This is a genomic window from Candidatus Brocadia sp. (assembly GCA_021646415.1).
Lineage (GTDB): Bacteria > Planctomycetota > Brocadiia > Brocadiales > Brocadiaceae > Brocadia.
Genome location: SOEU01000017.1, coordinates 1 through 57,671 on the forward strand (window position 1 = coordinate 1; position 57,671 = coordinate 57,671).

Sequence of the window (57,671 nt, forward strand, 5' to 3'; positions counted from 1 at the left end):
GCCTATAACGCCACCGGGTAACTCCGCAAACCGCCAAATATTGAAGTTTATTATTGATTTTTGCGTAGTAAGGGTATTATGGAAGGCCGATTTTTGCTACGCGAAAATCATTTGCAGAATTTAGGTAATATATAAATTTGGCTTTTTGAGAAAGGTGCGGGCTTGCTGTCAAAAACCAAACCCAGGGGTGCGTATCGGTTAACGATATACACGAAACAGATTCCTTGTCCTTTATCTTCACTGCCTCAATATCCTCAATTGTTATGTTATCACTCCCTTTTATTTCTTCTCCACCGTAATCGCCCCTAATGGGCAGCACTTTTCAAATCCTGGTTTAATATCCCAGCCTGTCGCCTTTTCTGCAATAATCTTTGCCTTGTCCTCGACCACATCGATAACTCCATTCGAGTTCTCAACACAGATTCCGCAACCCACACACCGCCTCTGGTCTATACCAACCGTAATATATTCACTATCTTTCTTTACATTTACCTGATCAAGGTACTGAATATGTTCCTGATCTGAAATTACACCTGAATACGTCGGAGAATGTTTTTTTACCTGTTGCCGGCCTGCCCGGTCGTAACGGAATATTGACCGCCCGCATCGGTCACAGGTATGTAATTCCTGCATCTTCTCTAAATAGTCCATTACCGTTTGTACTACCGTGGCATGGCTCCATGTCAGGGGAGAAACAGAAACAGGTTCTCCGGTAAATGGATTTATCTGCTCTGCCAGCACACCGGAGGGCAATGCACGGGACACGGTCCATCTGAGATAATTCACTACACGTTCGAGATCTTCAACAGACTTGGCAGTTGATACATAGTATTGTGCCAACCACATGGTACAGATTATCCACGGATTTCCCGGAATCGTGTCATCATTTCCGACACGCTGGTATTGGTCATATTCATAACGAGCAATGCCACCTATTTTGGTCCTGACCCATAAGGCCTCTTCGATTGCTTTCATCGTATTTTGTATCTTGATGTCATTGGCGTCATACACATTAAAGGCAAACATCCCATATAAGCTGGCATCAATTGTAGCATCGATTTCGTATTCTCCGTCTTTTCCCGGATAGATCATGCGCAAAAATCTCTTGTGTTTCTCGCTGTAAAGATGTTGATCGATTGCCTTTTTAATCTGTGTCGCAGTCTGTCTGTATAATAGTGCCTTTTCGGTATGATAAAATATGTCAGAAAGGTTTGCAGCGGCCATTAGTCCGCCATATACGGTGGCCGTTGTAAAGGATAGTATACCACGCCTTTCTTCCCACAGGTCATAGGAGGGAAGTGGCAGCCCCGTCTGTTCATCCCGATAACTCACAAGAAAATCTGCTGCCTTTTCGATAAAGGAATGATAGAGGGGACGTATCACCTCAATCTTTCTGTACAGGTCATAGTATTGCCATATTGTCCAGAGAATCAAGGCCGTTTCATCTTCCTGGATCGGTACATGGATCTCTTCACCCTTTACCCAGGGGTGCCAGGAGCTGCCAAAAGAACCATCTGGATTGTATTTATGCAATAAAAATCCATCTTCCACCATAACGCTTGCACAGAAATTGTAGGGTGTGATTACATTTGCGCAAAAGTTAAAAAAATTTCGGCATGTGGTAGTATAACCCGCCTTCATCAGTGCATAGGATACCAGCGCACCATCTCTTGGCCACATATAACTATAGGTATCCTTTGCATATTGCCGAATGTCCGAATCGTTTGCAGCGATAATGGCGCCGCCACTATCGATCTGCGTCATAAGGATCAGCAGGCTCCTCTTGAAAAGATCAACCACATCGGTTGGAAGGTTTCCAAAGTTGAATTCTTCTTTGTTTACCCAATGGTGCCAATAACTTGCCGTCCTGTTCAATATCTTTTGTGGTTTTTCCCTTAAAATAATGTCATTCAGATCATTAATCTCTCCGTAATTCCTGCCTGCAGCAATCCAATAATAAACAACAGACTCTCCAAGAGGTGGAATTTTTAATGAAATACCGATTGTAGAGTCTACGGACCCCTGTGCTATGGGGTTTCCACCCAGAATGCCATCTTCGGCATCACGCCATGTCCCCTCGGCACCCCGATGCCTTTTAATCCCTGTTGCGTATTCTCTTACACCCCACACATCTCCAGCAGAACAGTTTATTAAGAAATACCGGGGTCCTTTGTAGTGGATGAGACAATTCAGCTTTGCATCATAAAATACCGTGTCACCAACCTCATTCTCCATTACACTCAGGTCTTGATGGAAAAAAAGCCGGACGTCTCTTTCTTTGTTTTTTAGATTCAGAATCGTTACCTTGCGCATATAGATATTCTTCTCGAAATCTACAACATCGTTGCAGGCAAGCTGGATGCCCAGATTTTCATGAAACGCCCGGACGTTGGTTACGAGGGTTTCTTTCTGATATCCTAAGGCAAGCTTCCAATCCCGTGCATTGACCCACGAATACCCTTCATGTGTCCATACACCGAATCTGCTTGGATTTCCCAGTGCATGATTTTCCTTTCCCACACGTGGGTAATAGAGATCTCGAATGGTGTAGTCAGCATCAAATGCAACCAATAATGAACCGTTACCAACGGGAATATCTCTGGGCACTGTTGTCTTCCTTCAGATATTTATATTTTCCAATTTAAACAAAAACTCTTTGCCTTGATCTTTTCTAAAAAACGGCTGTTTCAAGAGTTTTTACAATTACAGTTTTTATCGTTCGATTGAGCTCACGACGAAGTCCCCTCCTTGAGAAGGAGGGGATTGAGGAGTGGTCAATTGGTTACGTCAGTGCTGGGCTATGTATGATTATTCCACTTTCCAGCCTTCCTCACCAATTAAAGGTACAAAGGCGCACTCCAAAATATTCCGGCTTTCTACTCCGTTTTTCGTTTTCACGACTTGGTGTAATACCTGATTATACGGATTCCCGATGGGTATTATCAGTCGCCCACCAATTTCAAGCTGATCTAATAAACACTCTGGGACATGAGGCGCACAGGCCGTGACAATGATCCCATGGAAAGGTGCCTTGTCTGGTAACCCCAGACTTCCATCTCCTACAATTACCTTTATAGTATCATATCCTACCTGTTTTAGAATAGTTTTTGCTCTTAACGCTAGTGCTGCATGTCGTTCAATTGTGTAAATGTGGCTTGCCAATCTGCTCAGTATTGCAGCCTGATAGCCTGAACCAGTTCCTATTTCTAGTACCTTCTCTTTCCCTTTTAATTCAAGACATTGCGTCATGATGGCTACCATATAGGGTTGTGAGATGGTCTGTCCTTCTCCGATGGGTAAAGGATAATCCTCATACGAAGCGTGTCTATATAATTCGGGCACAAACAAATGTCTGGGCACTTCAGACATTGCCTTTATCACCCGCTCATCCTGAATACCACGGTTTACGAGCTGGTATTGTACCATCTGAAACCTGTCTGCAGCATACGTATCGGTATCTTGTGAAGGATTCAAAATACACCTTTCCAAAACATTATTTGTTAACACGACTGATACGATACCTGTGAGGTTCAACCACGTATGATTTGCCAAAAATGCACTTCAGGATTGACCGTTATGCGACTTCTATAATCTTTCATACATACCTCCCGATTATTAGTTTATTGTAAATACTTGGAATAACAAGAAGTTTATTCGCCCTGGCAAAACTAATGATGGGGCAGCTATCGGCTACATCCACGTCTGACACACTATTTCTTTCCTTTCTTTTCGACATATTCTAGTTGGTGCCTGAGTTCCTCCGGAGAGAAATCTGCCATTGGTATATCATATTTTGCCATCAAACCAAAAAGATCGTATCTATCTGCAAAAGCTCCGATGTCTTTCCTTGTGATATCTTACCTTCTCTTAAAAGTTCCGTCACTATGGCTTCTTTATCCTTTTTTAAGGCCTTTTTTGTTCAACGCACCCTCTTCCGGAAATTCGGCGGGGAATTCTAAAACTAATTGCTTTGGTATGGGTATCCTTCTGTATTAGATTATGGAATTATACTCTCCTTCATAACGGAGGAAACACTTCATTTCGTTTATTTTAATGTCAGCTATGTTAATCTTTCTTTTTTAAAGTACTTTAATGTTAAATATGCCTAACCCGAATAAATCGGAATCGTAGCGTGGGTGGTTTATCCCCCGCCAAATGCCGACCACAAGGGATCGGTGCTACAATTTTTGCCAAAAATGCAAAAATATTTTTTATAAGCGCCTAATCCGAACGAGTCGGAAGAGTTTTGCTTTGTTAGCGTTTTTCCTGTTTGTTACTATTCTTAATATTCCATTCCGAGGCGTTCGGGTTAGGGTAGCGTAAATTCCAAATTTCTGATTTTCTTTTGATATGCTAGCCCATTAACCTTTTTTTAAATATGCCTTTGAAACGAGAAAGTTTTGGAATTTTGCGTGGCTCCTCTTCTACAATGGTTATGAGTAGCTTTGCCTTTTTAAGAGGTGGCATGGCTTCTTTATAAATAATTTTACCATTTTCGTAATATGCCTCTATAGTTTTATACATAATCTTTTCCTCTTTCAAAATATTCTTGTATTGACAGGCGTAATAGCTGTTCTCACTGGTTCTGTTACTTATGTGGATTGAGTTAAATAAATCTTTTGAACCAGCTATCAGGCGGAATTCGGTAATCAATTTACAACCACCCCAATTCCCCTCATTCGCAAGGAGGGGATAAAGGGGAGGTCTTCCAACAAGTATTGAGTAATTACGTGCGCCATAAAATGTTCTGAAAACCTGCATAAATAAAAATTCCTATATGATTAAGCTACCCCTTAATAACACACATCGGCTTTAGCTGAGCAATTTTTTTGCTGATGCCGGCATGTTCGACGACATCCACAACTTCGGTTACATCCTTGTACGCCTCCGGGATCTCTTCGTCCAGCGTGGCACGGCTGTCGGCACGAACAAGGATCCCTTTTTCTTTCAGCTCCTGGGCAATACTTCGGCCTTTGGCCGTTCTCGTCGCCTGACCCCTACTCATCACCCTCCCAGCACCATGACAGGTACTGCCAAAGGTATCAGCATATGCCTTCTCTGTGCCTACAAGCACGTAGGAACAACGCCCCATATCTCCCGGTATCAAAACGGGTTGACCTACTGATTTATATGCATCGGGGATATCGGGGTGATTGGGTGGAAATGCGCGCGTTGCCCCTTTCCGATGGACACATAACCGCTTCTTCTCACCTTCAACGATATGATCTTCAAATTTGGCGATATTGTGACACACATCATAGACCGGGGATATTTTGGACTCCTTTGGTCCTATGTGCAATGCCCTTTCAAAGGATTCCCGAACCCAGTGTGTAATCATCTGCCGGTTGGCAAATGCATAATTGGCAGCGCAGGCCATTGCGGCAAGGTATTCCCGCCCTTCCGGAGAGTTAATCGGGGCACAGCAGAGTTGCCGATCAGGTAGTTCTATGTTATATTTTCGAGATGCATTTATCATGACCCTGAGGAAGTCGTCGCATACCTGATAACCCAATCCTCGTGAGCCCGTGTGCACCACGATGGTAATGCCATCCTTTTCGAGTCCCAATACACGGGCAATCTCCTTATTATACACCTCTGAGACATAGCCAACTTCTACAAAATGGTTTCCGGAACCAAGGGTGCCTAATTGTGCCAGGCCACGTTCTATAGCACGACCTGAAACCAGTTCGGGGTTAGCTCCCGGGATACAACCCTTTTCTTCGATATGTTCTAAATCTTCTTTTGTGCCGTAACCCTGCGAGACCGCCCAGAGTGCTCCGTTTTTGAGCACGTTTTTTACTTCTTGTTGAGAAAGTTTTAAATCTTTGCGATGGGACCCAACGCCGGATGGGATATTGGCAAACAGGGTATCCACTACAGATCCCAGCTTGTTGGTAAGCTCCACACGGTAAAGTCCTGTTCTCAGTAATCTTACCCCGCAGTTGATATCATACCCCACACCGCCGGGGGAAACCACACCCTCGTCCATGTCAAATGCCGCTACGCCACCGATAGGGAAACCATACCCCCAGTGGATATCTGGCATTGCAAGCGAATGTTTTATAATCCCGGGAAGAAAAGAGACATTAATAACCTGTTGTAAACTTTCGTCTTTTTGAATATCTTCCAGCATGTGCGCATCGGCGTACACAATGCCATCTACCCGCATCTTGCCTTCCCTTGGAATTCGCCAACGATAGTCATCTATCTTCTGAATTTTATACTTGTCATTTGTCATAAAACAAAACTCCTTTTCATAAACACAAGCGTTCAGCCGTCGGCGATCAGCATCCAGCTAAATGGATAAACGATAGAGGAGCGAACGGACGTTCTACCCCTACTGCTTACTTTTATATATCAAATATAACCCGCGCCTTCCATTGATGGTCTTCCTGGACGATCGATAAGCAATGATGGGTAACAGCCTTGATCTCCGTTTTAATCACATGTTTATCCTCAGTAAATATCTCACCCCATATCGACGCGTTTAATTGAGTATCCTGAATGTCTACAACACAAAAATCCTTGAATATGAGATTTTTTACGTCATGCAGGTACAATAATTCACTTAACCAATTGACGAGGAGTTGTTCTTTATCTATCCCGACAATACTTATTTTATATTCGACCTTACCTTCCACTTTCGATAAGTCCGTAATGATATCAAATAATGCATAGGCGGCATTTGCAAATAATTCTTGCAATGTAGCCCCGAATACATCAATCCCGATATCTGCCGTGTGGTCTATAAGTATGTATTTAGTCATAAAGTGTTCAAATTATAGCCTCCCCTCTTTCCCCTCCTTCGCAAGGAAGGGACTTCGTCGTGAGTTCAGTCGAACGATGAAGGGGAGGTCTTCCATCGATTACTTAAGTAAGTACATACAGTTAACATATATCCAAAACCCGCATAAATAAAATGAAAATTCTTTGTTAATTATTTTAAATCCAGATAGACATCATAACCATATTCGCTTTTATGTACAACAACTGGATATTCCCTGGCTCATTTCTCCCTTTCTTTTAAAAAACGTACACACTACGGCATGATAAAATCATGCTCAGGATGTCTGATAGTAAGCACCGGACAGGGGGCCTTGCGAACTACTTTTTCGGCCACACTGCCCATAATTGCATGAGACAGACCCGTCCTGCCGTGCGTACCAAGCACAATCAAATCGATCTTATATTCTTTTGATGCCTTGATGATCTCGGAAAAAGGAACTCCCTGTATGATAATGGCCTCAACCGATATCCTGCCCTTCGTATCTTCATTTACACACTTGAGCAACCTCTCTCTCAACTTATTAACCGTTTCTGTGTCTGCTAGAGTAACGTTATAGAGATCCGGATCATTAATGTCGTAAACACGAATGTCCAATACATGCATCAGATAGAGCTTTGCCTGGTATTTATCAGCAAATTCGATTGCATATTTTAAAGCCATCTCTGAATAAATCGAGTAGTCAATCGGGCAGAGTATGTTTTTTATGTTAATCACTGATTCTCCCCTCCTTCTCTCTATTGCTTTTGAATGAGTACCGTCTCTATGGCATCATCGATTTTTTGGATATAAACGCACCGTATCTTGCCACGGATTTCCTTATCAATTTCTTCGTAATCGTCTTTATTTTTTAATGGTAGTACAATCGTCTTTACCCCGGCCCTTATGGCCGCAAGCACCTTTTCCTTCACCCCTCCGATCGGTAACACATTTCCCGTCAATGTGACCTCCCCGGTAAGTGCCACCTCTCTCCTTGCATATCTGCCTGTCAATAGTGAAAGCAGAGCCATGCACATCGTAATACCTGCGGAAGGGCCGTCTTTCGGTATGGCACCGGAAGGGACATGGATGTGGATTTCGGAGGTGTCATAGAAATTCTCATCAATGCCCAGTCGTTTTGCATTGCTGCGGACATAGCTGAGTGCGGCAATGGCCGATTCTTGCATGACATCGCCCAGTTGTCCTGTGAGAGTTAGCTCTTTTTCTCCCTTCATCCGGGATGCTTCTACAAAGATGATGTCTCCGCCTGTCTCTGTCCAGGCAAGACCGGTAACTACTCCGACCCTGTCTTCTTCATCGGCAACCTGATAGAAGTATTTTCTTGGACCAAGAAATTTTTCTACTATCTCCGGCATTATTTCTTTTGTGATCTGTTCACCGGCGACTATCTCTTTTGCAACCTTTCTGCAGATCGACGCAATCTCACGTTCGAGGTTTCTCAGTCCTGCCTCTCTGGTATATTCCCGAATGATCTTATAAATAGATTGATCCTGGAATACGATAGGATGATTTTCTAATCCATTTTCTTTAATTTGCTTGGGGATCAGGAATTGGTGCGCTATTTTTAATTTCTCTTCTTCACTGTATCCGGGGAGATATATGACCTCCATCCGATCCCTCAGCGCGGTATGAACGGTATCAAGAATATTAGCTGTCGTGATAAATAACACATGAGAAAGGTCAAAAGAAACATCGAGATAATGGTCCACAAAACTAATATTTTGTTCGGGGTCCAGGACTTCCAGCAGGGCAGAGGCTGGGTCTCCCCGAAAGTCCGCACCGATTTTATCAATCTCGTCCAGCATAAATACGGGGTTACTGGATCCTGCACGACAGATTTCCTGCATAATACGCCCGGGCAATGCGCCTACGTAAGTACGCCGGTGCCCCCGGATCTCTGCTTCATCGCGAATACCCCCCAAAGAGATGCGGATAAACTTTCTGCCCAGGGCACGTGCAATCGATTTACCTAACGATGTTTTACCCGTTCCCGGAGGGCCGCAAAAACAGAGGATGGGGCCTTTCATCCTTTCTTTTAGTTTATGTACCGCCAGGAATTCAAGGATCCGTGCCTTAACCTTCTCCAGGCCATAATGGTCTTCATTCAGAATCCGCTCTGCCTGACTGATCTCCAGGTTGTCGATCGTCTTTTTGTTCCAGGGAATATTGATGAGATAATCCAGATATGTCCGGGAAACAGGGTACTCCGCCGATGCGGGGTTAATGTCCCTGAGTCTATCTAATTCTTTGATAGCCACATCTTCTACCTCCTTGGGCATCTTTGCCTCTTTAATTCTTTCTTCCAGTTTATTAAGTTCTTCCACATGGGGGTCTTCCTGCCCCAATTCCTTCTGGATAGCCCTTAGCTGTTCCCGTAAAAAATATTCACGTTGAGTCTTTGACATTTCTTTGGCGACTTCTTCGTCAATCTTTCCCCGGACTTCTTTCAACTGGACTTCCTGATTCAGGTAGTGGAATACGACCCTCAGTCGTTTCTGGGGGTCAACCATCTCCAATAATTTCTGCTTTTCATTTACAGGTAATTCCAGATAAATGGCTACCAGATCCGCCAGTATTGCCGGACTATTAATGCTATCGATCATAGAAATAATTTCTTTGGGTAATCTCTTTCCCAGCATGGCGCTCAGTTTAAAGAGCGTTGTAACGCTCTGCACAAGTACGTCGATAGTTTCAGACTTTTCTGTAAATTCTCGGACTTCTTCCGCCCGTGCCCTGTAATAGGGTTCTGTTTGCACATAATCTGTGACCTTGATCCGCATCACTCCTTCTATGAGTGTTTTTACGGTGTCTGTAGTAGATTCCAGCACCTGAATGATCTTTGCGGCAGTTCCAACCTCGTAAAAATCACTGGGTGTTGGCGCATCAATACTATACTTTAGCGCTACAATACCGATAAATTCATTCTTGGAAACGGCATCGTTTATTGCCTTTACCAATCCTTCTCCGGTCAAGTCTAATGGAAGAATCAAGTGCGGGAAAACCACGTCGTCCTTCAGCGGGATAATGGTAATGATTTCTGGCAGAGTTCCATCTCCCCGTTTGTGAAAAGAAAAGTTGGTTTTTTTCATCATTTCAATTCGGCGGCCGGTCACCCTTTCGAATGTGCCTTCTTCACTACTTTGGCGGCATAGAGGGCATTGTTTGCCTGTTCAATTAAATCGGTGATGTTTTTTGTCTGCGGAGTGATGGAACTTGCTCCTACCGTTACTTTAAAATCAATGTTCAGATTTTTTTCCTCGTCTTTTACGAAACAATTTTCCATTGCATTTACCAACAGACCTGATAACCTGTCCAGTTCTCCGTTATCGATCTCCGGTAATATAATCAAGAATTCGTCGTCTCCAAACCGGGAGACTACATCAGATGATTTAATATGTTTTTGGAGACATCTTGAGACTTCTGTAAGAATGCGGTCTCCGATAAAATATCCATACCGGTTATTGATCGGCTCAAGATGGTCAATATCCATCAGCAGACAGGATAATGCCTTATTTTGTGTCCGTGCCCGGTTAAACTCATTCTGCAGGATTACGAGTGAATATCGCTTGTTGTAAATATTCGTTAAGCTATCCCGCACCGCATGATGATTGACAATGTCATTTAATTGATGTATCCTGGCATTCAGGCTTTGCAGGTTCTTGTCGGTTCTTTTCTTCTCATCAAAATTAATTAAAATGCCGTTATAGTGGGTTACAATGCCCCATTCATTTTTGATGGTATTCAGATGATCGGAAACCCAGGCATATGTCCTGTCTTTTTTTAATAACCGATATTCTATCGTTGCTTCACTTCCATTTTGCAGGTTTTGTATCTGTTTCGACACTTTTTCTCTATCATCGGGATGCACCAGATCGAGTAACAAATTTCGTGTTTTGTAAATTTCATCCGGTTTGTATCCTATCAGCTTTTCTATTCCATCACTGATATATTTTACAGAGCCGTCAAACATGGAGACGTAAACAATCTCCGGAACAATATTCATGACCCTGTGAAATAATCTCCCGGAAATGGAATTCGATTCCTTCTCAATTGATTTATCATGTTCTTCGTCATTAATCAGAAACTGCAAGGTACAGCAAAAAGCCAGAACTACCAGGCCAAAAGCGAGCCCGTTCAGCTTAAAAATAGTTACCATGGAGCAATTCATGGCAATCAAAATCCCAATAGCACAATACTTATATTTGCTGATAAATGTCTTCAACGCCATTCTTTATTTCCCCAAGAATACCATAAAATCCAGTTACCATCTCAAAAAAGATTCAAGATGCCTGCTACACAGGCACATTTTTCCCATTAGCTTTGTGAAGTTCCTCCAGGAGTTTTTTAAGCTCTTCTCCCTCAATCACCTCCTGTTCCATAAGTGTCTTTGCCATACCCTGTAAAATTTCCTTTTTCTCGGTTAATAATGCTTTTACACGATGGAACGATTCATCCATTATCTTCTTAATTTCCAGATCTATCTCCCGTGCCGTCTCTTCGCTATATTCCTTACTGGCAGCAAACCCTCCGCTCAAAAAGAGTGGCCTGTCACCTTGCTCGAAGGTCACCAAACCCATCTTATCGCTCATACCGTATTCTTTTACCATCAACTTAGCAATTTCCGTAGCCTTTTCTAAATCGTTCTGAGCACCTGTTGATATTTCGTTAAAAATAATTTCCTCTGCAACCCGTCCTCCCAGTAAGATGGCAACCCGATCGAGGAGTTCTGCTCTGGTCATGAGATATCGGTCTTCGGTTGGTTTTTGTAATGTATATCCCAGCGCCCCGATACCACGGGGGATCATTGAAATCTTGCGAACGGGGTCTGCATGCGGCACCGAGCACGCAACCAGCGCATGGCCTGATTCATGATGGGCAACGATCTCCTTTTCTTTCTTATTCATCAGGCGCTTCTTCTTCTCGAGACCTGCCATAAGGCGGTCAATTGCCTCTTCAAATTCTGGCATACCCACTGCCTTTTTATTTCTTCGTGCTGCAAGTAAGGCTGCTTCGTTCACAAGATTGGCAAGGTCTGCTCCGACAAACCCTGGTGTCATGGCGGCAATTGAATGCAAATTAATCTCCTTTTCCAATTTTACCTCTTTTGCATGCACTTTCAGTATTGCTTCGCGGCCGTGGAGATCTGGCCGGTCAACGACTACCTGACGATCGAACCTGCCTGGCCTTAAAAGGGCAGTATCTAACATCTCGGGGCGATTGGTTGAGCCCATAATAATTACTCCCTTATTGGAGTCAAATCCATCCATCTCTACCAGTAACTGGTTTAATGTCTGTTCACGCTCATCGTGTCCTCCCATAGGATTTGTACCGCGGGCCTTGCCAAGGGCATCAAGTTCGTCGATAAAGATAATACACGGCGCTTTCTGGTCCGCCTGATTAAACAAATCCCTCACCCGCGCAGCACCGACGCCGACAAACATCTCGACAAACTCCGAACCGCTCATATTAAAAAATGGGACCCCGGCCTCACCTGCCACCGCCTTTGCCAGGAGGGTTTTCCCTGTTCCAGGGGCACCCACGAGCAAAACGCCCTTTGGTATTTTCCCACCCAGGGCACGAAATTTTTCAGGTGTCTTCAAAAATTCAATAATCTCTTGTAGTTCCTCCTTGGCCTCATCGATCCCCGCCACGTCGTCAAAGGTAACATTCAGGTCTTCTTGTGCGTAAAGACGCCCCCTGCTTTTCCCAAAGGTCATGATACTGCTGGCGGGACCGAATCGTTTGAATACAAAACGCCAGATCACAAACAAAATTAATAATGGCATTACCCAGGAGAAAAAGAACGTCTTAAACCATGGGCTCTCATAATGTCCTGCATACCTGACTCCCATGGATTCCAGGTCTTTTACCAGGTCAGGATCTTCCACGCGGGCCGTAATAAAGATAACATTTTTTGTGGTTCCACGTTCTATCTCACGCAGTTTGCCACGAATCATTGTATGGGTAATATGGCATTCCAGGACATTTCCCTCTTTGACCAGCTTTTTAAAATCGCTGTACGTGATGTCCCTCACTCCGGGATTCATCAAATACATCTGCAGCAGGATAAAGAATCCAAAGGCGATAATAATATGCCAAATAGAAAACTTTTTTGGCATTTTAAACGGTATTTTTTTGAAATCCTTGAACATAAAAACTCCTTAGAAAGAAAGCACACTTTTTAAATATTTAGGGTTATATCTTATTTTCCCACCCTGGCAAAGAAAACTCCATTTCACTCCGTACCAATCTTTTTTAGATATCGTCCATGAAATGAGTTTAAAATCTATTTGTATATAGGCCTCGATAATTAGCATATATTATTTTAGCAAAAAGAGCTACGTCACTCAAAAGAAGTTTAATAATGTGATAGAGTTTGTTTATAATCATTCCAGCACATGCTTATCTTCACTAGGAGAGTAAACGTCAAAATATTTATAGAATTGCAGGTTTTTTGTAATACCACATCAATCCGCATCTAAAAAACCTATCATACCTCATTCGTTATGTCTTAAACAGTAGAAAACTAAATTTTTTAGAGAGAATTTGTTAATTAAAAACTGCCAAACTTAAAATAGTTCAATAAACAGAAACTCGATTAAATTATCGTACCTCTTAATGCCAAAAACCCGCGTAAATAAAATGAACAATTCTATACAATCCAGTTATGCCTCAATATCCCGCAAGAACATTTTACTGTATTTTCAGTATTGTCGTACTATTTTTTGGAAATGAGATTGTTACAAAAACATTTTTCTCAAAGTCGTCTTTAGATTCACTATTTCTATGGGCTCTAGTGTACCCAATTGTTTAATAACGTATCTTTTTTCTATAGTTGCCAGTTTAGCAAGTCTGATATACGATTCTCCAAGAAGACCGCATTTTTTTCCATTGAAGGATTTTGTAATCAGTTTCTGTGGTGTATTCCTGCGTAGTTATCCTTGCAACAAGTACATCTTGATCGCCAGAATCATAAAGAACTATTGCAGGCCTTTTTGAGACATCCAGCAAATCAGTATGAGGAAATCCAATAAGGATAATATCTCCAAAATTATAGTTTGTCATAGATGAAATCTTTTTCTGAATAACCTTTTAGGAATTGTGTCATTGCAAAGTTATTCCACACTGCTTCCTCCTCATCAAGTAAAAGCATTACTCTTACTTTCGAGTCTGGTTTCAGCTTTTCCTTTAGATTTTCAAGGATAGATAAGTGCCCATCTGGCAAAACGTCTGCATAGTATTCATACGCTTTCATTGTTTGCCTCCGTAATTTTTTTAATTTTATATTGTCCAACTAATCATCTTTAACATCCACACCCACATCTCTGGAATAATCCGCCAGATGTGCCTTTCTGCCACTTGCCGTAAAGGCCACGCGCCTTCAAATGCCTCTATCTCTTTGTCAAGTAGGTTCGATTTCATAAGCCTTTAATGCATGTACGGTGTCAGGCATGATTTCTTTGTCCTGATCATTGAGCACAGCTAGAGCAGTCAAATTTTCTGACCTTATCTTTCTGGTATCATCCCAGGAAAAAATCATAGCAGAAACATCATTTTTGTGGGATGATTAATTGCCCTTAAAATCCTTTCCGGTTCTTTTTTTACTTTTTCCTTAAGCCAGTGCGCATAGGCTTCGGCAAGTTGATAGTAATCCAAGACACTCATACGAATAACCCTCTTTTTATACAGACATATCTTGTACATTGGAACATCTTATAAAATTTGGGTCTTCTGAGTTTTGTTGGGTAAATTTTCATGATTCCTGCTTTAATTCCTGCTGTATCGGCAGTTTCAGGTCCTGGACATCAGGAAGTTTTCCTTTGAACGCCTTGGGCAGTCTCTTTGTGAGGTAATATTCGGCCACCCCTATTGGTTTTTTGACACTGCGCAACGCATACTCAACTACTATGTTATCTTTATCCGCGCATAAAATAATGCCTACGGATGGATTCTCATCTTTCATCTTCACCTGTTCATCCAAAAGATGCAGATAAAAATCCATCTTCCCCGCGTATTCGGGTTCAAACCTGCCGGTTTTAAGTTCAAGCGCCACAAGACATTTAAGTTTTCGGTTGTAAAACAAGAGATCGATAAAATATTCATTATTACCCAATGTCAGGCGGTACTGATTGCCGATAAACGAAAATCCAAACCCAAGTTCTAATATGAATTGCTTTATTTTCTCCACAAGCCTCTTTTCCAGTTCTCGTTCCAAAACCGGCTTTGTGATGCCAAGAAAACCCAAGCAGTAAGCGCTCTTTATGGTTTCATCCGCCTGCTCGGCAAGATGCACGGACAGGGTTTTTGGAAAATTATGTATTTTATGTTTCAGGCTAAGTGGGTAAGCACCGGCTTTTATCTGGTTGAGAAGCACATTCCTTGACCAACCAAAATCACGAGACGATCTGATATAATATTCCCGTTCTTTATCATCGGTCAATTTCTCCATAATCAATAAATTATGTCCCCAGGGTATTTCTGCAACAAGCTGTTGCAGAAATGGCTTATCTTTATATTCCTCGTAAAATCTGCGCATATTCCAGAGGTTTCTTCCTGAAAAACCAACTGATTCCGGAAATGCCTCTCTCAAATCACGGGCAAGAGCTTCAACAATATTGTCGCCCCACGTATATTTTTTCTGCCTCTCTACAATTGCTTTGCCGATATCCCAGTATAATTTTATCAGCTTTTTATTAACCGACCGAACGGTCTGTATCCGCGCCGTAGCGATACGCGTTTTAATCTCGTTCAAGAAATTGAGATACTCTTTGCTTATAACGGTTTTCATTCCAATCTCCCAATCTTTCCGGCTTTAATCTTTTTTGAGTAACGACTCGGCGGAATTCTCGCCGGAGATTAAATCCTTGCGCCACTGTTCAGTCTGCTTGCCTTCAAACCCATCCGCCTGTTTTTCATTAAGCTGCCGGAGGAGTTCAATGATGTCTTCGATTGAGAAAGGTTTCATGTGATATCTTCCTCTCCCAACACCTCTGCAATAATTCTTTCAATACACCTTTCCGCCTCTTGCCACAGGAAACGCACGACTTCTATTTTTTATGAAATATCCTTTTTCAGCTTGAATTCCATCTCAACAAGCTCCTTCTCGCGGAGCAACTCGGCCTTTAGCTCATCTTCGGTGGGCAGGTAGGGGACGTATTTAGAGACAAATATCTGTTTCTGCCCTTCAGGAAGCGTGAATTTCACTATGGCATCATTTTTTCGGGCACAGAGAAGTATCCCGATTGGCTCGTTTTCGCCCTCAAGCATCTGCACACTTCTGTAATAATTTACGTACATCTGCATCTGTCCGATGTCTTGATGCGTCAACTTCCCAACCTTGAGGTCTATGAGAACAAAACTGCGGGTCAGTCTGTTGTAAAAGACAAGATCAATATAGAAATGATCACCGTCAAGAGTGATGCGCTGTTGCCGTGCCACAAACGAAAAACCCTTGCCAAGTTCAAGCAGAAATGTCTGGAGGTGGTTAATAAGTGCCTGTTCAAGGTCTTTTCCGGGATATTGCTCCCGTTTTTCCAGGCCGAGGAATTCAAGCACGTATGGGTCTTTTACAAGGTCGGAAGTCCTGTTTATCTCGTGTCCCTTTTTCGCAAGTTCGAGCACACCTTTTTTGTTCCTGCTCAATGCAAGGCGCTCGAAGAGCAGGGAGTTTATCTGCCGCTCAAGCTCTCTTGTGCTCCAGTTGCTGTTAATCGCCTCGTTTATATAAAACTCTCGTGTCTCCGGTTTTTCTATCTTCAATAAAAGTCTGTAATGTGTCCAGGTCAATTCTCCACGCAGTGCGTGGAGATTCTGGAAGGAAAGGTAAAATTGCCTCATATACCAAAGATTAGTTTTGTTAAACCCCTGACCGTATTCAATTGTCAGTCTTTTAGAAAGCTCTTCAATAAGTGCCGTGCCATATTCGGCTCTCTGCTTACCTTGCTGCTCCCCTTTCACAATGACTTTTTCAATATGCCAGTAAGCCTGCACCATTGCCGCCAAGTCTGAAACAAGTTTTTGTAAAAGTGCCGCTGACCCTATTTGGTGTTTTTGGTATTTATTCCCTAAGCAACAAGCTTTTCAATATATCCTTCCCGTTTACTCCATACAATCGGTTCGATTTCATAGGTCTTTAAGGCGTGTATAGCGTCAGGAGTAATTTCTTTGTCCTGGTCATTGAGTACAGCTATTGCAATCGAATTTTCTGATCGTATTTTTCTGGCATCGTCCCAGGAAAAAATCATAGCAGAAACGTTATTTTTTGTGGGATGATTAATTGCCCTCAAAATCCTTTCTGGTTCTTTTTTTACTTTTTCTTTAAGCCAGTGTGCATAGGTTTCTACAAGCTGATCGCAATCCAAAACGCTCATATGAGAAATTATTCATTCATTAGTCTGTCTGCCCAATATCGTGGTTCCCGATGCAAATGTGCAATCGCAATAATAACAATTGTATCGTTATCAACACCGTAAATAATTCCATATGGGAACCTTGAAAGTAAGCAGCGTCTGAGACCAGGTTCAATCTCCGGAGATGAAAGGGGATAAGCAACTATCCTTCTGACAGTCCGATCCAGATCGTCCAGAAACTGAGTTCCAGGCCCGATAGAGCGGGAATCGTACCCTGCAACGGCATCGTCAAGCTCACGTTGAGCAGGTTTTAGAAAGCGGATTTTCATCTGGTGCGATACTTTTCCATTACCTGTTCATAAGATACTGTTTCTAATTTGCCTGCCTTGTATGCCTGCCAGCGTTTTCGTGCCTCTCTCGCCCATACACGATCAATATCCGGGTCTGGTTTATCCAGTTGCATAAGAATTGAATCAACGAGTTCGAGCTTTTCAATATCCGACAAAGCTTGAATATTTTCCATCAGTTTATTTTTAATGGTTGCCATAATCTTATTTCCTCTCTCGTATGAATATCAAAATACCTTCCATGAGAATCAACCTTCATGAAATCATAGCGATATTAAATTTTTTATAGCATTGAACAGCGCACAAATGAGGGTATTTACCAATCATCTGTAACACCTTAGCTCTGTCATTTTACCTATTTAATTTTTTTAAATGACACAGCTAAGGTGTTGTTTATCAATGATTTTCGTTCTTATCTGTAACACATAGCTTTATCATTATAATCATTGTTTCGTTAGAAATACGTTCCAAATATTTTACAAACTTTTTATCCCTGACAACCGCATCAATTACTAGCTTTACGCAAAAATCTGTTGATCCGTTATAATCCGGAATTCCCTTACCTTCTCTGATGGTTTGCTTGAAAATTTTATCCACGCCCGGTCCCGATCTTTCGACAAAACCTATTTTTTGCAATACCTCAATGATCAGCCTATTTCTCGGTTTGCTGGCAACCTCAATAATATTTACAGGTGTTATTCCTGGCAAGAATCCGCCCGGGCTAATGATTTCAATTTTCGTTGGATATTGCTTGATGAAGGATGAACCCTGGTTCTTATAGTCTCGATGGCTAATAGCGTTTAATACGGCTTCCCTTATAACTTCTTCATTAAATGCCTTGATATCGAATACAAATAAGCCTTCCTGAATGGGGTATATTTCATTTCGACTATTTATCTTATCCCAGAGTTTGTCAAAATAAAGCAAGAAGGGTTCTCGAAAATCTACTCTATCCTGATATTCAATTGAAGAAATATCCTTCCGATATTCCCAAATGATTTCGGCATTTCTCAAATAACGATTAATTATTTCTTTTTTACCTGTTAGAATTATAGTGGCATAAGTTACTAAACTATCCACAATCAACCCTAAATCGATAAGTGCCTGTCGGTCTTCTAAACGTAAAATATCCGGATTACCTGATTTTTTACACCATAGTTCTTTTAACCGTTTTATCGCGTCTTTATCTAAATCTTCAAATTTAACACCATTACATACTTCAGCAGAAAAATCATCTTCGTATTCATTAAATATCTTCTTCAATGTTTGAGAATCCATCGGTACCAAACTTTGTCCGCTACGCATAAAGTATGCACCATTAAAAGCAATTGCCTCTCCCTTTGGGCGAGTAGGCACAGCAATAATAAGAACTCTTCTTCCATCCTGTTCAAGTTCCTCGACATCGATTCTAACCTTACGACTTACCTTTTGAGAATTTAAAACGTCGATCTTTAATTTTTCAATGTCGTTAAATACAGCAGTACCAACAATCTGTCTCTGATTGTTAACACCAAGAACAAGTTTGCCACCACCTTCATTGGACAAAGCGCATACATACTTAAGCAAATCCTCAAAGTGAAAATTGTTTTGTACGCTTTTAAATTCGATATGTTCGTTTTCTTTGCTTTGCAAAAGCTTTTGAAGATTAGTCATAACTGATAAATTTTTCTCCCCAAATATCGGCAATAATACGCTCGATGCACCTTTATGCCTCTTGGCGCAAGAGGCACACACACCTTTCAATGCTGTCGTACATGCGACAGTTATTATCTACCATTTGCCATAGCGTTACTCAACGCTACATCAAGTTCCGAGCGGAACCCGACGAGATCATTATTTTGTAATTTCTGGAAATACTTGTTGTAATCTTTGGGGGTCAAAAAATTGAACTGGTAACGAATATTGAGTTTCTCATGTTCCAACCATTTATTAAGGCGCTCAAAATGCGCAAGCGCATATTCATTCTTCTTGATATTCTCAGGAGAAGGGTCTGCTATCTCTTCATCGACCTTGATTTCAACGACAAAAATCATGTCTCCTTTTTTTAGAAAAAAATCCGGGCTAAACTCTCCACGCTTTGGATGTTCGCCTTTCTTCCATGCGTATTCTATAGGGTAAAACCTCTGAGGCGTATTTTTAATATAAGCATCTATTGCTTGGGCATTCTCTCTTTCGCAAAGCAGTCGGACGAACTTGCGTTCAGGCTTGGCATCTGCAATAACCAGATTCAGAGGCGTCTTAAAATCATGTGAGTTTTCTATGGCTTCACGACCACCCCTGAAATCGCCATCCGGGTCTAAAACCTCTCTAAAAAATTCGACCTGATCATCCGGAACAGAGGCTTCGCTATCAGGTCCAAAGAAAATAGTCTTATCACCCCTCCTGAGTTCTGCCGCACTGCAACTTTCGGGATGACGCTCTTTTGTATTTATGGTGATAAGGGCCTTTGAATTGAGTTTGTAAATCACACGTTTTGCCTTTTTCCGTTTCAGTGTACCAAGCGCCTGTAAGAATTTTTGCTTATTAGCTTCAGTGATTCGCCCTGTTCTAATCTTTGACCTTTTCAAAGATTCCTTGACTATCTGCTCCAAACGCTCTAAAGGGAACTTCTTTGTATAGTTGGTTCTGTCATGGGGGTCTTCAGCATCCTTTGATTCTTCATCAATGGATTGGAGTCTTCTGTACATCTGCTCTGCAACTTCTTCAATACTGTAAGTCTTATGCTCAATCCGGGTTTTGAATTTGTTATGCTCCCCGGACACAGCACGTTCAAAATCAATGGTAACATCCTCCGCCTCTACCTGAGTGGGCAAATCTACAAAGCCACCTTCCAGTAAACGGTATTCTCCTTTTTTCGTATATTCACTCATGTCTTCATCACGATCGTAATTGAGATTATGAATATCAAAATGATACGGGGAAGATACTATTACATCAGAAGACAAACGGCGCTCTATTTCCAATATTTCATTAACCAGATGCCTTATCCTGCCGGACCATGCATCATGATTAAAAACCGTTACTATCGGCTGTTCACCTTTCCAGCCGTCAGGAACTCTGAGACCCCGGCCAAGCACCTGAGCTATAAGGAGTTTACTGTTAAATGCCCTTTCCTCATGAGGCACAATCAAGAAGACATTTTTTACATCCCAGCCTTCGCTGAGCATAGATACAGAAGCAATCCATTCAACCTTACTTGCAGGGCTATCAACAACCCTTAGTTTTGCAACATTTGGCTGGTGCTCTTTGGCAGAAGTTACGGCTAACACTTTATTTTCCGCATCTTCTGGCGAAATACCTTCCCAATCCTGCAGGAATCCTTGCAGCTCCTCGGCAACCCGCTTACAGTCTGAGATTCCCTTTGTTACTATAATGGAGAGCGGCTTAATACCATATTTTTTTAATCTTCTTTTCCAATCCTTATGCCGGTTATGGATAAGCTGCCATTTTTCTTCCGCGTCATCTGTTTCAGGCATCTCAGCCACATATTCAACCTTTTTTACAAAACGGTCTTCAATGGCCTGCCGCAATGAATACCGGCTGACCACATCGGCAAAATATTCATCGCCGACATAGCAAGTGCCGGATACGCCAACTAAAATCCTAAATCCGTATTCAGGATTAAGCAAAAACTCCTTCCATCTCTTTGCCTTAGCGCCGGTCTCATTTGCAACATGATGTGCCTCATCGCTGAAAACAGCAACCCGTTCACCCTTTCCTATAAGACTGTCACGGATTGATGACTTTACATGCTCAAGGATTGCATGATAATTCTCCACGCATATTGAACTGTCAACAATAGTTTCAGAGGCGTTTATTATCTTTGGTGATTGTACTTTTACTCCGTTCGGCAATACATCCCGCAGATCGGAATTGCCGGCAAGTTCACGGAACTTTTCAAGCAAACCCGCTTCTATCGTATTCGATGGGCAACGAATGAGTACTCTATCCACCTCGCCTTCCGCAAGCAATATCGCAGCAAGTCCATACAGCACATAGCTCTTGCCGGTTCCGGTAGCAAGGTCTATTGAGCAGGACAGTTGATCCGGCAACTGCAGATGCCGCTCCATGCCTGCCCATGAGCCGTAACGCTGCTGAATCTCATCATTGCTTTCAAAATTCTCCTTTGCAAGTTCACGAAGGTTCGCATATTTGCTGCCAAGAAGATACCTCAACGTTGTTCGGATGGCTTCTTTCTGATATTCCCGCATCCCGCAAAGTTCATCAAGGAATGCTTCGTATTTAGTCTCATCCCATACAGTGGGATCAATATTCGTTGAGACCTTAAGGACAAGGTCTTCATTTTTGAAGGTTTTCCGGTCGCCGCGCGTGGTCATGCTTACTGTTTCCCCTTTTTTTTCTTTGGCGAAGTAATTCCGAACTGCTCTGGCTCAATAACAACCCGCGCCTCATTGCCATAAATATCAATAAAGACCGCCATTATCTTTTTGCCTATCGAATCAATGGGAAAGGTAAGCGCCCATCCAGCTTTTTCAAGCGCATCGGCATAAAAGACGGCATCAAGGTCAAAGACCTGTGAATTATCATCAAAGTCGTAATCCAGCATAGCCATTGAAAGTGTCTCCAGATTTCCTTTTTTGCGCATAGGCTCTCTGACAACCGCTTCACTCTTGAAGGTCTTGATTTTAATATATGCCGTATCCTGAGATTCACCTTTTCCTTTTCTTACGCCACACTCAAACTTTAATTCCGGTGTCCTGATGAAATCAAAGCCGACAGCTTCAACCGTATCATTGACCGCCATTTCATCCGAAGGCTGTTTCAGGCAGGTAAACTCCCGCTGATGAAGCTCGTTAATAATAGAATACGGTATTCGTAAGGCATAATAACGAACACTGCCTAATGTTATGTAGTCTTGCTGAAAGTCAAATGTCAAAGCAGGTGCTATGATGAAAAGCCTATTGCCGATACGCGTGCCAAGCGCTTCATGAAGGCTCTCTATTGTTTCTTCATCAATTCTCACACCCTTCTCCTTCATGTGATTAAAGATGAGGACACTTGCGCTTTTCAGATAGCCGTCAAGCCTAATGCCACCAATAGTATGAGGCTCATCTCGGCATTGGAAAAGCTGTAGGGCAAAAAACCTCCACGAATCCCATGAAAGTTCTTTCAGCTTTGAAAAGTCATAAAGACCAGCATTATAGAGGGTAAATGGCTTGCATTGCTTGCCATATTTCTTTCTGGGATTTTCTAAATCCATACTTTCAGTAATATTCAAAAGACGTTTCTGCATTGTATAAATTGCCAACTTGCCGCAGTCCACACCAATCCAGCGTCTGCCGAGTTTTTCAGCAATGGCAAGTGTAGTCCCTGAACCTGCAAAACAGTCAAGGACAATATCGCCTAGTTCCGTTCCAGCCTCAATAATCAAAGATAGCAGATCCTCAGGTTTTTCTGTTGGGTATTCAGTGATTTTTGTTTGCGTAATTACATCGCTATTCCACACATCGCCTCTCGAAACATATTTAGCATCCGGTGATGTAATCTTCTTTAATACCTCTTCTTTTGTTTCTGTTGGGTTATCGCTAACATAGGTTTTTTTCCCTATACCTGCATCTACTTCCCACTGAGCAGGCTGTCGTCCCATGCGACCACGAGTATAGTACCAACCATTTGAATCTTTCTCTATTCCTTTGACCGTTGAAAGTTTGTACGGACCCAAGAGCGGTTTCCAAAGTCATTCAGACCTCTGTCGTGCGTAGATAAGAAGATTTTGATATTCAGTCGGTATGGCAGAGCCAGACGCATGTGACCGTGAACTTCCTCCCTCTCTTCCCTTATGCCAAATAATTTCGTTAATAAAGTTTTCCTCACCAAAAACTTCATCGCAGACAACTTTTATGTAATGCATCTTTCGGGGGTCGAGATGAATTACTATATTTCCATTTATAGACAAAAGATCACGAAGCATAACCAACCGACGCCGAATGAATTCAACAAATCGCGCACCAGCCACCTTGTCTTGATATGCCTTCTGATCCTGGCTTCCTTTGAATTCCTGCTTCGTTGCAAACGGTGGATCAATATAAATGAGTCTCACGCCGGGCGTGCCGTCTGCGTTGCATAGCCTTCCGACCTTTTTCATCTCCAAGAGTGATTTCATTACCTGAAGGTTATCGCCGAAGATGAGCATATTAGACCAGTCACCGTTACTTCCAAAAGTCCGCACAGGCTGCAAAGGCACGGCCAGCGTATTGGCAAGGATGTCTTCTTCCCGTTCCTTGCCGTAATAGACAAGCTCGTATTCCCGTTTCTCTGGAGGGAAAAGGATTCTTACCCATTCTGGAGAAAGTTCCTCACCCTTTTCAAGTAATCTGATGATTTCCTGCCGCTGCTCAGGCGTCATAATGACGACTCCTTAATTTTCATTTGTTTTCTTTTTGCCGGATACGGAGAAAAAGATTCCAGTTCCAGTTCGTCAAGCAGCCCGCTATCTGCAAAGCTGTACGTTGTTTCTTCTCCAACAATAATGTGATCCAATATCTTCATGCCAAGCGGCCGTGTAGCTGAAATTATATCACGGGTCAGTATTATATCTGATTCGCTCGGATCAATTGCCCCGGAAGGATGGTTATGCGCTGCTATCAGACTGCTTGCATTTGTCCGCAGGGCATGGGTAATTATGTTCCTTACAGGTGGTTTGACACCATCAACATCACCTTGCGCAATAAGCACATCATCAAGCAGACGATTTTGACGATTCAGATAAAGAATCCTAAAATACTCATCGGGTAAACCTCTTAACCGCTCCTTCACATATTCACCTGCCTGCGCAGTGCCTTTTATCTGAATGCGTTTCTTGCCATCCGGCAGAGAAACACGCCTTGCAATTTCCATTGCTGCCGCCAGTTGAGCGGCCTTTGCACCCTTTAAACCCTTAACATCGAGCATCGCAGATAACGGCGCCTCTGCCATTGCCCGCAATGAGCCAAATTGTTTCATAAGGTTGCGACCCAATTCAACAGCATTAGTCCCCTGAAACCCAACTCTAACCAGGATCGCAATCAATTCTGCATCGGTCAATGAGTGCGGTCCTCTGCTTAGCAATCGTTCTCTTGGCCGCTCCTCAACAGGCCACGAAACAATACCTTTTGACTTCCCCTTAGTTTGATTTCTCATAACTCTTAATAATTATTAAATCCGTATCCGTCTCCTCGTTGGTTCCGGGTGTTTATCTGAATACCTTATTTCTTGCCTTTTGATTTTGACAGCTTAAGCTCTATTTCAAGCATTCTTTTTTCACGCTCTAACTCCTCTTTCAACTCTTTTTCAGTAGGCAGGTATAGCTTGTACTTTGAGGCAAAGATCGTCTTGCTGTCTTTTAGCAGAGTATATTTTGCCATTGCCTCGTTCTTCTGAGCGCAAAGTATCAGTCCAATGGTAGGATTATCCTCGGGCTGTCTGATCTCTTTCTCAAAGTACCGCACATAAAAGTCCATCTGCCCGATGTCCTGATGCGTCAGCTTACCGACTTTCAGGTCAATTATAACAAAACACTTCAATATGTAATTGTAAAAAACAAGGTCAATATAATAGTATTCGTCTTCAACGGTTATCCTTTTCTGGCGGGCGATAAAAGAAAAACCCTTGCCAAGTTCGAGAAGGAAGTTATGAAGCTTATCAATCAGACCATGCTCAAGGTCGGTCTCAAGATATTTTTTGCTTTCCTTCATACCAAGGAATTCGAGGACATAGGGATCTTTGATGATGTCGTTTGGTGACGGTCCCGGTTCAAGTTTTTTTATCTCTGATCTGACAATGTTTTTGTTACGGCTTGAAAGAAGACGTTCGTAATAGAAGGAATTTATCTGCCGCTCAAGCTGACGGGTAGACCAGTTGCCTGTTATGCATTCATCCACATAGAACTTTCTTACATCAGGCCGTTCAACCTTCAGAAGCAAACGATAGTGCGTCCATGAAAGTTCCGGGCGGACTACTGGCAACTCGTCACGCAGTGCGTGGCTTTTTTGCGCATGTGAAGATATGTGACGCACTGCGTCATATATCTCTATGGCTGAAGATTGTGAACGCACTGCGTTCACAATTTCAAAGGAAAGATAAAACAGGCGCATATAACGAAGGTTGCTCGGATCAAAGCCCTTACCAAACTCTTTGGCAAGACGCTCCGACAGCTCCTTTAAAAGATATTCTCCATATTGTGCCCTTGCTTTGCCTTTCTGTTCTTCCTCGACAATCTCTCTGCCGATATGCCAGTATGCCTGAACCATAGCAAAATTCACAGCGCGATAAGCGCTACCTCTTGCAGCCTCAAGAATCTCCCTGACACGGCTATAAATTGATTCAACTGTTTTTGTGTCTTCTAATTGTTTTTTCAAATCCGTATCTGTCTCCTCGTTTGTTCCATAACAAATTAATAAACAAAGGTTGTTATTCTTCAATCTCAGGTGGCAAGGACGGCAATAGCGGTTTGATTAACTCAATTAGCTCTGGTAATTCAGCATGTCTCAAAGATACGCAGCGTCGCGGTCTTCAGATTGCATAGATAACCTCTTTTGAACGCAAAATAGAATGCCTGCGGAACGGATTACGTAGCGCTGCCTTTTCAACCAAATCTACCTCACGTCCGAAGATCTCCTTTAGTTCCTCCTGCATGCGGACGGAGTCAAAAAGGCTCCATTGTGCATCTTCTGTAAAGCTTACCAGTACATCAATGTCACTATCTGGGCGGAAATTTCTATTTAAAACAGACCCAAAGAGGGCGAGTTCGGTAATCTTCCACTTACGGCAGAAGTTTGCTATCTTTTGTTGAGATATCGCTATGTTGCGTTTTGCCATACTCTATAATTCTAATGGCTGGAAATATCTGGCTATGTTTCTATTTATAAACCACAGGATTTATACTATTCTGGTTTTCAGAACTGGCAGCGTTAAGTAAGTTTATATCGGCGGCTACAAAAGCAACCTCATCATTTATTGTATCTTTCAGCCACAACGCTGAAGATAAATGAATGCTATCGGCTCCCCACAGATAATGTTTCTCAATTAAACGTTTTATAATTGGCAGGAGTTCTTCGTGAATATCCAAGATAGTAAAGCAATCCCAGTCGGATTCAAAATCTTTCAATATTTCTTTCAATTTGTTGTTTGTAATATCTCCGACTCTGAATTGCCTTACAAAGGTAGATAATATTTCCGGATAGGTTAGTCTGGATGTTGTAACTATAGAACTTCGCATAATAGTGACTATGTTCTCAGAGCCTTCTTCTGCAACGTATTTTTTTGATCAAAGCGCTCGTGTCTAAATATATCACCTTCTTTCCTCGAGAACAGTTTCAGAAATGGGTTTACCTTTTACCTTTACGGGTCTGAAAGGCGTTAACCCAGTCCCCTTTCTGGGAAGCCTTATTTTTCCCTGTTTTGCCAGTAATGCAAGTTTTTCATCAAACCCTGCATTTTTTTCTATTTTATCAACACTGTGAAGCACTGCAATAGGGGTGCCTCTATCTGTTACGATAATTCTATCTCCTTCCTTAGTAAGACCCAGATAGTACGTTAGTCTGTTCTTCAACTCTCTGATACCTACAATGTGCATAATTATCTCTTTTTTAGTAAGTTTTTCACCTCCCCTGTATCCCCTCCTTACGAAGGAGGGGATACAGGGGAGGTTATTTTGGTTGCGGTTTCGCTGCGTTAAGAAATGCTGTGGAAATATTTATTTCGGTAACCCCAATTGCGCATAGATAGTCTTAAAATCTATTTCTCTCGCCACCACTTCTGCGGCGCGTTGTATCTTAGACTTTGAATGCAGGCTCACGTACCCTGAGAGGTTTTCGCAAGCCTCCAGTGTCGTTGCAGTATCCGATCTTACTATGACAATTGGTACGCCAATTTCCTCAGCACGTCCCAGGATAGAGGCATTTGGATAGAGTTCACCCGTAAGAATAAGGCACTTCGTAGGGGTTTCGAGGGCAGCCAATTGGATATCACTCCGATCACCTCCGGTAATGACGGCCTTGTTTGGGACCTTTCGGAAATAACTCAAGGCGCTCTCGACATTCATCGCCCCGATCATGAAATGTTCAATCAATTCATCTATCTTATCCTCGCAACAGAGAACGGTTCCGTTAATGGTGTTGACGATTTCCCGGATTGATACTGCACCAAGGATCGGGTCTTTGGGGATAATTCCCAGGGTAGTAATACCGTGGTTTTTAAGAAAGGGAACAAGGAGTTCGCGTATATAATCTAACTTTGTTGAGGGGACCAAATTAAACACAACACCCAGCAATTGATCCCCTAACATCTTTGATGCATAGATAAATCCGTCAAGGGTGTCAATATAAGCCTGGAATTTATCCACGAAGATTACTTTTGCATGTGTTTCTTTGATAAAATCTAATTCCGAAAACTGCAGACACGTACCACCCGACAGCCTTCCCACCCCCCGTGCAATCATGATGTCCTTTCCCTGGGAGGCAAGATTGAAGGCTGCCAGCGTCTTCTGACGAATATTCAGTTCCTCGCCACGTATCAGGCGCCCAATAATTTCATCCGTTAACACCACAGGGCAAATGGACTGGAGCGGCTCATCGACTTCCAATGCCTTTGAAAGGAAGACGGCATCCTCATCAGTAAGTATGTCTTCAATAAGAACCGGTGAAAATCCGATTGGTTTAAAGTATCCGGTGTTGTATCCGTCTCTCTTGAATTTTAATCCTAAGCCGAGACAAATTAAGTTCTTTCCGGAAAAGGGCGAAACTGAGGCAATAAATACGGGTATCATAATAACCCCCTTTTATACAGTAATACTATAAGTGAAAACATATTTATTAACAAGTTTCCGATAACTGTTCAGCTTGCTTGGATAAGTAAGCAGGAGGCGGCGGGCTGTAAACAATTCTCATTTGCTGATTTGCTTACGGCCTACTCGCTACTGTCCTTTTTGGTTGTGATTTGCCGCTGTCTGCGATATCGTCATGCGCGCATCTATGGCCATGGCGCCTCCTCCTTCAGGGAAAACAACCAAGGGATTTATATCCATTTCCAGGATCTCGGGAAAATCTGTTACCAGCTGAGAAAGCCTTAAAATACTATCAACAAGGGCATTTATATCCACGGGTCTTTCTCCGCGCACACCTTTTAACAGTGGAAGAGATCGAATTTCATGGATCATCTCTTCTGCTTCATTGGGTCCAATGGGTGCTATCCGGAATGTTACGTCTTTTAGCACTTCTATATAAATACCGCCAAGTCCAAACATCAATAGGGGACCAAACTGTGGATCGCGGGACATCCCGAGGATTACCTCTTTGCCACCCGTAATCATCTGTTGCACCAGAACGCCCTTTATTTCTGCGGAAGGCATAAGCCTCCGCGCCTTTTGGGTAATGTCAGAAAAAAACCTCCTGACCGCTGTCGCATCTTTTATTCCGATTCTTACTCCGCCAAAATCAGATTTATGAAGGATGTCCGGTGAAGAAATCTTAGCAACAACCGGATATCCGATCTCTTCCGCAGCCTGCGCTGCCTCTGTTCCTGTGGTAGCAAGAATACTTTTTGGAATTTTGAAACCGTAGACCGAAATAACCTGTTTTGCCTCATCTTCGCACAAATATTGATGCCCCATTTGCCTTATTTTTTCAAAGATTGATGCCACCTTCTCTTTTTGAATACTTATTTTTTTTGTTTTTGATATAGGTTTTTTTTGCCATAAGGTGTATTTATACATCGCCTCGACGGCTGATATTGCGCGCTCAGGGAATGGATAATTAGGTACTTTTCTCTGTTGCATAACTTTTAAACCCGCTCCAATCCGTTTGCCACCCATGAAGGAGGTTGCGATGGGTTTGTCGGTACGGTTTGCAATCTCGCCTATTACCTCTGCCGTCTTCTCTATTTCCGTCATGGTTTGAGGCGTCAAAATGACAAGAATTGCATCCACGTTGGGGTCTTCTATTACTTTTTCGATAACAAATTTATACCGGTCGGCCTTTGCGTCTCCCAGCACGTCGACAGGGTTATATACATTTGCCATAGCGGGTAAGGAGGCGCGGAGGAGTTTTATGGTGCTCTTTGAAAATGCCGCCATTTTCAGTTTTGACCGTTCCACCGCATCTGCCGCAATAATTCCTGGTCCGCCAGCATTTGTGATCAATGCCATGCGTGGTCCTTTGGGTAGCGGTTGATGGCTGAATATTCTGGCAAAGTCAAAGAGTTCTTCAACTGTTTTTGCACGCAAAATTCCCGATTGTTTAAATGCCGTATCAAAGGCATTTTCAGCGCCGGCCAATGTCCCCGTATGCGATGAGGCTGCCTTTGCGCCTGCCGTCGTACCCCCGGATTTTACTACAATCATGGGTTTTTTTTTCGTGATTTTATTTGCGGCATTCATAAATGCCATCCCGTTTTTTACCCCTTCTAAGTACCCAAGAACGACTTTCGTATGGACATCCTCATCGATAACTTGTATAAGATCCACCTCATCAATGTCGGTCTTATTTCCCATGCTGATAAATTTGGAAAATCCTATACGTTCGTTCACTGCCCAGTCCAAAACTGAAGTGCAAAGTGCTCCTGATTGGGAAACGAACGCAATATTGCCCTGTTCGGGCATATCGGCAGCAAAAGAGGCATTGAGGAATGATTGTGTATCGATCAACCCAAGACAGTTTGGTCCGAGCATGCGTATCGAATGTTGTTTGATTTTCTGATGTAATTCCCGCTCTCTTGATGCACCGTCAATACCACTTTCTTTAAAGCCGGCACTGATAACAATAATCGAATCAATCCCTTTGGCGCTGCATTCGTCTATCACTTTCAGCACATGCGGAGCGGGTACAACAACTACCGCAAGATCAATCGTGCCGCTGATTTCCTTAAGGCTTGTGTATGTCTTGATGCCCAGGATATTATCTGCATAAGGATTTACCGGATAGACCTTCCCTTTGTATCCATAAGTGACCAGATTTTTGAGTAAATCGTATCCTACCTTGCCCTCTTCACGGGAGGCACCAATAACAGCAACTGTTCCTGGTGAGAAGAAATGTTCTAGCATTCGTTAGCTTTCTGTCTTTTTGCTTTCGGTGTCTTTTGTAATTTCATGCCCTTCCTTTGGAAGTACTTCAAACATGCTCTTGATTGACTCGGTGAAGGGTTTAAAAGGGACCGAATGAATTTCTGGATTTGAGTATGTGCCTTTGATTTCTACCATTGTTAGCTGTTTTCGCACGCCACCCACCACTAAATCAAAAAACTTTCCCACAATAGGAAGTTGAGAAAATAAACCTTTGTTGAATCCGGCAACAACATCAATATGAATATTACCGTCAAAATTAATATTTCCGCGACCATCGAGTTCTATTGTATCGCTATAGACCCTTCCTTCCTCAATATGAATTATGCCATCTTTGACGATAAACTTTGCCTTTGCACTGTGAAAACTTTCTTTTTTGGATAAACTGACGTTAAGAAAGTTAAAAACGCTTAGGAGGATAGGAACCTCAGTGAGATACCCTTCACTTACATTGATTTGCCCCTCAGCGTGAAAATTTTTGGGATCTGTGCCGTTTCCCTGGAATTTTATGTTACCGTTGAGTGACCCGGACAACGAACTTTCTGTTTTTGTGACCTTTTGAGCCAGTTCTTCCAGTGCGACCCTTGAAAAAATTAATTCCCCATTGTATTGATGCGGGTCAGTGTCTGTCTGGATTGATAGGGTCCCTTCTACATGCCCCCCACAGCATTTAGCGTCAATGTGTTTGCTGGAAAATCCTCTTTTATTGAGTTCTAGCCTTCCTGCCATCCCCCAGAGAGGGATCTTATATGTGCCAGCAGTAATCTCGCAATCCTTGAGGTTGATCTCTATAGTGTAGTCATCGTTCTTCTTTTCGCCAAAACCCTGAAAATTGGCGCGAATATCTACCTTCCCTGCCGGGTGCAAATTAGTCCAAAGCTTTTCGCCAATTTCCTTGCTGGGAAGATCTTTCAAAAAGGACTCTGTGATGGACAGGTGCGGGGCATGGAAATTGAATATCTTTCGACCGCTATTCATATCGTAAACGCCATTCATTTCAGTAAAAACAGACTGATCCCCACGTTGGATAAGACCACTGGCATTTTTGAACACAATGATGTTATTGGCTAGCTTGAACTCTCCATTCACATACGAGATAGGCCGGGAAAAATCCGGAGGTTTTATTTCTAATCCCTTGCAATTCACCGTCAGGAAATAATTACGTTCCTGATTTTCTCCTTCGTTGTGTTGAAGAGTCAGTCCCACTAAACCCGTTGGCTGTGCTTTTGACCATACCTGTTCGCCGAATTCGGGTATATTTTTTAACAATTCCTGATTTACATATAAATTAGGAATCGTTACTACAAAGGTCTTTTGAGGACCGTAGAGATCAAATTCTCCTTTGAATTCAGCCTGAGAGGTATAGTTTCCACACTTGAGATAACCCACAATCCCCTTCAGATACAGCTTTTCTGGATTCAGTTCTACCTCGCCATTCAGATTATAAATCAGAATCGGCCAATCTTTATACATAGCCTCCAGTCCGTTGAGGTTGATGTTGATTCCATAGTCCATCTTTTTTTGCTGATCCTGATTATTAAAACTCGCGTTACAGGATACACTGACATTTCCCATGGGTTTATAATCGTTCCAGAGCATTCTGCCGATGTATGGAAATCTGTTACAAAACTCCTCATTCATTATAATGCTATTCGCATAGACCTCAACGTCAAGTCTGGGGATATCCGGATAAAGCCTCATGGTAAATGAGTGATTCCCCAAAAATTTATCATTGATGTATCCTTTGATCAGAAGGTCTTTAAAAGAGCCTGCATAAGGGAGAAACGTGATATCAATTCCTGATACCTTGATTTCCGGGCTATTTGTCTGAGGATTTTCCTTGATATGGATCTTCAAGTCCCGGACCTCAATACCTTGCCTTAATGCGTCCATATAGGCCGGTATTTTCAGATTATCAAAGTTTGTCTTGATGGTGTTAAGGAGTGACCAAATGTCTGTTGGCTTTTCTACGGTCAATTCCGGGGAAATAATGACTGCATTACTAATATTGAGTTGGCCTTTTATAAGGCTTTGTGGGTCATGTTTTAATACGATCTTGGGGATTTTAAGAGATTTGCCTTGTATATCCTTAATTGTACCAACAAATGAGAGGTTATCGATAGTAATCCCTTCTAAAAAATCCATATGCGCATGATCAATTTCAGTATCTCCAAAATCTCTCAGCATGCCTAACAAACGGTTCTTTATTGCTTCATCAGAGGTTGCCCGTTTGACAAGGATGTAACTAGCTGCTGTTATTCCGATTACAAAACCGACAATGATCGAGATAATAATTACTGTCTTTTTCATTAAATATATTTTCTCTTTTTCCGATTAATAAATAATAATTGCTACAATTTTCTTAAGGTTACTGTTATTACGGATTTATTTCAAGTGTAAATTTCTAAATAGGTTAAAACATGTCGAGGCAATTCATAAATTGCCCCTGCATATTTTATCCAGGAATCGTTTTTGTGCCTTTTTGAGTAACTCCTTGAAAAAAAATATCTTTGATAGCTCCGTTAGGAGCGGTGCGGTATGTTAATAGAAATACAATTACACCAAGGTCAAGCTCCGTAGGAGCGATATATTGTTTATACGTTTTATATGTCGTTCCTCTGGAGCTTTTAATAGATTTGATACTTTAAGCTATTAATATTTCACCCCTACGGGGTTAATTTTCAAAAACTAGAGTGTTATAGTATTACTCAATAAAAACTTCTTTTTTTATGAAGTTTTTTACCTGCCCTTTTTCCCCTCCTTGCAAAGGAGGGGAAGAGGGACGGTTATAACTTGACGTTATTTTTATAATTTTAGGGATGGATTATGAATATCGGGCGGATATGGATATATGTATTTGTATGTGCTGTGGCACTGGCAAATATCAGTAGCATTGTGAAAGGTGGAACTGACGACTGTCTGATTTCCTCCAGGAAAAGCACGATAACCATGTATACCAAAGAAGGCAAGTTACAGGAACGCATCGTCATCAGGAATAACCAAATAACCGTGTATGATAGGCGTGGCAAGATAAAGAACCGCGCAGTTGTCAGGGATGGACGGATAACTTTGTATAGTAAGGAAGGTGCAGTAACGGGTAGGGTGGTAATTGAAAATGATTAAATCAGGGTACCTCTAGCAGCGACTTTACTGGCCTTCGTCGATTCAATCTTGCAGATTGGACCAGTTGCGAGCAACGAAAATGGTATTGTAGGCAATGCTACGCTTTCGTACGCAGTTTGACATCCTATTTGTGCTTGATATAATGCGCAATGTTTTGTTACCGGATCCTTAAAAGCATGTTGTAAACAATAAAAGGGAGAGAGCAAAATGACAGAAGAAATACATTTGGGTGCGTATGAATATTTTAAAAGAGTTATGCATATTGTTAAGCACAATATTAAGCAAGCCTGTAAAAAACGATCCAATAATCCACAAATATAAACCCGTTAAATTGTATTAATGGAAAGGATTTCAATGATGACTGACTGGTTCATTCCGGAAATGGAGGAGTTTGAAACGCAGCGAGCCCTTTTAAATCTGAACCTGAATAAAGCCATTCGTTATTACCGTGAACTGGTGGTGCCGGGTATCGGAGGAGTTTGGTTTGTTCGTCAGATGTCATGGGCGGTTGCCGGAATTCAACTTGTACAAGAGATAAATAGCTTTGGGCCGGTAAAAATTGCCAATGCGATTGAGGCTCTGGCATGTAAGCTGGTGTGGGAGCAGGATCAGAATCAAGGTGTGCGCGGTAAAAGAGCCTTTAATAAATATCGGGATGCACGGAGTTTTAAGGAGATTTCACAACCCAAGTATTATGTACGTATTCCGTATCGGTCATCAACTGTTCGCGCTCTTTCCGGTCTTGGATTAACTAGGGGGACGCGGTTTAATTCAATGGAATTGGAACCGAACGGGTTGGTGCTGGCGGAAGCCTTTTTAAACCAGAAAAAAGGTGGGCAAGGAGGTAAAAGTGTCCGAAATGCAATTACAGACTGGATTGGTGGGGATGAAATAGGAAAAGGAAATATTGTTGATGGTTTATGGAGAGATGGTGTAACAGGTGAAGAAAAACAAATTTCCCGGGATCGCCTTAGGGCAGATTCAAAAGATTCTTTGGCAGATAGAGGGCGCAGGGCACGCTTAATTGAAGCATTTGGTAATTGCGACGAACTAAATCTAGTACTAAGACATATTAGTTATGATACATAATGCCTGGATAGTTTATCATCAGCATCTTGTCGGGTAAACTTCCATTCGATCTTGGTCTTAGTTTGATTACGGCGATGCTGCCAGGCGGCTACTTCGGATCTCAGTATCGCTTCGCTGGGCAGTCTGCCTCCGATGCACTGTCTATCCATAACTCCTATTTCAATTTCTGCCATATTCAACCAGCTGGCGTGTTTCGGTGTGTAGTGAAACTCCACCCTCGCCAACATCCGTTCCGCACGCTCGACACCCAAGACCTCCTCAAAACTCTTGCGGAAATGAGTGTTCAGATTGTCCATCACCAGATGAATCTTCTGTGCTCCGGCATAGACCTTTTCTACCAATTGGCCTATGAACCGAACAAAATCAGGCTTGGTGCGACGGGCTGTCACCTTCGCTTGGCGGTGTCCTCCCTTTGGCTCGACTGCCAGGAAGATGTTGCGCGTTCCGGTGCGCCGGTATTCGTAATCCTCCTTCGTTGGCGCACCCGGCCTGACCACAATCGGTGTCCGGGTCTGTTGTAAAAGCTGTTTGCTTTTCTCGTCCACACAGATCACCGGTTCCTCTTCCCGATAGGGCCGTGCATAAAGCTCCAACAGATCATACATCCTTTGTCGATACTCCGCGGTGATTTTGCCAATACACCACATCAACTTGCGCCAGGGCTTGCAGTCGTTTTTTTTAGAAATCGGCGAATGCTTTCACGGCTGATATTTTTCAGATTGGGACGCCGACGCGCTGCCTTGGTAAGCAACCGGATCGTCCAACGCTTTGCACCCTTCGGAGGCTTACTACATGCCAAAGCTACAACTTCGGCTTGCTGATCAGTTCCGTATTGCCGTGGTTGCCCAGGACGAGCCACATCATACACAGCATAATCCAACCCCTTCTCTACATAAGCCGAACGCGTGCGCCAAATGGCGGTGCGTCCAACACCCAGAACCTGCATGATGAGCGATTCAGGCACTTTTTCATCTAATGCTAATAAAATGTGCGCCCGGTTGATTTCCCTGGCCATGTGCTGCCCCTTCGAACGAAAGGCCTTCAGTTCCGCCTTATCCTCTTCGGTAAGATGTATTTCGGTTTGTCTCATACATCATATTATATGTTCCGTTATTAAAAAGTCAATATACTAGTATTCAACAACGTGTTTGCGTGGGAAGGTGCAGTTGCGGTTGCAAAGCTAACTGATGCAGGACGGGTTGGCTCACATAGGTTCATTACATGTGCTCCTAAAAAAGGTGTTGCTACTTCCAACTTTCTTTGCTTCTACTTTCTTACAAAAGAAGGACTTGCCAAGCTCGGAGAGGCTTCACCCGGTGGTGCTGGCCGTAACAGAACTTTAGGCATAGAAGCCCTCAGCAAAATTAATGTTCCTGTATTACAATATGAGAAACAAATTTGGTTTGATAACCTGCTGAAGAAGGTAGGCGTTATAAAATGTCTTCAGAATGAGACTGAAGCCGAGCTTAATGCACTGCTGTCATCTGTCCTTGACAAGGCGTTTAACAGAGCGTTATGAACGGATTCTATTAATAGACAAGTATTTTTGTAAATATAAATATTGAAGAATATCTCTTAAGATTGTAAGTTAACTTTTGTCATAGTTAGCATTTACTCTATTTTATCAAACTACAAATATTTCAAATCCCTTATCGCGTAATGTATAGGTTCTATTCATCTCGGATTCATAAGAAAGTGCCTCTACAACATAAATCTTCGTCAGCTAGAAACTCAAATCTTTGGTTAATAATTGTTAATTGATCCACACCTATATTTTACTCTAAAAAAGGCGTAATATTTAATTAATTTTTAAAAAATAAGTACTTATAATGCGTAAAGATTACGCCAATGCATGGCGTAATATTAGAAATTCGGAAGGTTTAAAAGAAAGGAAGGAGGAGAAAATGGCAAATTTTGGTAAAGCCCTCAAGGAAGCCAGAATAGCCAAAAAAGTAACCCTTAGGGAGGTGGGTGAATATATTGGGAAATCGATTGGGTATATTGCGGATATTGAGCATGGAAGGAAACGTCCACCCGACCTCGAAACAGTCAGTAAAATTGAAAATTTTCTTGGCATAAAAGATGGTTTTCTTGTGAATTTGGCTAGAGAAATTCGAAATAGGGTTTCGTTAGATTTTTCTCGGAAACTAAAGATGGATCCTAAATTATCGACTATTCTATTACGAGCTGAAAAACTTTCAGATGATAAAAAAGATCAATTATTAGAAACTATCATGAAAATGGAGGAAAAATAATTGGCTAGACGTCTTATTCCTGCTAAACCAAGAAGTAGCGCCGAAATTGAAAGGCTTGCGTTAGCCATTATCAAAAGCTACCAGCCATAAGTTCTCAATAACGAAAAGTATTTCGATGTTGAGCGTTTTTTCGATTGTGAGTTAGAAGCTCTCACTGGGGTTAAAATTGACTATCAACCGTTGGAATATGGAATTTATGGGTACACGGATTCCAATACGATGGTTTCCGTAATCTCCTGTGATTTGGTTGAAGAACCTCGACAAAAATATTTTTGCCGTTCGACTATGGCTCATGAAATAGGACATGCTATTTTACATGTTTCAGATTATAAAAGGGCAAAAGCCATTCTAAAGTCAATACATAATAAAGACCACATTTTACGAATGTATTACGAGAAAGAATTAAAGCCATACATGAACCCAGAATGGCAGGCATGGCGATTTGCAGGTGCTTTATTAATGCCAGCTCCTGCAATAAAAGAGGCTACTATGGAAGGAAATGGTATTTATAATATGTCGCAAAGATTTGGAGTTAATTCAGCTTTTGTAAAAAGTAGGTTAAAAACTTTAACAAAAATATTACCAATAAATAAGGGGGCATCTGGCAATGCCCCCTTATTGTAATTAGCGGACCATATTTTCGATCAGGAGCACGAACAATATGGTAAATTTTCTGCACAGGGCAGAAAACCGGCCGCTTTCGTGATGTTAACGCATAGTAATAATGATGTCATGTAACCGGAATGTCAAGAAAAAAATGCTCCTATATAGGAGACTTGTATGGCTGAAGATATTAGCCGCAAGCATCGCCGAGTCATCGGGTACATTTTCCGTCCTTGGATTACCAGGAGAGATGGTACTCGAGACTATGCGCGCGACCATGGCTTCAAAGCCTGGCGTATACCAATTTACTTTTGCGGGTAAATTGGTAGTTATAATGTGGGACAGGCCCGGTTGCTTTTGCCGCCGGGTCTACCCCGCTTGGGAACTAAAGTAGGGTGTTTGCTTTTTAGGTAAGTTTAGAAAGAACTCTTAAGCAAGTAAGTTAATTATTAATTGGGACCAACATTTTATCTGCAAGAAAACAATGCAATATTACAGATAGCAAACTTTGAAAGTAAGTACGGATTACTCAGAAAAACAAAGCATCGACAAGACATTTGCAATTGATTGTTGGTTTTCATTTTACCCAACTCCACTTACATAACTAAACCGATGCGAACTCCCGAACATGCAGAATTTCACGGTGGTTTGTTGGTCGAATATCTTTAGGTAGGTGTTATAAACCCTTGTTCTTCCGGATTGACGTTGATAAGCTTATTTACTGCGTCCAGAACAGGTTCTCTGGAATTGTGGAATTTGGCAATGGGATTCACGATTGCAAGACCACGATAATAGGTAACAAGTCCTTCGGCGATCTCTGCCATGATCTTGTTGAAGGTATTCCGCTTCTTTGCCCTTGCAAGCTTCACCTCAGGACCTTTATCACCGGTAATTGGAATTCTTTCGTAACTACCGAAGTCCATACGCAATATATTAATCATACCACCTTGTCCGGACAATTGATTTACAATCTCAGCTGAAGGTAACGAGGCAATATAGGCCAGAGGATAGGTGTAATCTTTGTATCCTTCTTTCTGGAAATAAAAATCACTTCGAATACCCAATGTTTCAAAATAGTCTTGCACCCTTGCTAAACATTTTTTATTTACGGCCGCTTCATCTATTTCTTTGACCTGTTTGCCTGCAGTTTTCAGTCTTCCCAGGATGATAGTCGTAGCAATTACCCTGTCTTGCTGATAGGTTTTTACTTCAATCTGAATATAGTCGTTACTTACAAACTGCCATAAAAACAGACTGCATGTCCTCTCGCTATAAAAGGCCGAACCGGTAAATTTTATATTTACAGAAGATATTTCTAATTCTGGGAAGAGGATCTCTAAGGGAAGGATGATCTTGGAAACGGTCATTGCACCGGGAACAATGTTGCCTTTTCTGTGAATGAGATTGTTGTCGTTCGTTACATCAACGAAACGTTCCCCATGCTGTTTTGGGATTCTATATTCATGCTTGATTAAAAATTTATCCCACACCAGTAACCAGCGTTCGTTATGATCGTCAGTTCCTAGTGTTAAACCAGGATGCGGAGTTCGCGCCTTTGCATCTCTAAAACAGATTTTATCGGTTGAAAATCCATCAATCCTTTTTAATGGCATGGAAAATATAGGTGATTGTAATCTGCTCATAGGATATTTACCGATAAAAAAAGTGTATCTTCCCCGCTTTTTCCCGATTTTATTATGCAAACTGCCTTATGTCAAGGATATAAAAAATTTTTTTGGGATCGAAAGTAATTTCTTACGGACCAGCAGTAATAACACTGGTATTTCTGATTGCATACTTGACAAAGATTACGAGTCTAAGTATGCTAACAACATTTGACAAAACGACATACTATCATTAATCCGGAAAATATAGCGAATGAAAATGTATATAAGTAAACGATAAAAGTGTACAAATATAAAAATCTAAGTTTTGTTATCGACCATTGGGCCGTGCATAATAGTTTGAAAGAAACACGAGTAAGGTGTAAATTCTTACTATAATATGTAACTACCTTTAAGTTTTGTCTACAAAATAAATTCTTCAAGGGAAGTTTTTATAAGAAGGGAAATTCTGAAGTGATCTATAGTGTCTGTATTTTCGAAGATAGTCGGTGTTTACAATTAATTCCCTTAGTATATACAAGAGCGGCCTTTGAACTTCGATGCGGACTCTTTACCCCTTTGGAAAGGGTCGTCAGTCATCATCCCAATGCCACGATTCATCTTTTTTGTAGAGACTATTTATCCGATGTACTACAAGAACGATATCCCTACCGTATCAATGAGCCGCATACAACTGATGGTATCTGTCTTTTTTTGAACGGTCGCGCCATCCTTTCCCTTCCTATTCCTTTAGAAGGTCGGGAGGAAATGGGGATTCAGGATAATACCCTTGTTTATGCCCGACTTAAGAAGGAAAATGCAAAAAAAATATTACCCGGGATGCTTCTTTCTGGCGATCCAATTGCATTGTTAAAAGGCACAGTTCCGGTCGTTTCTACACAGGTACCCCTCATAAACTATTTTTGGGATATTGTTAAACACAACAAGTCTCAAATAGAGAAGGATTTCATGGTCTTTGTCAAGGAAGGATCCATCTTTGGCAAACTCTATGAAGGGGTTCACCTTATCAATGAAGACCAGATATTTATTGGCAAAGGCAGTCGGATTAAACCGGGCAGCGTATTTGATGCCGATGATGGGCCAATTTATATTGGTCAACACGTTACCATTGCCCCTAACACGACTATCGAGGGACCCGTTTTCATTGGCAACCATTCTGTGGTTCAATCTAATTCGAGGATCCGTGGCGGTGCAAATATTGGGGAGGTTTGCAAGATAGGAGGAGAAGTTGTAAATACAATCTTCCATAGTTACACCAACAAGCAACACGATGGATTTCTCGGCGATTCTTATATCGGTTCATGGGTTAATATGGGGGCTGATACCGTAAACAGTAACCTGCTTAACACCTATGGAGAAGTAAAAGTTGAAATCGATGGAACTATGATAAATACAAATCATATGTTCCTTGGTATGGCGATGGGAGACCACACGAAAACGGCTATCAACACAACCATCATGACGGGTAGCATCGTTGGTTTCGCTTGTAATATCATCACCTTTACCTATCCCCCAAAATATCTTCCCTCTTTTGCGTGGTATTCATATCGTGGCATGAAGGTCTATGTCTTAGAAAACGCATTACATATGGCAAAGATTGCGATGAAAAGACGGGATAAAGAAATGACTTCAGCAGAAGAACGGCTCTTCCGGTTGGTATTTCAGCTTACAGAAAAAGAAAGAAATTCCGTATTTAAATGAAAGGTCGTTTATGGAAAAGGACATTAAACGCGAACGGGTTATTATTGATACGAGTATTTTTACCAATCCGGAGGTTTACCAATCGTTTGGCGCAAGCCCAACAGAGGCATTACGCACGTTTCTGGAGATTATTGGCAATTTGGATGGGCCGGCTTTTTATATGCCGCCAACGATCTATCAGGAATTGCTCAATTTTGTTGACATAAAAGATATCCCGCCCGATCTTCAAATTCGTATAATCCAAAAACCACCAAAGCGATATGAACTGTCGGTTCCGGCATTTTTGCTGTATGAACTCATCGAGGATGTGCGTCACAGGATAGACAAGGGATTGCGGGTAGCAGAAGAAGCCATACGGAAAAGGATTAATAAGGGATTGAAGGCGGCCGAGGAGATTGAACGGAAGCGGAAGGCCTCGCTCGAGAAGTCGGTCTTTCTTTTCCCGGATGTGCGTATGACTGAAGAGATTCCACACAGAACCGAGTCGGAAGCTTTAGAGGCTATTGCTATTGCTGATCTGAGGAAAAAATATCGCGCTGCCCTCAGAGAAGGGATTATTGATAGCAAGGAGGACGTAGACCTTATTCTCCTGGCCAAGGAACTTGACGGCATACTGGTGACGGCTGATACGGGTATTGTAAAATGGGCGGATAAGCTTGGTATCCGTTACATCGACCCCCGAACATTGCGGGGTATACTCGACAAACTGATGTAGTGAGTTTGCGAAAACAATTGATGAAATTTTCACATTTTTACTCAGGACGGAATTTTCATGCCACTTCCGGATTCCCAGTGGTGGCTATAATGGTTTCTTCATTAGTCCACGTGGGCTGAACCTTCCAGGTGTTTTTGGAGGATATCATACGAGGCATAACACTTTCTTGCGAACTTCACATGCCAGTAATCACCTTCCTTGTTTTTCGATAATACATCGAACTTTACTTTGCATTTATAGAGATGATTAATCATTTTTTGTATGTTTTTTTCTTCCCGGAAACGGAGTACAAATTTTTCGTCAATGATTTCGCTTCGTGCCGCCTTGCTAACATTTTCATAGACAGGTTTTAATAATACCTCACCCAACTGAGTGAAAATTTCCGGTTTTAATGAATGCGCATGCTCGTGGATGAATATGGCCGCGCGAATAATCCGATGGGTAAAAAATTCTGATGCCATCTCCGCCATCAACGGGGCAGTGACACGAATATCACGCAGACAAGAGCTTAAGGTCACGTACTTGAGAATCTTTTCAGCGGGATGAGTTGGTTTCATTACGATTCCTTCACATCCCGTCTCGTCCAACTCTTTAATAACCTTTTTCAATGCGGGAATGTCCGATGCTGAAAACCTTCCAAACCTCTTCACGGTGGGTATATGATAAGTATCAAAAATTTCGTATCGCTTATCAACGGGGATTTTATGAGGCTTGTTCATTAGCATTAAATCAAAAGCAAAAAATCGGATGTCTTCCTTTACATAAGGGGGATGTTCGATGTTATAAGGATTATCGGGTCCGGCGAATTCGCCGCAAATGACCAGTCCCGGATTTTCATCGAATATCTTTTTTGCATCTAAAAAATCCACAATCCGATCCGTCGAAAACGGGCAGATATATGCGCCACGTGAAAAGACTATGATACGGCCCTGAATACGTGCAATCCTGACGTTATAACCATCGACTTTTTCTTCGATATAAAAGGGTTGAGTATAGGCATTGCGGATACCGTTTTCCAGATGCAATATTCGAGCAATACTTGGGAAATCAAAAATGATACCTTCCTGAGTAACGATCGATCCCCTTCTCAGTGTGTCAATTTTTTTCGTTACCCGATAATAGTCAATACCATCGAATTCATCGTGGATAGCATCGTGCTTTGCAATTGATTCCTGCCACATGGACTCTGAAATACCGACCTGTTTAACGATATCATGCATAGGTGTTGTCTTTCTTTAAATATAATATATATTAATTGTGTCGGATTTGATATGATGTTACATAAACCGGTTCCCTGATTTCAAGACAAAACTGAATTGCAGGTGAGTGCCTATCACGCTGTTCATAATACAATTCTATGTATAACTCCTATATCTGTAAAGGTTAAACGTAAGATGCGATCTGTTTTTAGTATTGACTTCCAAAAGACATAATCGTATAATGTAATGCCATTTTAATTATAACTGAAAATTCAGGTTTCATGTAAGGATGTAACAATGTATATAATTTTTGGTTGTGATGATGTCGGCGGTGCGCTGGCCAGAAATTTAAGTAAATCCGGCGAGGAGATACTTTTAATAGATAATGACGAAACCACTTTAGCAGGGCTGAAAGCCCCCAACCTTCGTACTGTCCTGGCGGATGTTCATACATTGGACTTTGACTTGTTATCAGCAAAAGATGCTATCGCCTTCATCCTCCTGCAAAAAAAATTTGAAGATAACCTGGCCCTGGCAAAGCGCATCAAGAAGTTATTTCCGGACAAATTTATCTTATCAAGGGCAACCGATGAGAAAGAAGACTCTGAATTATTAGGTAATGGCGTAGACCAAACTATTCAAACAGTTAGAATCATTACGAACGCAATCTTGTGTGAGCTGGAAACAGCAAAATTAAAAAGGTCGGTTTTTCATTTGGTTAGTATTATCAAGGAAGCGACAGGTAAAGGGTTAGCGATTTTTCTACAGGATAATCCCGACCCGGATGCAATTGCCTCAGGATTTGCGCTAAAGCGCATTGCTGAAAAATATGATATCAAATCCAATATTTATTATGGAGGAAATATTGGACATCAGCAAAATAAGACGTTGGTCAATTTATTAGAAACCGATCTTGTTCGATTAAAAAATCCGGACGAGGCGCTGAGAATAATTAATGCTGTTGATAAAGTGGCATTGATAGAGGCTTCTATTTCTTCAAAAAACAATATATTACCAACAGATATAGTTCCTAATATTGTTATTGATCATCATCAAACAGATTTTAACCTTGTAAAAGGGGAGTTTGTTGAAATATTACCAAATATTGGTGCCACCTCTACCATCATGACAAGATATCTGCGACATCTGGATATTATCCCCGATCCACCTCTTGCTACGGCGCTTCGTTATGGAATCAGGGTGGATACGTGTGGATTTACCAGAAATACGACCACCGAGGACCTTGAAGCGGCGGCTTACCTCTCGCCATTGCTGGATGTTGGTCTGTTGAACCAAATTGAAAATCCTCCCATGAGTGCGGAAACTATCGACATTATTGGAAGGACCATACGAAACCGTGAGGTCAGAGGTTCTTATCTGATATCCTTTGTGGAATTTATAACCGATCGGGATGCACTACCACAGGCAGCCGAATTAATGTTGCAGATGGAAGGTGTTTCTACCGTTCTTGTTTTTGGGATTGACAAAGACAAGGTTCAGTTATCGGCCAGAAGCGTGGATACAAGAATTAATCTTGCTTTCTTATTGCAAAAAGCATTTGGGTTTATGAATGCCGGTGGACATGCTACTATGGCTGCGGGAAGCATTGACCTTGGCATTTTTGGGGATGTAACCGATAAAAAATCGCTTTTGAGAATTACCTTTGATGCCGTTAGAAAAAAGTTTTTCTCTGCAGTAGGGATAGATATAGAAAAGCGGGAAATACCGGATGAGTTAGAATTAATGGTTAGCAACAGTACAAAGAATTAGCCGTAATAACTATTTATTATTATAGAAGGAGAAGGAATTATGGGAAGAGGGGTTTTGGGGGTAGGTTTAGTAAGTCTTACAATTTTTTTGAGTTCTTGTGTTGCCACCCAAACACAAGTAAAGGAAGCAAGGGAGCCAGAAGTAACGGTAGAAATGAAGGCAAAACCTTATGAGGAAGAAGAGAAGGCGGGAGCACCTGTTCCTGTACCAGTAGAACCATCTGTCCCAGAAACTCCAAAGGCCGCTGAGCCAGAATCTCCGAAAGTAGAAGAGCCAGAGGTTACCGTACCCGAAGTTCCAGAAGTTCCGGAAGTAGAGGCGCCAGAGGTGCCAGAGGTTACTGTACCAGAAGTTCCTGAAGCTCCGGAAGTAGAGGCGCCAGAGGTGCCAGAAGTTACTGTACCCGAAGTTCCAGAAGCTCCGGAAATAGAGGCGCCGGAGGTGCCAGAGGTTACCGTACCCGAAGTTCCAGAAGTTCCGGAAGTAGAGGCGCCAGAAGGTGCTGTGCCAGTAGTTCCAGCTCCTGAAACTATTGAACCGCCGGCAGAAGAGGTAAAACCTGCGGAACCTTCCAAAGAGCCAGAAGAAGAAAAGGCAGAGGCATTACCATTAGAAAAAGAAGAATCCAAGGCAGAGGGATTACATCAATGTGCCACTTGTAATAAAGAGGTCGGGGAAGGACATATTTGTGGTCTTACAACTTATTGTCCGCAGTGCAAGGAAGAGGTGGGCACTGGCCATATTTGTGATTTAACCTTCTTTTGCCAAGATTGTAAAAAAGAAGTTGGAGATGGTCATATCTGTGCAGTAACGACTTTTTGTTCGAATTGCGAAGAAGAAGTTGGGCCTGGTCACATCTGTGATGTAACCTATTTTTGTTATGATTGCGAGAAAGAAGTCGGAGATGAGCACATTTGCGGTGTCACCAATTTTTGTTTCACATGTAAGGCAGAAGCTGGAGAAGGACATGAATGCGGAAGGACTTACTTCTGTTTTGATTGTGAAAAGGAAGTGCCAAAGGATCATAAGCACGAATAGACTACAAAGTAATTATTTTTGTTTATCCAAGGATAAATTGAAAAAGGCATGTTTGTGAATCAAACATGCCTTTTTTGTTTCGTGATATTTTCAACGAGTGAAGTGCCATTTCGCTCCCCATCAAAAATTATTAGAAATGAATTTACAAGTAACATAGTTCGCTTTCCATGATCTGCAAAATTCTAAGTCTGTAATGTATTCTATCGAATTCCATCAACTTCTCCGTAGGAGAGGTGCCAGTTTGATGCTTCCATAATATAATTGCGGTCTATCTCATCATTTATAAGCACGCAGGCTATTTGCAAAGGTTTAATGTCTTTATGCCTTCTAAACCCGGCCACCAGCAAGTCTTTTTCCATGACGTCACCTTTTACAAGACCACAAAGTGAGAAATCAACGTCATATGCAATAAAGATCTTTAAGGCTCTTGCCAAAAGAGCGTTTGTTGCTTCTTCCCTTGAAAAGATGTCTATTATAGAGCCCACAGTTGCATCATTCCGGACTTCTACCCGCAACACAATATATCCGTAAATTTCTGTCCCTTGTTTAGCTAAAAAGATTTTAAATCCCTTGTCCTTATACCTCCAGTTCAGGTAGTCTTTGTTCCTTATAATGGTAATGCCGAAACGTTCTTTGATCCTATCCCAGAGTGCGTTTGCCCTGTCGTCGAAGTCGTAGATTTCTTCTGTTTGGTATCTATTGTCTTCTTGTATCAAAAGAGAGAAAAACATCTGGCTTAGCCTGTGGATAATATTGAGCATGAAGGAAGGGATATTGGGGAACCTCCGTTTCATTGCACTTCTCAAACTCAATCTTTTAAAAAGCTGAACAAATTCTCCAAGATTTTGATATCCAAGAAATTTCTTCCCGATCAGGTATGCCCTTTCATTAGGGAATCCAAAACCGAATAAGGGCTTGATATTAGTTGCAAGGTGGTATTTATAGAGTTCATAAAGAAACTTTATCCCCATCTTTTCAGTCGGGTCAAGCATCGTGTCAATTGCCTGGCCGCTTTTTACGGTTTTGTTTTTATATTTTACTTCAAAAGGCATGCTTGCGAAGTGACCGACAATTCTGCCGTCCTTCTCTAAAACCGTAATCCAGTCAGCAGGCGCTGTTATAGCAGGGTTTTTCTTGTACTTCCATTCCCATTCTTCAGGGGTCATCGAACTATCAAAAACCCTGTTAAAGAGATCGATTATAGACTTTTCGTCTCCTTCTCTATAAGGTCTGGCTTTAATATTTGTGTCTGCCAACTTACTTACTCCGTAAGTCTTTTATACGCGTAGATTTTGTGAAAGTAAGCGGTTTTTTGTCTTTTTACAGATGTAAACCAGAAACAAGTTGGTAGGTACCTCAATCAAGACGCCGACTACAGTTGCAAGTGGGGAACCGAAGGCAAGTCCAAAAAGTATTGTGAAAGTGGCAATAAAAATTTCAAAATGATTATTTCAACATATTATAGCAGACAGAGCTGCATCTACATAAGTAAATTTTAATGCTTTGGTAAAAATATACGTTATCCAGAAAATTAGATTTGTCTGAATAAATATGGTAAATGGTTTAATCGTCCAGTTGGAAAAAGTGTTAACCAACAGGCCTGATTGATTTATTAGTCTTCAAGACCTCAGCAAAATCAATTTTTACCATAAGAGGTTAATGATAAATGATTCTTCTCTATGAAAACTTTTTTAGGACAATGACTGCATTGTTTCCGCCAAAACCAAATGAGTTAGAAAGGGTTATATAAATATTTGCCTGTCGTGCAGTATTAGGCACATAATCAAGGTCACATTGCGGGTCGGATTCCTCATAGTTTATCGTGGGTGGGATTATAGATTCTTTAATAGCCAAGGCACAGGTTATTACCTCTATTGCGCCAGATGCTCCAAGTGTGTGCCCAATCATTGACTTTGTAGAACTGATTGGAATGGAGTAGGCTTTTTCCCTAAAAACCCTTTTTATTGAGTCCGTTTCAACGCTATCATTGAGTATTGTGGCTGTTCCATGTGCGTTGATATAGTTTACGTCACCTGAAGAAATTTGTGCGTCTTTCAGTGCTCTTTCAATAGCCTTTACCTCACCATCAATGTGAGGAAATGTTAAATGATATGCGTCATTCGTCGAACCATAACCAAGAATTTCACCATAAATCGGTGCAGACCTTTCCCGGGCGCTGCCAAGTTCCTCAAGTACCATTATACCAGCCCCTTCCCCGATGACAATGCCGTCTCTATTTTTACTAAAAGGTTTACAGGCCCTCTGCGGACAATCATTTTGGCGGGAGAGTATTCTCATTTTGTGCCACGCTGCAAAAAAGACTGGTGTAAGAGGTGCATCCACGCCTCCCGCTACCATTGCTCTTGCATACCCGTCACGAATTATTCTGTATGCCTCTCCAACGGCGTTTGCTCCAGATGCACATGCAGTAGAGATCGTATAATTGGGGCCCATGAGGCCAAAGTGCCTGGCGATGTGGCATGCACCGGCGTTAGATATTACCTTGACAATTGACATTGGGTCGACAAACTTATAACCTCTGGTAAAGAGGTCTTCGGCTGCTTTTTCCTGAGAAGAAAGACCTCCGATACTTGTGCCAAGTATCACGCCAATGTCATCTCCCATCCCTTTTTTTATCTCGAGATTGCTTTTGCTGACTGCCTGATAAGCGGCAGCGAGAGCAAATTGAGAAAACCTGTCCATCCTATCCATTTTATCATCGGTAAAAAAGTTATCAGGAGTGAAATCAGCGACTTCTCCCGCTATCTTTACCGGGAAATTTTCTCTGTGAAATCGTGTAATATTTTTTATGCCGGATTTGCCCTCAGCGATTGCGCTCCAAAAGTCTTTTATGCATGTACCAAGAGGTGTAATTGCTCCCATTCCTGTTATAACAACCCTTTTTTTCATTTGTTGCCCTTTATGTGCTTTTTTACTAACTGTACGGCACCAGAAAAACTATCTATCTCCGCTGTTTCTTCATCCGGGATGTTTATATTAAATTCCTCTTCAATGGCAGACAGAATACTCAGTGCAGACAGTGAATCTCCACCAAGCTCAGCAATACTTGATTCTTTTTTTATTTCCGTGTCTTTTACCTTTAAGACTCTTTTTATAATCTCCTTTACTTTCTGCTCGGCCTCACCAAATTTCTCTTCCATGTATCTCTCCTTCTCAATCCCTAGTTTATTCTGGTGAACTGTATTACCTTGCCCTTATTACTCACCCGTAATGTAATTTTGATGTAACGTTAAAGCCGAAAAAAACAAATTCTCGGGAAATATTCTGTAAAACTGGTAAGACGTATTTTATTATAAGCAACTGAATATTTTGTCTCAACGCCAAAATAAAGATGATTTTTAAAATGGTATGGGAAAAATAAAAAGTTTAATGATTTTATCGAAAAGTAGCAATAATGAAGGAAATAAAAACTATTTTGCAGGCATAGGGAATGCTTTGTGATACTCAGGGAATTTCACTGCAAAAAAGTGACACCGGCAATATCGTGAGTGATCAATTGAATGGTAAAACTTATTTTTGTTTGCGACGGGTATTAGTAGTTACTAACCGTTCTGGCAATAATCCTGAGGATTACGAGAATCATGCCGGTGGAAAAGAAGAATATAGTTACAAAAGTAAGCGGAATGCTGGGATTGTTTTTTGTATTGACAAGGACACCCGGTACGGAATTGATGTCTGCAAAGGCAATCTTTGCTCCATGGATATCTTTTGCGTTATTTTCTCCAATTGTCAGGAAGGTTTGTTGGTTTTCGTTGTTTTCGGCGAGAGAAATTAGTTGCACTACAGGGTAGCGATATTGCGGGGGCATGTACAAATCTGCTACGCGTACCTGAGTACCGTTTGCATTGAATGTGTCGTTGATCTTCAGGTTGCAGGTGCGATTATCTATCTTAAGAATTACACTTGATGTAATCCATCCGTAGTCCCGCATGAGGATCTCGATGATACCATGCTGCAAAAGAACAGGTCTATTGTAGCCAAGGATGTCTGAGAATTCAATTCCACCCTTTCGAACGGTAACAAATGCCTCTATTATTTTGGGCATACCATTTGGGTAAGAACTTGTCTTAAGGTCTGTAACCTTCATTTCAACACCACCCAAATCAGTCCACTCATCTGCCACAGTTACCGGTGGTTCCGTCGATGAGTAAAGTCCGCCGATGAGGTGGGCAACAAGAGTGATTACAAATCCAATATGTACCATCGATGCTCCATACAGGGTAACCTTCTTTACGCCTCCCTTCGCCTTTCTTATAATCGAGTCGAGGGTACATAAAAAGGTATTAATGCCGTAAAGAACACAGGCGAGAAACAACAGATAAAACCAGATGTGAATCGGTTTCTTATGATTGAAAAAAAAGGAAATATCTTCACCAGAGAGGCCAGCATATTGGCTGGGATAGAAACTCATGACGAGGCTTCCGATAATGAGTAATCCGGTGATTGTAAATCCAGTAAGGATGCCTACTTTTTGTGACTTAAAGATATTGTAAATTTTTTTCACTTTGAAATTGTTTCGCGACTTCTCTATTCAGACAATGGAAAAGATGTCCTGGTTGAAAATAGTATAATTGCCGAATCTAAAATAAGATTTCATTTATCTGAAGCTATGGGAACCACCGATAAAAAAACTGGTTCCTACGTATGTCATTATGAGTATTATAAATCCCACAATGGCCATAGGCGGCTTGAATCGTTTTGCCTCCTGCCAGTAATCCAGGTGCAGGCAAGTAGCGTAAAAAAACCATATAATGACAGACCAGACGACCTTTGCATCCCAGAGAAAATATGCCCCCCATGCGACATATCCCCATAAGCCCCCAAAAATCATCGAAATGGAAAAGGTAATGAGACCATATTGAAACCCGGAGTCGATAATCTGGTCATATGGTCTTTTTTCGTTTGATGTGAAATAGCGTGCTACAGCAGCAGCCATGGCGCTAACCCACAATGCATAACAAAAGAAGGAGAGGGGGACATGTAATACATACCAAATCGTAAGCATCAGTGGCGGGGCATAGCTTAATCCCTTCGGGAAAAGCGCGGCGGCGACGAAGAAGGCATATCCAACCCCGAACAAAGACATGCGATAGATACGGCTTTCTGTTCTGGCATAGATGAGCAGGATAATAAAAGTTGCAGCGGCGAAGGCACTAAACGATTCGAATTTATTGGTGAGAGGAAAATACTCTATTGATATCCCACGTAACGCAATCGTCGCAATGTGAAGAAGTACGAATCCCAATAAAACAGAGAAGCGTAATTTCCATCGTGTAAATCCGAGACCCCAATAAGTTGTATAGGCAATAAAGCAAAGCCAGTATAAACTTATCGATGTTTGGTTAAGAAATTGGGCAGTATCCATTATTGCAAGGTAATCTCTATCTTTGCCTTTTCTTTCAGGTCTTTTACCATGTTATTCATTTCAAATGCAATCATTTCTTCCCGTACTTTGTCTTTTACCTCGGAAAAACTCACATCTTTAGGAGAGGTCTTTGCAGTAACTTTTATTAAGTGATATCCAAATTCCGTTTTGACAGGATCGCTAATTTTGCCAACTTCTGTGGCAAATGCGACCTTTGCAAAATCTTCTACCATAACGCCGTGTCTGGGAAATGTACCTAGATCACCACCGGTTTTTCCTGTTGGACAGTCGGAATATTTCTTTGCCAATTCAGCAAACTCGGCTCCTTCGTCAAGTTCTTTTTTAATCGAATCTATCTTTGCCCTTGCCCTGTCTATTTCTTCCTGCGTATTCTTCCCTTTTGTGTCAACCAGTATGTGGCTTGCTGTGACGGTCTCGCCATTAAAATTGCCGATATTCTTTATAAAGTATTCTTCCATCCTTTTCTCATCGACATTTTTGGAGACGTAGTTTTCGATTGCCGCCGACATATTGATTGCGGTTTTTAATTCATCAATGTTGCTGCCTTGAAACTCTAAGAACTGTTCTAGCGTTTTGTCCTTCGTTGCGGGATTCTTTTTGATGTTATCCCGCATCTTGGCAATCTCTTTATCTACGATTTCATTGGAAACACTCAATTTCTTTTCTACAACAAATTGTCTTAACACACTTTGTGTGACAAGTTGATCGGTGATTTGCTGTTCCATGGAAGGTAACGCAGCTGGATTTACATGATTTTTGAACCGATCCAGAATTTTGTCAAGGTCTTTGCGGAGAATTTTTTCGTTATTGATGGTGGCAATTACTTTGTTCGGATCAGGTTTTTCCTTTTTGCCATGTACACTGCCCATGCCGTGTCCACCGTAACCACTGTCTTCCGATGTCAGTCCTAACCCATGCATTTTTTCCTTGTCACCCTGGTTGAAGTTAACATCCTTGTGTATCTTCGCAAAATCTTGTTCTGTCGTCTGACTGCTTAATTGAGGGTTGCCCGGTTCATTTTCCCTGCAGCCGCAAACGGATAATACAAGTAAACTTGAAAAAAACACAAAAACAGTAATTCCTTTGATCATAACTACTCCTTAATGAAAAATAATTTTGGCTAGAATCAACAAAAAGCTACCTACGGAGAAGTAGGCGAGGTATGTTTTCTTCCATAATATTCTGTGATAAGCTTCAGGAGGTCTTCTTCTTTGAGATTCGAAATGTAGTCTAATGCAACATCTATAATAAGGTTGACAGAAAGCCGCGGATTCTTTGCAGTGATCTGCTTTAGTGCCTCATAAATTTCAGGATCTATATCTATTGCAGTTTTAGGTTTAAACATAAGATATTTTTTCAATTTAATGGTATCCATGTTTTCTATAACAAGTCACCGATAAAATAAGTTCCCTGAATTTATTGGTTTTGCCAAATGATGTGGCGGATTGCGTCTAAATTCAAACGATAACCGTCATATGGGCGAGGTGGGAGTCGAACCCACACAACCTTTAACGGTCAAAGGATTTTAAGTCCTTCGTGTCTGCCATTCCACCACTCGCCCAATGATTTGGAAATAGGCGGCTCTGGGATTCGAACCCAGGATAACGGTTTTGCAAACCGTGGCCTTAGTCCACTTGGCGAAGCCGCCAGCATTGCTTTTCGATCAGCAAAAACGTTATAATACCATCAAAAAATGTGTAAGGCAAGAAGTTTTTTGATGTCTTCAAAAGAATAAAAACAAGAATTTTTTGCGGTAAATAAAGATTTGACAACAAAGTATGTATGATATCTCAGATTACCAAAACCGGTGAATTAATGGAAATGGAAGACTGGACGTATTTGGGACCAGAAACCTACTATGAAAGGAAACAAAACAAAAGCCGCGCTATCCCCTTAAATGAAAAAGGGGAAGGTTTACTCTTCCCCCTGAACAAGTTCAAAAAAACGACAAAGAAAACAGAATGATATTTCACAAATTTTTATTTTAGGTTTTTTAATGCCTTTTCCATCCTGGAAAGTAATATACTTACTTCAGAGATAGATATTGTAGGAGAACTAACCCTTTCTCGTAATAAGGCAAAGGTTTTATCTAACTCTTCTGCCGTAGCATTTCCAGATTCCATGAGCGGAAAATGAACTCCTGATGTGGAAGAACTTTCAGGCGCAGCAGAGGGCTCCTCTTCTTTGATTTTTGCTAATTCTTTCTCTAAATCTTCTTTTGCCTTTTGGAGTTCCGTAATGATCTTTTGCTTTTCAGCAAGTTCCTGATCAGCGACCTTTTTCGCCTCTGTATAATAAGTGAGTTGATTTTTTAGTTCTTCCTGACTCCTCTTCTTGTCCGCAATCTGCAATTCAAATTTTTCGGCAATACCCTTGCTCTCTTCTTCAAGTGAAGCAATTCGTTCTGCTAATGTATTTCTTTCACCTTCTAATTCGCCAACCTTGCCCTGCTGTTCCTGTATTGTGGCTTGTAAGCCGCTAATCTGAACACCTACTGCCGCTTTGATAGCGCCAAAGGTATCTACCTCTTTCTGCAATTCAGCCACCTTTGCTGTCAAATCATCCTTTTCTGTAGCACAGGCAGTAAATTTATCCTCTACTTCTTTCTTTGCAGCTTCTACCTTATCGAGGTTTTCCATAAGCTCAGGAACTTTCAAAACCTCCTTACGCCCGGCACCAAGCTGTCTTTCAAGTCCATGGACTCGCTCCTTCTGCAATCTGTACTTTTCAGTAACCGATACTGCAAAACCAACACACAGTAGTCCGAAAAGACCTACCAATACCACCATAATTGCCTTTGCTTTCGTGTTACAACTAGACATAACATCCCCCCCCTTTTATTGTACTTTAATGTAAGTTTTTACTGTTTTCATATCTATATACCCTGGGATATGGAAGAAATTTTCAAAATTTGATACGGGATAATAGCAAAATATGAATCGGGTTTCAAGTAAAATTGTATGCCCTGATCCGAATGAATCGGAAAAGACCGTAGTGGCAAGGCGCGCCTTGCCACTACAAAAATATTTTTGCTGAAAATATCAAAATATTTTTTGCAAGGTACTAAATATTCTTAGATAGAAATCTCGAAGGCCGTGTGCTTTTGCTACACGGCTTAACCATACTCTAGCCAAGCTGACGTAAGAACCGTCTTTTTCTGCATATGTATTACCCCGCTCCTCTTTATGGCTCTGGTAACGTTATGTATCTGGTGCACCTATTTGGCCTGCCGTAATGTTTCCAAAGTCTTCTGTAAAACTACCTTCTGGTTTTTCAATGTCTCTCTGAAATCCATATTGTCCGTATCCGTTATCTCCATACGAAGGTCAGAAAGGTCATTTTCCAAAATTCCAATCAGAATGTCATTTTCCTCTTTTGTGAGATCAAGATGAATCATAGATTTATCTCCTCTGTTCGCTCTTGGCATTGTCAAAAACTAGACAGAATAAACTAAAAATCTTTGAAAATCTGCAAGTATCAGTGAAGTATTCCGATAACTCAAATGTCATATTTGCAACATATTAGCTAAATGTTTTATTGTTTATTATCTTCTGTATTCTGGACTCTCACGAAGATGTCTTCCCTTTCGCTCTGGCTCTTGCACTTCGGGCTTTACAAACAGGGAAAAGGCTACAAGAAACACACTTACAACAACAATAATCGTAGCAATAATACGTCTTGCAACCTTACTTCCTATTAATCTGCCGTAGAATGACAATATTACCTTCCAGTGAAGGAGGATATGAAGCACCAGCAAACCCAGAAAGGCAAAGGCAATGATGAGATGAAGCGTTCCCCACTGGTGGCGGTCCATTCCAAACAGAAACAATTCTACTTTTCTGCCGTATACAGCCCATGTATCCTTGCCAGGCAATAAGACAAATTTCATCAGGAGCCCAATCCCTGCCATTGCCATCACACAGAGGAACATTAAGGCGTCAATTACCAGATTAACTTTTGATTTATCCAGCGCCATCTGATTCTTATTCCTGAAAGTGTTCAAGAAAAAAACCTATTTTGTAATTGGGTGGGACTCAGTGAAATTAGGCCTTCAGCCTATTTTATGATAGTGTAGTGGCAAGGTGCGCATTGCCACTACAGTTGGTTTGGATTTTCTTGACATCAACATGAAACTAGCGTCTCCGCCACCCACTCCAAAAGGGAAAACCTTTTTCATTCCGGAGCTTCAGTACTTCTTCACCTTTTTTCACTTCAGCGGCAATGATGGCAGGTTTGCCTTCAAAGGTAATCCTTGATCCCGTAATCTCAACCTTATCCTTCGGCTCGATCTTGGTGTCCTGGTTTTCAATGTACCATCCCGGTCCTAAATGAACAGAAATTGTTTCTTTGTCCGTCTTTACCATCAGATGCACGCCATGATACATCCCTTTCATTGGGGTAATGACATCCACGCTGACCACTTCTCCACTGATGGTCTCAACGGTTTTCGGATCATACATCCTGCTGTACTGCCCACCCATTCCCCAGCCTCCTCCTCCTTTCCACTTCATTCCTTGTTGGGCAAATGACTGGTTAATGTAAAGAAGACTAAAAATGGAAATCATCACTAGGAATAATCCTTTTTTTTTCATTGTATACTCCTTTCGCTTGGTTACTATTTCTGACCCACCCAATTACAAAATAGTTATTTTCTGCAATATTTTCACTTGTGCAGAGCGAAGTACCACTTTGCTCTACATCGAAATTCGGATTCCCGGCGAATAAACAAAGGCATGGATATTTTTGCCTTCAAAATTTCTGACCCGAACGAGTCGGAAGAGACAAAACCAGAAGCACAAGACTCACGAGTCAACCCTGCCAGGGTTTCAAACCCTGGCAGGGTTAACCTACCTTATTTCAGCCTTGCTTCGGCGGCTGACCAATCAATGTTTTTAAAGAACGCCTCGATATAATCAGCCCTCTTGAGCCCATAATCAAGCATAAACGCATGTTCAAATACATCCATAATTAATATGGGGTAGCATCCTGCGGGATGGGAGACATCGTGTTCGTTTATCCAGAAGTTGATGAGTTGCCCAGTGGAGCTATCCTGATAGAGAACGGCCCATCCGATTCCTCTCATGGCTCCTACTGCCCTGAAGTCCTTTTCCCATGTTGTATAATCACCAAAAGCCTCTGCCATCTTTTTGGCCAGTTTTCCCCCTTTGTCAATCCCTGCTTTCCCACCGAGGTTTTCAAAATAATATTCATGAAGCCTCATTCCATTAAATTCCCATCCAAGATGCCTCTTTAATTCAGCAAATTCCGGGGCAGCTGTCTTCCCTTCTTTCAACATCTGACTAAGGGTATCGAGTACCTTATTGGTGTTTGTCACATATCCCTGATAGAGGGTGAAGTGATTTTTTAAAAGCGTCTCGCTGAATCCCTCCATCCCGATAAGCTTCGAATAATCCTTTGCAGTGTACGACATAGTTTTTTCCTCCTTTTCTATTGTTGATGCATGTAAGGGGTTCGGAATACCAAATAACAGTGCAGCCCCTCCTGCACCAGTTATCGTTAAAAATTCGCGCCTATTAAGCATAGCTGCATTCTCCCACAATAAAAGTTACATTGTGCCTTTGACAACTAAATACCTCCCTTGATGGGAGGGGTCAGGTGAGGGTGATCAGCCTTTTTTGTTCACCTCCTCCTGTCTCTCCCCATCGAGAATGAGGAGATAATAGTTTGAAATGAACATCAAGTTTGTCAGTGTCACCCTTACTATTAAATTATGACTTCGGAGGCCTTTTGAATGTAGAGCGAAGAGCCTCCTCGCTTAAAAACCGCTTAAATAAAATGAAAATTTCTATACAATCAAAGTACTTTTGCTTTGATGCAAACTACTATAATGCCCTCAGGAAGGACACCAAATCCTCTTTTTCCTGCTTTGCAAGCCTGAGTTCAAGGATCATGTTAAAGAATTCTACCGTGTCTTCCAAGGTTAGCAACCTTCCGTCATGCAAGTATGGCGGAGAATCTTTGATGCCGCGGAGCGGGAATGTCTTAATGGGACCATCGGCACTGGCCATACGTCCGTTGATCATCTGCGGCTTGAAAAAACGCTCTGCCTTGAGGTTGTGCATGAGGTTGTCGGTATAATACGGAGGTGGGTGGCAAATGGAACATTTTGCCTTCCCGAAGAACATATCCTGCCCCCGTAGCTCAGCCTCTGTAGCTTTTCTTGGATCCAGCATGCCGTAAATGTTTAACTTGGGAGCCGGAGGGAAGTCAAATAACTCCTGTACTTCTGCCATAAAGTGCACCTGGCTTCCGCGTTCAAGGATATTAACACCCTTTTTTGTGGCTATGACCGGGTCACCGTCAAAATAAGCGGCACGCTGTTCGAATTCCGTGAAGTCTTCAATGCTTTTTAATGCCCGTTGAGAGCCAAACAACCGTTGGATATTCACCCCGCGGAGAGAAGGGGTATCAAGGCGATGGCGGAATTCCTGTGGGCGAATATCTCCAGCCAGATGGGTTGCAGCATTGGTATGTCCATTCACGTGGCAGTCAAAGCAGGCAACTCCCCGGCCCGGTTTTTCCGAGCGGCGGTCTTCCGTCTGGTTAAATTGCTGCTGTGGAAACGGCGTTACCAGCAGCCTTAAGCCTTCA

The 57,671-nt window shown here is 41.8% G+C and carries 56 protein-coding genes, 2 tRNA genes and 1 pseudogene (1 of these 59 running past the window's edge); 10 read left to right on the forward strand and 49 right to left on the reverse strand.

Features of this window, described 5'->3' with window-relative positions:
• Positions 1 to 279: 279 nt before the first annotated feature.
• The 29 genes from E3K36_12990 to E3K36_13130 form a co-directional block, all read right to left on the reverse strand.
• On the reverse strand, positions 280 to 2,607 hold the full coding sequence (locus E3K36_12990) for a glycoside hydrolase family 15 protein (protein MCF6156127.1): 2,328 nt from the start codon (positions 2,605 to 2,607) through the stop codon (positions 280 to 282).
• A 201-nt stretch (positions 2,608 to 2,808) separates the two neighbouring features.
• Entirely contained in the window at positions 2,809 to 3,426 is a 618-nt protein-coding gene (locus E3K36_12995; protein MCF6156128.1) for a protein-L-isoaspartate(D-aspartate) O-methyltransferase, read from the reverse strand.
• 927 nt (positions 3,427 to 4,353) lie between these two features.
• Positions 4,354 to 4,761 carry a hypothetical protein gene (locus E3K36_13000; GenBank protein MCF6156129.1) on the reverse strand — a complete coding sequence of 136 codons (408 nt, stop codon included), beginning with the start codon at positions 4,759 to 4,761 and terminating at the stop codon, positions 4,354 to 4,356.
• Between the two features lie 25 nt (positions 4,762 to 4,786).
• Positions 4,787 to 6,238, reverse strand: a complete 1,452-nt coding sequence (locus tag E3K36_13005) for an RtcB family protein (GenBank protein ID MCF6156130.1) — start codon at positions 6,236 to 6,238, stop codon at positions 4,787 to 4,789.
• 112 nt (positions 6,239 to 6,350) lie between these two features.
• Complete coding sequence (locus tag E3K36_13010) at positions 6,351 to 6,767, reverse strand: archease (GenBank protein MCF6156131.1); 417 nt, start codon at positions 6,765 to 6,767, stop codon at positions 6,351 to 6,353.
• 272 nt (positions 6,768 to 7,039) lie between these two features.
• A complete protein-coding gene (locus E3K36_13015; protein MCF6156132.1) occupies positions 7,040 to 7,501 on the reverse strand; it encodes a universal stress protein in 462 nt (153 codons plus the stop codon).
• A 20-nt stretch (positions 7,502 to 7,521) separates the two neighbouring features.
• Positions 7,522 to 9,873, reverse strand: a complete 2,352-nt coding sequence (lon, locus tag E3K36_13020) for an endopeptidase La (protein ID MCF6156133.1) — start codon at positions 9,871 to 9,873, stop codon at positions 7,522 to 7,524.
• A gap of 20 nt (positions 9,874 to 9,893) precedes the next feature.
• Complete coding sequence (locus E3K36_13025; GenBank protein MCF6156134.1) at positions 9,894 to 11,012, reverse strand: diguanylate cyclase; 1,119 nt, start codon at positions 11,010 to 11,012, stop codon at positions 9,894 to 9,896.
• 64 nt (positions 11,013 to 11,076) lie between these two features.
• Positions 11,077 to 12,936, reverse strand: a complete 1,860-nt coding sequence (locus E3K36_13030; GenBank protein ID MCF6156135.1) for an ATP-dependent metallopeptidase FtsH/Yme1/Tma family protein — start codon at positions 12,934 to 12,936, stop codon at positions 11,077 to 11,079.
• Positions 12,937 to 13,627: 691 nt separating this feature from the next.
• Positions 13,628 to 13,849: a hypothetical protein gene (locus tag E3K36_13035; protein ID MCF6156136.1), complete on the reverse strand. Its 222-nt coding sequence runs from the start codon at positions 13,847 to 13,849 to the stop codon at positions 13,628 to 13,630.
• A complete protein-coding gene (locus E3K36_13040) occupies positions 13,836 to 14,039 on the reverse strand; it encodes a hypothetical protein (GenBank protein ID MCF6156137.1) in 204 nt (67 codons plus the stop codon). The genes E3K36_13035 and E3K36_13040 overlap by 14 nt, the downstream gene beginning before the upstream one ends.
• A 147-nt stretch (positions 14,040 to 14,186) precedes the next feature.
• The gene (locus tag E3K36_13045; GenBank protein ID MCF6156138.1) at positions 14,187 to 14,324 is read right to left on the reverse strand and encodes a DUF1829 domain-containing protein; all 138 of its coding nucleotides are present in this window, start codon (positions 14,322 to 14,324) and stop codon (positions 14,187 to 14,189) included.
• Between the two features lie 213 nt (positions 14,325 to 14,537).
• On the reverse strand, positions 14,538 to 15,572 hold the full coding sequence (locus tag E3K36_13050; protein MCF6156139.1) for a DUF1016 domain-containing protein: 1,035 nt from the start codon (positions 15,570 to 15,572) through the stop codon (positions 14,538 to 14,540).
• 266 nt (positions 15,573 to 15,838) lie between these two features.
• The gene (locus E3K36_13055; GenBank protein MCF6156140.1) at positions 15,839 to 16,777 is read right to left on the reverse strand and encodes a DUF1016 domain-containing protein; all 939 of its coding nucleotides are present in this window, start codon (positions 16,775 to 16,777) and stop codon (positions 15,839 to 15,841) included.
• 71 nt (positions 16,778 to 16,848) lie between these two features.
• A complete protein-coding gene (locus tag E3K36_13060; protein ID MCF6156141.1) occupies positions 16,849 to 17,154 on the reverse strand; it encodes a DUF1829 domain-containing protein in 306 nt (101 codons plus the stop codon).
• Positions 17,155 to 17,162: 8 nt separating this feature from the next.
• The gene (locus E3K36_13065) at positions 17,163 to 17,462 is read right to left on the reverse strand and encodes a type II toxin-antitoxin system RelE/ParE family toxin (GenBank protein ID MCF6156142.1); all 300 of its coding nucleotides are present in this window, start codon (positions 17,460 to 17,462) and stop codon (positions 17,163 to 17,165) included.
• A complete protein-coding gene (locus E3K36_13070; protein ID MCF6156143.1) occupies positions 17,459 to 17,680 on the reverse strand; it encodes an addiction module protein in 222 nt (73 codons plus the stop codon). Before E3K36_13070 ends, E3K36_13065 begins: the two co-directional genes overlap by 4 nt.
• A gap of 196 nt (positions 17,681 to 17,876) precedes the next feature.
• The gene (locus E3K36_13075) at positions 17,877 to 19,133 is read right to left on the reverse strand and encodes a transcriptional regulator (protein ID MCF6156144.1); all 1,257 of its coding nucleotides are present in this window, start codon (positions 19,131 to 19,133) and stop codon (positions 17,877 to 17,879) included.
• A 113-nt stretch (positions 19,134 to 19,246) separates the two neighbouring features.
• A complete protein-coding gene (locus tag E3K36_13080; GenBank protein ID MCF6156145.1) occupies positions 19,247 to 21,817 on the reverse strand; it encodes a hypothetical protein in 2,571 nt (856 codons plus the stop codon).
• A gap of 2 nt (positions 21,818 to 21,819) precedes the next feature.
• A complete protein-coding gene (locus E3K36_13085) occupies positions 21,820 to 23,163 on the reverse strand; it encodes a site-specific DNA-methyltransferase (protein MCF6156146.1) in 1,344 nt (447 codons plus the stop codon).
• A 15-nt stretch (positions 23,164 to 23,178) separates the two neighbouring features.
• Positions 23,179 to 23,586, reverse strand: a complete 408-nt coding sequence (locus E3K36_13090; GenBank protein MCF6156147.1) for a site-specific DNA-methyltransferase — start codon at positions 23,584 to 23,586, stop codon at positions 23,179 to 23,181.
• A gap of 257 nt (positions 23,587 to 23,843) precedes the next feature.
• Positions 23,844 to 24,620 (reverse strand): DNA repair protein RadC, encoded by a 777-nt coding sequence (gene radC, locus E3K36_13095; protein ID MCF6156148.1) that lies wholly within the window; start codon positions 24,618 to 24,620, stop codon positions 23,844 to 23,846.
• A 65-nt stretch (positions 24,621 to 24,685) separates the two neighbouring features.
• Positions 24,686 to 25,798 (reverse strand): DUF1016 domain-containing protein, encoded by a 1,113-nt coding sequence (locus E3K36_13100; GenBank protein MCF6156149.1) that lies wholly within the window; start codon positions 25,796 to 25,798, stop codon positions 24,686 to 24,688.
• 193 nt (positions 25,799 to 25,991) lie between these two features.
• Positions 25,992 to 26,297: a DNA polymerase subunit beta gene (locus E3K36_13105; GenBank protein MCF6156150.1), complete on the reverse strand. Its 306-nt coding sequence runs from the start codon at positions 26,295 to 26,297 to the stop codon at positions 25,992 to 25,994.
• Positions 26,298 to 26,337: 40 nt separating this feature from the next.
• A complete protein-coding gene (locus E3K36_13110; protein MCF6156151.1) occupies positions 26,338 to 26,697 on the reverse strand; it encodes a hypothetical protein in 360 nt (119 codons plus the stop codon).
• A gap of 72 nt (positions 26,698 to 26,769) precedes the next feature.
• Positions 26,770 to 27,054 (reverse strand): type II toxin-antitoxin system Phd/YefM family antitoxin, encoded by a 285-nt coding sequence (locus E3K36_13115; protein ID MCF6156152.1) that lies wholly within the window; start codon positions 27,052 to 27,054, stop codon positions 26,770 to 26,772.
• 120 nt (positions 27,055 to 27,174) lie between these two features.
• Positions 27,175 to 28,245: a phosphotransacetylase family protein gene (locus tag E3K36_13120; protein MCF6156153.1), complete on the reverse strand. Its 1,071-nt coding sequence runs from the start codon at positions 28,243 to 28,245 to the stop codon at positions 27,175 to 27,177.
• A gap of 147 nt (positions 28,246 to 28,392) precedes the next feature.
• Positions 28,393 to 30,516 (reverse strand): CoA-binding protein, encoded by a 2,124-nt coding sequence (locus E3K36_13125; GenBank protein MCF6156154.1) that lies wholly within the window; start codon positions 30,514 to 30,516, stop codon positions 28,393 to 28,395.
• Positions 30,517 to 30,519: 3 nt separating this feature from the next.
• The gene (locus tag E3K36_13130; GenBank protein MCF6156155.1) at positions 30,520 to 32,844 is read right to left on the reverse strand and encodes a hypothetical protein; all 2,325 of its coding nucleotides are present in this window, start codon (positions 32,842 to 32,844) and stop codon (positions 30,520 to 30,522) included.
• Between the two features lie 516 nt (positions 32,845 to 33,360).
• Between E3K36_13130 and E3K36_13135 the strand changes: the two genes are divergently transcribed.
• Complete coding sequence (locus tag E3K36_13135; protein MCF6156156.1) at positions 33,361 to 33,657, forward strand: hypothetical protein; 297 nt, start codon at positions 33,361 to 33,363, stop codon at positions 33,655 to 33,657.
• A 354-nt stretch (positions 33,658 to 34,011) separates the two neighbouring features.
• Complete coding sequence (locus E3K36_13140; protein MCF6156157.1) at positions 34,012 to 34,746, forward strand: hypothetical protein; 735 nt, start codon at positions 34,012 to 34,014, stop codon at positions 34,744 to 34,746.
• Here E3K36_13140 and E3K36_13145 read toward each other — a convergent pair.
• Both E3K36_13145 and E3K36_13150 read right to left on the reverse strand, forming a co-directional pair.
• The gene (locus E3K36_13145; protein ID MCF6156158.1) at positions 34,734 to 35,393 is read right to left on the reverse strand and encodes an IS630 family transposase; all 660 of its coding nucleotides are present in this window, start codon (positions 35,391 to 35,393) and stop codon (positions 34,734 to 34,736) included. The two genes, E3K36_13140 and E3K36_13145, sit on opposite strands and share 13 nt — an antisense overlap.
• Complete coding sequence (locus E3K36_13150) at positions 35,393 to 35,836, reverse strand: helix-turn-helix domain-containing protein (GenBank protein MCF6156159.1); 444 nt, start codon at positions 35,834 to 35,836, stop codon at positions 35,393 to 35,395. Before E3K36_13150 ends, E3K36_13145 begins: the two co-directional genes overlap by 1 nt.
• Before the next feature lie 54 nt (positions 35,837 to 35,890).
• Between E3K36_13150 and E3K36_13155 the strand changes: the two genes are divergently transcribed.
• From E3K36_13155 to E3K36_13165, 3 genes are all read left to right on the forward strand, one after another.
• A complete protein-coding gene (locus tag E3K36_13155; protein ID MCF6156160.1) occupies positions 35,891 to 36,265 on the forward strand; it encodes a hypothetical protein in 375 nt (124 codons plus the stop codon).
• A 310-nt stretch (positions 36,266 to 36,575) separates the two neighbouring features.
• Entirely contained in the window at positions 36,576 to 37,001 is a 426-nt protein-coding gene (locus E3K36_13160) for an XRE family transcriptional regulator (GenBank protein ID MCF6156161.1), read from the forward strand.
• A 219-nt stretch (positions 37,002 to 37,220) separates the two neighbouring features.
• Positions 37,221 to 37,625 (forward strand): ImmA/IrrE family metallo-endopeptidase, encoded by a 405-nt coding sequence (locus E3K36_13165; GenBank protein MCF6156162.1) that lies wholly within the window; start codon positions 37,221 to 37,223, stop codon positions 37,623 to 37,625.
• A 644-nt stretch (positions 37,626 to 38,269) separates the two neighbouring features.
• Here the strand turns inward: E3K36_13165 and E3K36_13170 are convergent.
• Positions 38,270 to 39,247 carry a hypothetical protein gene (locus E3K36_13170; protein ID MCF6156163.1) on the reverse strand — a complete coding sequence of 326 codons (978 nt, stop codon included), beginning with the start codon at positions 39,245 to 39,247 and terminating at the stop codon, positions 38,270 to 38,272.
• 435 nt (positions 39,248 to 39,682) lie between these two features.
• Here E3K36_13170 and E3K36_13175 point away from each other — a divergent pair, with 435 nt between their 5' ends.
• Together E3K36_13175 and E3K36_13180 are read left to right on the forward strand one after the other, a co-directional pair.
• Positions 39,683 to 40,930, forward strand: a complete 1,248-nt coding sequence (locus tag E3K36_13175) for a hypothetical protein (GenBank protein MCF6156164.1) — start codon at positions 39,683 to 39,685, stop codon at positions 40,928 to 40,930.
• 10 nt (positions 40,931 to 40,940) lie between these two features.
• Entirely contained in the window at positions 40,941 to 41,645 is a 705-nt protein-coding gene (locus E3K36_13180) for an RNA ligase partner protein (GenBank protein ID MCF6156165.1), read from the forward strand.
• Positions 41,646 to 41,746: 101 nt separating this feature from the next.
• Here E3K36_13180 and E3K36_13185 read toward each other — a convergent pair whose 3' ends face one another.
• On the reverse strand, positions 41,747 to 42,865 hold the full coding sequence (locus E3K36_13185) for an RNA ligase (protein ID MCF6156166.1): 1,119 nt from the start codon (positions 42,863 to 42,865) through the stop codon (positions 41,747 to 41,749).
• A gap of 276 nt (positions 42,866 to 43,141) precedes the next feature.
• Between E3K36_13185 and E3K36_13190 the strand changes: the two genes are divergently transcribed.
• On the forward strand, positions 43,142 to 44,614 hold the full coding sequence (locus tag E3K36_13190; GenBank protein MCF6156167.1) for a potassium transporter TrkA: 1,473 nt from the start codon (positions 43,142 to 43,144) through the stop codon (positions 44,612 to 44,614).
• A 197-nt stretch (positions 44,615 to 44,811) separates the two neighbouring features.
• Here the strand turns inward: E3K36_13190 and E3K36_13195 are convergent.
• Positions 44,812 to 45,132 (reverse strand): annotated as a pseudogene (locus E3K36_13195) (hypothetical protein).
• On the opposite strand from E3K36_13195, the gene E3K36_13200 reads away from it, so the two are divergent.
• Positions 45,119 to 45,652: a hypothetical protein gene (locus tag E3K36_13200; GenBank protein MCF6156168.1), complete on the forward strand. Its 534-nt coding sequence runs from the start codon at positions 45,119 to 45,121 to the stop codon at positions 45,650 to 45,652. The pseudogene E3K36_13195 and the gene E3K36_13200 overlap by 14 nt on opposite strands.
• 200 nt (positions 45,653 to 45,852) lie before the next feature.
• Here the strand turns inward: E3K36_13200 and E3K36_13205 are convergent, their stop codons facing one another.
• The 9 genes from E3K36_13205 to E3K36_13245 form a co-directional block, all read right to left on the reverse strand.
• On the reverse strand, positions 45,853 to 46,908 hold the full coding sequence (locus E3K36_13205) for a GNAT family N-acetyltransferase (GenBank protein MCF6156169.1): 1,056 nt from the start codon (positions 46,906 to 46,908) through the stop codon (positions 45,853 to 45,855).
• Positions 46,909 to 47,329: 421 nt separating this feature from the next.
• Positions 47,330 to 48,562 (reverse strand): beta-ketoacyl-[acyl-carrier-protein] synthase II, encoded by a 1,233-nt coding sequence (gene fabF, locus E3K36_13210; protein ID MCF6156170.1) that lies wholly within the window; start codon positions 48,560 to 48,562, stop codon positions 47,330 to 47,332.
• Positions 48,559 to 48,813 carry an acyl carrier protein gene (locus E3K36_13215; protein MCF6156171.1) on the reverse strand — a complete coding sequence of 85 codons (255 nt, stop codon included), beginning with the start codon at positions 48,811 to 48,813 and terminating at the stop codon, positions 48,559 to 48,561. Before E3K36_13215 ends, fabF begins: the two co-directional genes overlap by 4 nt.
• 392 nt (positions 48,814 to 49,205) lie before the next feature.
• Entirely contained in the window at positions 49,206 to 50,177 is a 972-nt protein-coding gene (locus E3K36_13220) for a hypothetical protein (GenBank protein ID MCF6156172.1), read from the reverse strand.
• 93 nt (positions 50,178 to 50,270) lie between these two features.
• Positions 50,271 to 51,038 (reverse strand): hypothetical protein, encoded by a 768-nt coding sequence (locus E3K36_13225; GenBank protein ID MCF6156173.1) that lies wholly within the window; start codon positions 51,036 to 51,038, stop codon positions 50,271 to 50,273.
• A complete protein-coding gene (locus E3K36_13230; GenBank protein MCF6156174.1) occupies positions 51,038 to 52,150 on the reverse strand; it encodes a hypothetical protein in 1,113 nt (370 codons plus the stop codon). The genes E3K36_13225 and E3K36_13230 overlap by 1 nt, the downstream gene beginning before the upstream one ends.
• Positions 52,151 to 52,200: 50 nt before the next feature.
• A complete protein-coding gene (locus E3K36_13235) occupies positions 52,201 to 52,434 on the reverse strand; it encodes a hypothetical protein (protein ID MCF6156175.1) in 234 nt (77 codons plus the stop codon).
• Positions 52,435 to 52,535: 101 nt separating this feature from the next.
• Positions 52,536 to 52,620 (reverse strand) — tRNA-Leu (locus E3K36_13240).
• A gap of 14 nt (positions 52,621 to 52,634) precedes the next feature.
• Positions 52,635 to 52,707: transfer RNA gene (locus E3K36_13245), tRNA-Cys, on the reverse strand.
• A 134-nt stretch (positions 52,708 to 52,841) separates the two neighbouring features.
• Between E3K36_13245 and E3K36_13250 the strand changes: the two genes are divergently transcribed.
• The gene (locus tag E3K36_13250; GenBank protein MCF6156176.1) at positions 52,842 to 53,024 is read left to right on the forward strand and encodes a hypothetical protein; all 183 of its coding nucleotides are present in this window, start codon (positions 52,842 to 52,844) and stop codon (positions 53,022 to 53,024) included.
• Between the two features lie 14 nt (positions 53,025 to 53,038).
• Here the strand turns inward: E3K36_13250 and E3K36_13255 are convergent, their stop codons facing one another.
• The 6 genes from E3K36_13255 to E3K36_13280 all read right to left on the reverse strand — a co-directional run.
• The gene (locus E3K36_13255) at positions 53,039 to 53,881 is read right to left on the reverse strand and encodes a hypothetical protein (GenBank protein MCF6156177.1); all 843 of its coding nucleotides are present in this window, start codon (positions 53,879 to 53,881) and stop codon (positions 53,039 to 53,041) included.
• A gap of 395 nt (positions 53,882 to 54,276) precedes the next feature.
• Entirely contained in the window at positions 54,277 to 54,456 is a 180-nt protein-coding gene (locus E3K36_13260; GenBank protein MCF6156178.1) for a hypothetical protein, read from the reverse strand.
• A 147-nt stretch (positions 54,457 to 54,603) separates the two neighbouring features.
• Entirely contained in the window at positions 54,604 to 55,035 is a 432-nt protein-coding gene (locus E3K36_13265) for a DUF4405 domain-containing protein (GenBank protein MCF6156179.1), read from the reverse strand.
• Between the two features lie 157 nt (positions 55,036 to 55,192).
• Positions 55,193 to 55,651 (reverse strand): DNA-binding protein, encoded by a 459-nt coding sequence (locus E3K36_13270; GenBank protein MCF6156180.1) that lies wholly within the window; start codon positions 55,649 to 55,651, stop codon positions 55,193 to 55,195.
• A gap of 260 nt (positions 55,652 to 55,911) precedes the next feature.
• Entirely contained in the window at positions 55,912 to 56,601 is a 690-nt protein-coding gene (locus E3K36_13275; protein MCF6156181.1) for a twin-arginine translocation signal domain-containing protein, read from the reverse strand.
• Between the two features lie 301 nt (positions 56,602 to 56,902).
• Positions 56,903 to 57,671, reverse strand: the 3' portion of a protein-coding gene (locus E3K36_13280; GenBank protein ID MCF6156182.1) for a cytochrome B6. 596 nt of this gene lie beyond the right edge of the window; only the last 769 of its 1,365 coding nucleotides appear in the window; its start codon lies beyond the right edge, outside the window — the gene reads right to left on this strand; the stop codon is at positions 56,903 to 56,905.

Excerpts from the sequence above, each read along its gene's own strand:
- E3K36_13165 (MCF6156162.1), top strand. The coding sequence starts at position 37,221 with ATGGTTTCCGTAATCTCCTGTGATTTGGTTGAAGAACCTCGACAAAAA.
- E3K36_13265 (MCF6156179.1), bottom strand. The coding sequence starts at position 55,035 with ATGGCGCTGGATAAATCAAAAGTTAATCTGGTAATTGACGCCTTAATG.
- E3K36_13050 (MCF6156139.1), bottom strand. The coding sequence starts at position 15,572 with ATGAAAACCGTTATAAGCAAAGAGTATCTCAATTTCTTGAACGAGATT.
- E3K36_13130 (MCF6156155.1), bottom strand. The coding sequence starts at position 32,844 with ATGAAAAAGACAGTAATTATTATCTCGATCATTGTCGGTTTTGTAATC.
- E3K36_13075 (MCF6156144.1), bottom strand. The coding sequence starts at position 19,133 with ATGACTAATCTTCAAAAGCTTTTGCAAAGCAAAGAAAACGAACATATC.
- E3K36_13190 (MCF6156167.1), top strand. The coding sequence starts at position 43,142 with ATGTATATAATTTTTGGTTGTGATGATGTCGGCGGTGCGCTGGCCAGA.
- E3K36_13255 (MCF6156177.1), bottom strand. The coding sequence starts at position 53,881 with ATGTCTAGTTGTAACACGAAAGCAAAGGCAATTATGGTGGTATTGGTA.
- E3K36_13135 (MCF6156156.1), top strand. The coding sequence starts at position 33,361 with ATGAATATCGGGCGGATATGGATATATGTATTTGTATGTGCTGTGGCA.
- E3K36_13055 (MCF6156140.1), bottom strand. The coding sequence starts at position 16,777 with ATGGTGCAGGCTTACTGGCATATTGAAAAAGTCATTGTGAAAGGGGAG.
- E3K36_13230 (MCF6156174.1), bottom strand. The coding sequence starts at position 52,150 with ATGATCAAAGGAATTACTGTTTTTGTGTTTTTTTCAAGTTTACTTGTA.
- E3K36_13250 (MCF6156176.1), top strand. The coding sequence starts at position 52,842 with ATGATATCTCAGATTACCAAAACCGGTGAATTAATGGAAATGGAAGAC.
- E3K36_13180 (MCF6156165.1), top strand. The coding sequence starts at position 40,941 with ATGGAAAAGGACATTAAACGCGAACGGGTTATTATTGATACGAGTATT.
- E3K36_13105 (MCF6156150.1), bottom strand. The coding sequence starts at position 26,297 with ATGGCAAAACGCAACATAGCGATATCTCAACAAAAGATAGCAAACTTC.
- E3K36_13065 (MCF6156142.1), bottom strand. The coding sequence starts at position 17,462 with ATGAAAATCCGCTTTCTAAAACCTGCTCAACGTGAGCTTGACGATGCC.
- E3K36_13270 (MCF6156180.1), bottom strand. The coding sequence starts at position 55,651 with ATGAAAAAAAAAGGATTATTCCTAGTGATGATTTCCATTTTTAGTCTT.
- E3K36_13115 (MCF6156152.1), bottom strand. The coding sequence starts at position 27,054 with ATGCACATTGTAGGTATCAGAGAGTTGAAGAACAGACTAACGTACTAT.
- E3K36_13070 (MCF6156143.1), bottom strand. The coding sequence starts at position 17,680 with ATGGCAACCATTAAAAATAAACTGATGGAAAATATTCAAGCTTTGTCG.
- E3K36_13125 (MCF6156154.1), bottom strand. The coding sequence starts at position 30,516 with ATGCTAGAACATTTCTTCTCACCAGGAACAGTTGCTGTTATTGGTGCC.
- E3K36_13235 (MCF6156175.1), bottom strand. The coding sequence starts at position 52,434 with ATGGATACCATTAAATTGAAAAAATATCTTATGTTTAAACCTAAAACT.
- E3K36_13145 (MCF6156158.1), bottom strand. The coding sequence starts at position 35,393 with ATGTGGTGTATTGGCAAAATCACCGCGGAGTATCGACAAAGGATGTAT.
- E3K36_13000 (MCF6156129.1), bottom strand. The coding sequence starts at position 4,761 with ATGCAGGTTTTCAGAACATTTTATGGCGCACGTAATTACTCAATACTT.
- E3K36_13080 (MCF6156145.1), bottom strand. The coding sequence starts at position 21,817 with ATGACCACGCGCGGCGACCGGAAAACCTTCAAAAATGAAGACCTTGTC.
- E3K36_13185 (MCF6156166.1), bottom strand. The coding sequence starts at position 42,865 with ATGCATGATATCGTTAAACAGGTCGGTATTTCAGAGTCCATGTGGCAG.
- E3K36_13035 (MCF6156136.1), bottom strand. The coding sequence starts at position 13,849 with ATGACAAACTATAATTTTGGAGATATTATCCTTATTGGATTTCCTCAT.
- E3K36_12995 (MCF6156128.1), bottom strand. The coding sequence starts at position 3,426 with ATGGTACAATACCAGCTCGTAAACCGTGGTATTCAGGATGAGCGGGTG.
- E3K36_13030 (MCF6156135.1), bottom strand. The coding sequence starts at position 12,936 with ATGTTCAAGGATTTCAAAAAAATACCGTTTAAAATGCCAAAAAAGTTT.
- E3K36_13060 (MCF6156141.1), bottom strand. The coding sequence starts at position 17,154 with ATGAGCGTTTTGGATTGCGATCAGCTTGTAGAAACCTATGCACACTGG.
- E3K36_13150 (MCF6156159.1), bottom strand. The coding sequence starts at position 35,836 with ATGAGACAAACCGAAATACATCTTACCGAAGAGGATAAGGCGGAACTG.
- E3K36_13025 (MCF6156134.1), bottom strand. The coding sequence starts at position 11,012 with ATGGCGTTGAAGACATTTATCAGCAAATATAAGTATTGTGCTATTGGG.
- E3K36_13170 (MCF6156163.1), bottom strand. The coding sequence starts at position 39,247 with ATGAGCAGATTACAATCACCTATATTTTCCATGCCATTAAAAAGGATT.
- E3K36_13005 (MCF6156130.1), bottom strand. The coding sequence starts at position 6,238 with ATGACAAATGACAAGTATAAAATTCAGAAGATAGATGACTATCGTTGG.
- E3K36_13160 (MCF6156161.1), top strand. The coding sequence starts at position 36,576 with ATGCGTAAAGATTACGCCAATGCATGGCGTAATATTAGAAATTCGGAA.
- E3K36_13260 (MCF6156178.1), bottom strand. The coding sequence starts at position 54,456 with ATGATTCATCTTGATCTCACAAAAGAGGAAAATGACATTCTGATTGGA.
- lon (MCF6156133.1), bottom strand. The coding sequence starts at position 9,873 with ATGAAAAAAACCAACTTTTCTTTTCACAAACGGGGAGATGGAACTCTG.
- E3K36_13275 (MCF6156181.1), bottom strand. The coding sequence starts at position 56,601 with ATGCTTAATAGGCGCGAATTTTTAACGATAACTGGTGCAGGAGGGGCT.
- E3K36_13010 (MCF6156131.1), bottom strand. The coding sequence starts at position 6,767 with ATGACTAAATACATACTTATAGACCACACGGCAGATATCGGGATTGAT.
- E3K36_13090 (MCF6156147.1), bottom strand. The coding sequence starts at position 23,586 with ATGAAAAAGGTCGGAAGGCTATGCAACGCAGACGGCACGCCCGGCGTG.
- radC (MCF6156148.1), bottom strand. The coding sequence starts at position 24,620 with ATGAGAAATCAAACTAAGGGGAAGTCAAAAGGTATTGTTTCGTGGCCT.
- E3K36_13215 (MCF6156171.1), bottom strand. The coding sequence starts at position 48,813 with ATGGAAGAGAAATTTGGTGAGGCCGAGCAGAAAGTAAAGGAGATTATA.
- E3K36_13140 (MCF6156157.1), top strand. The coding sequence starts at position 34,012 with ATGATGACTGACTGGTTCATTCCGGAAATGGAGGAGTTTGAAACGCAG.
- E3K36_13120 (MCF6156153.1), bottom strand. The coding sequence starts at position 28,245 with ATGATACCCGTATTTATTGCCTCAGTTTCGCCCTTTTCCGGAAAGAAC.
- fabF (MCF6156170.1), bottom strand. The coding sequence starts at position 48,562 with ATGAAAAAAAGGGTTGTTATAACAGGAATGGGAGCAATTACACCTCTT.
- E3K36_13225 (MCF6156173.1), bottom strand. The coding sequence starts at position 51,038 with ATGGATACTGCCCAATTTCTTAACCAAACATCGATAAGTTTATACTGG.
- E3K36_13040 (MCF6156137.1), bottom strand. The coding sequence starts at position 14,039 with ATGAAAGCGTATGAATACTATGCAGACGTTTTGCCAGATGGGCACTTA.
- E3K36_13045 (MCF6156138.1), bottom strand. The coding sequence starts at position 14,324 with ATGATTTTTTCCTGGGATGATACCAGAAAGATAAGGTCAGAAAATTTG.
- E3K36_13110 (MCF6156151.1), bottom strand. The coding sequence starts at position 26,697 with ATGCGAAGTTCTATAGTTACAACATCCAGACTAACCTATCCGGAAATA.